The organism is Gemmatimonadota bacterium (assembly GCA_039715185.1).
GTDB lineage: Bacteria > Gemmatimonadota > Gemmatimonadetes > Longimicrobiales > RSA9 > DATHRK01.
Map to the genome: position 1 here is coordinate 1 of JBDLIA010000023.1, position 41,031 is coordinate 41,031.

The following is a 41,031-nucleotide window of genomic DNA, read 5'->3' on the forward strand; positions in this document are numbered from 1 at the left end:
GACCTCGTGGCGGTGGCCGGCGATCCGACCCGGGACGTTGCCGCCGCGCGCGACGTGAGGCTGGTCATGCTCGGCGGGGAGGTCGTGCACGCGCGCTCGCCCTGACGGCGGCCGCGGCCGTCTCTGCCACGGGAGGTGGATCGGTCGGCTCCGTCCGCAAGCCTCAGTAGGCCGCTCCGAGCGGCGTCTCGGCGCCTCCATTCAGCTCGAAGATGAAGAGTCGGCTTTGCTCGCCTCCGCCCTCTCCCCGTGTGGTGTAGCGGCCGAACAGCAAGCGCGTGCCGTCGGGCGACCACGCCACGTTGCCGCTGTCCGTGTCGTCGATCAGCAGTCGCTTGTTGCCGCCGTCCGCGTCCATCAGCCAGACCGACCAGCGGTCGGTCTCGAAGCTGCCCACCGTGTAGGCGACCGAGAGCCCGTCGGGAGACCACCGCGGATAGGTGTCCGCGTCCGGGTTATCGGTGAGTCGCCGCACGTTGGAGCCGTCGGCGTCCATCACGTAGACCTCGTCGTTGCCGTCCCGGCTGGAGTTGAAGGCGATCCGGTTGCCGTCGGGCGACCAGCGGCCCAGGTAACCCGGACCGGGGTCGTTCGGTAGCAGCCGCACGTTAGAGCCGTCCGGGTCCATCAGGTGGAGGCGTGACCCGTCTTCCGAGTCGCGGTCCGAGGAGAACAGGATCTCCGAGCCCGATGGGGACCAGGCGCCGCCGCCGTCGGACGCCGCCGAACGCGTCAGGTTGCTCTGGTTTTCCCCGTCGGCGTCCATGACGTAGATCTCATCGTTTCCGTCCCGGTAGGACTTGAAGAGGATGCGGGAGCCATCCGGCGACCAGTCCGCGTCCGCTTCGAAATCCTGGTTGAACGTCAGTCGCGACTCGCCGGCGCCGTCCGCGCCCGCGCGGTAGACCTCGAAGTTGATTGGCCTCTCCGCGCGCACGCCCTCACGATTGGAGATGAACGCGATCGACGATCCGTCCGGCGACCATGCCGGGTGGGTGGAGCTGCCGAGGTCCTCCAGGACTGCCGCAGCCTCGCTCAACGCCGCTTCCTCCGGCTCGCCGCGATCGCACGCAAGCGCGGCCACGCCAACCGCCAATGCCAGCAGCCCGCCTGCTCTCCTGCGGTGTTCGCTCATCGAAACGTGCTCTCCTGGGGTGTCCGTCGCTACGTGTCGATAGGAATGACAGTCTCCGGCCGGCAACGGTTGAGTCGGCGTTCGGATCGCTACACCTCCGCGTCCAGCACCCTGGCCAGGTACGCCTCCAAGCCACCATGGGCCATGGCGGTGGCGATCCAGGCGTCGCGCTCGAAGGTCTGTAGCGCCAGGTCCCAGAGGCACACGGAGTTGTGCCCGGGCGGCGCGGGCCGCAGCTCGCCGGGCCGCCGCTCGTCCGACACGAACACGTCGTGCAGGAGCTCGTTCCGGTTGGCCCACCGATCGATGAACACCTGGTTGAAGCCTCTGCCCTGGTGGATCCCCACGAAGCCGACGCCGTACGTCTCGTGCTCGGTGCCCGCCCTCAGCAGCAGTTCGGCGGCGGCACGGGCGCCCGCCTCCAGGTCCGCAGCTAGAGGCGCGCCGGGAAGCGTGATGGAGTAGGCCTTGAGGCGCCACCCATCGACTGCCCAGAGGCCCACGGGGGTGATCGGTCGGGGGGTGTAGGGCCCAATCATCGGCATCGGCTCGTTGGGGTAGATACGCCCGGCAAACGCGAAAAAAGTGCGCGGGTCGGATCTTCGCGTTCACCCCGCTGGCCGGCAGGTGGCGCCACCGACCGTGCATTGAGCCGACCACAGCGGCTCCTTTGTCCCTCAACCGCGCGACATTGTCGGCCTCAGTGCACGGACCATGCGGGGCCGGCCCGGACGCCCCCCGGAGGTCCCGATCTTGCCCAAAAGGAGCGGGCCTCCCCGGCAATTCCAGGAGTGGGAGTATGCGGAACACTTTGAAGCTGGGCGCGATCGCTGCGATCGCGACGCTTGCAATGCCGGCCGACGTGCTGGCGCAGGTGTGCGTGGGTGAGCCGGTTGGGGCGGGGCAAAGTTCTCTGCAGTTCGGGCTGGGCTTCCCGGGCGGAGGCACCGCCTATAGCGGTTCTGTGCGCAGCAACCCGGCCGGCGCGGTGTCCTACGAGGCGGGCTACACGCTCACCGACGCGGACAACGCTGCCAGCCCGAACATGCACACCATCTCCGGGCGGGCCGAGTACGAGTTGCCGTTGCAGGTGGTCGGCGCGTGCGCCAGCGGCGGGCTGGGCTGGAGCACCGCGTCGGACGACGGCGGTGATCTGACCGCCTGGAGCATCCCGCTGGGCGTCGGATTCGGGTTGGAGATGCCCACGCAGTCGGGATTCTCCATCATTCCACACGTGATGCCGATGTTCGTCTGGCAGCGCGTGTCCGTCGAAGCGCTGGGCCTGACGGTGTCGGCGAGCGACACGGCATTCGGTTTCCTGGGCGGCCTGACGGTCGGCACGGAGTCGATCTTCGGGGCCGTGCGCGTCACCACGACGACGTTCGAGGGCGACGACGCGACCTTCTCGCTCGAGGGCGGATTCCTGTTCTAGGAGGCCGCCTGCATCGAGTTGGAAAGCAAGAGGGAGGGGCCCGCGGGTCGCTCCCTCTCGCTCATCGCCTAGTACCTGCCGCCGCGTCGCGAAGCCCCGCTGCGCTTGGTCAGGGCCCGGTAGCTGCGCAGGTGGGCGAGTGCTTCCTGAGGGTCGCCCCGGACCTCGCGCAGGCGCGCCAGGTTGAAGTGCGCGTCCGCCAGCGCGGGATCCAGGGCCAGCGCGCGCTCGTACGCGGCGATCGCCGCCTCCCACCGTTCCGCGTCCTCCAGCACCACTCCCAGATTGAACGCCGCGGTGGCGTCGTCCGGGCGCGCCTCCAGCGCGCCGCGGTAGTGGAACTCGGCGCGCTCCAGCTCGCCGCGTTCGTGGAGCAGCCGGCCGAGATTGAGGTGGGCGTCCGCGTGCAGCGGATCGCGCTCTATCACCCGACGGTACGCCGTGGCGGCCTCGTCCGGGGCGTAGGCCTCGAGCTCGATCGCCAGCTCGAACCACTCCTCCTCGTCCGCGTCGGCGCTGTCGGCGGCGCGCCTGGCCGACACCGCCAGCGGGGCGATCCGGCCCACCAGCTCGCCGACCTCGAAGTCGAGCTGCAACTGACCGGATTCCGGATTCCACGCCATGCCACCGTGGCGCACCACGACGCGTTCGGCGTCAGCGGTGATCCGCAGCTGCGAAAGTGAAGCTCCGGTCGGAAGCTGCTTCTGCAGGATGGCGAGGGCTCGGCGTACCCTCCGCGCCGGCACGCGCGCGTCCAGGAGCCCCTTCGCGGCGCGCAGCAGCACCAGGTCCTGGAACGAGAAGCGGTAGCGGTTGCCGGGCCCGCGGTCGGGCTGGAGGAAGCCCGCCCGGGCGTACGACCGGATCCGCGCCGGAGGGAGCCCGAGCAGATCGGCGACCTCGCGCGTGGTGTAGGCCTTCACGGCCTTGACCCTCGCGGGGCGCTAGCGGGCGCCCGCGGCCTTCTTTTTCGCGCCCGCGCCTGCCTTGGACCGCGCGGCGCGCTTGGCGGGCTTGCGCTCGGCGTCTTCGTCGGCCGCGAGGCTCTTCTTGAGGGCGTCCATGAGGTCGATGATCTGCGCCTGCGGCTCCTCCTCCGGAGCGGCGGTGATCTCCTGCCCCTGGATCTTGCCCTCGATCAGCTCCAGCACCCGCTTGCGCACCTCGTCCGAGTACTTGGTCGGCTCGAACTCCTCGGCCGCGACCTGTTCGATGAGCTGCTTCGCGAGCGTCAGCTCCTCGTCCTTGACGTCGGCGTCGCCGATGGGGACCTCGGAGAAGTCGCGGACCTCGTCGGCGTAGCGGAGCTGCTCCATGACGATCCCGTCGCGCAGCGGGCTGAGCAGCACGAGGTACTGCTGGCCGCGGGCCGCGTACCGGCCCAGCGCGGACAGGCCCGTGTCGCGCATGGCGCGGGACAGGAGCCGGTAGGCGCGATCACCGCCCTTGTCGGGGCCCAGGTAGTAGAACTTGTCGCTGTAAACGCGCTCGACCTGGTCGGCCGGCACGAACTCCTCGATCTGCACCGCGCCGTCGCTCTGCGCCTCCAGCGCCTTCAGCTCGTCCGGCGTGAAAAGCACGTACTGGTCCTTGGCGAACTCGTAGCCCTTCACCATGTCGTCGCGCGGGACCACCGCGCCGTCCTTGGCGCAGACGTACTGCTGCTTGAGCCGCGACCCGCAGTCCTTGTGGATCCAGTTGAACGAGACCTTGGTCGCGGACTCCCCGGTCGAGTACACCTTCACGGGGACCGACACGAGTCCCCAGGAGACGTTGGCGGTGGCTATGGAACGTGCGCTCATGGCCTATTTCCAGGGCTGTTGAACAGGGGGCAGGAAATATCGAAGCCCGGAACGGCCAGGGCAACGACGATCTGCCTCGCGTCACGGCCGCGGCGCCCGCGCCCACTCGGCGTTGGCCGCCGCGGCCGCGTCCGCGAGGGCGTCCTGGACGGCGGCATCGATCGGCACGGGGGTCGCCGCCGGGATGACGTCGGGCAGGCCCGTCAGGTCGACCTCGGTGAGCTGGCCGAGCATTGTCAGCGCCGCCAGATAGCTGCCCAGCGCGCTGGGATGGAACGCGTCGGGCCCGTACAGCGGCAGGCCCGGGTCGCGGTCCCACGCCGCCAGCCACGCCGATCCGGCGGGGAAGAGGTAGCCCTCCACGGCGTCCGCGGCCGCCGCGTAGGAGTCCTCCACCCCGGGGAAGTCGAACGAACGCGCCTCCGCCGGCCACACCATGTACAGCGCGGGCACCGCACCCGCAGCGCGGATCTCGGAGGCGAATAGGCCGCTGAACTCCAGCAGGGAGGGGCGGCCTTCGGTGGCAGAGGGTCCCTGCTGCATGATGACCAGGTCCCAGCCGCTTTGTGCGATGAGCGCTCGCGCCGTGCCTTCCGCCCAGTGGTCCTGAAGGCCGAAATTCGGGAACGCCACGCTGCGCACGTCCGGGTCCGCGCCCGCGTCGGCCAGCATCCGCTCGAGCATCGACGGCAGGTCGTTGGTGAAGGTCAGGCTGTTGCCCACGAAGAGGACCGCGAGCGCGGCCTCGTCCGGGGGGTCGCCGCCGTTCCCGCCCGGGGCGGCCGGCGAGGAACCGCACGCGGCCCACAGAGCGAGCGCGAGGACGGGGACGACCGTCATCCGGCCGGCTCCGCGACGGAGGGAGTCAGGAAGCATTCGCATACGGTGTCTCGCGGGTCATATTGGCCGCCATGGGTGCCAAGAAGAAGAACGCGCCAGGCGGCCTGGATGCTTACCACGCCAAGCGCTCGGCCGGCGCGACGTCCGAGCCCGCGGGCAGCGTGGCGACCCCGGGCGGGCGCCGCTTCGTCGTGCAGAAGCACGCGGCGACGAGCACGCACTTCGACCTCCGGCTCGAGCACGACGGCGTCCTCAAGTCCTGGGCCGTGCCCAAGGGTCCCAGTTACGACACCGCGCAGAAGCGTTTGGCCGTACACGTGGAGGATCACCCCGTGGAGTACGTCGAGTTCGAGGGCGTCATCCCCGAGGGCAACTACGGCGCGGGCGCCGTGATCGTGTGGGACATCGGCCATTACCTGCCGCTCGAGCCGATCGACGAGGGCTTCGAGAAGGGCAAGCTCCTGTTCGAGCTGCGGGGCCACAAGCTGCGCGGCCGCTGGACCCTCGTGAAGATGAAGAAGACGGAGAAAGAGTGGCTCCTCATCAAGGAGCGGGACGCCCTGGCCCGCCCGGGAGAGCCGGACGACTTCGTCCGGACCTCGGTCTTCTCCGGCCTCACCGTGGAGGAGCTGGGCGAGGGCGTCGACCCCGCCGGGCCCGCGCTCCGTTTGCTGAAGCGGTGGGAGAAAAAGGACGAGGGGGTCGTGCGTCGGAGCAGGCTTCGCATCGACGACGCGAAGTTCATGCTGGCGACCAAGCACGAGGAGGCGTTTTCAGACCCCGGGTGGCTGTTCGAGCTGAAGTACGATGGATATCGCCTGATGTGCGGAAAGGACGGCGAGGAAGTCCGGCTCCTCACCCGTAACGGCAACGACGCCACGGCCACCTTTCCGGAAGTGGCACGGGCGCTCAGGCGTCTCCCGTTCGAGCACGTCGTCCTGGACGGCGAGGTCGTCGTCCACGACGAGAACGGGCTGCCCAGCTTCCAGCGGCTGCAGCAGCGCGGGCGCTTGTCCAAGCCGCGCGAGATCATGCGCCGCGCGATAGAGCTGCCCGCGATCCTGTACACGTTCGACGTCCTGGCGCTGGAGGGCCGCGACGTGCGCCGGGTGCCGCTCGTGGACCGCAAGAAGCTGCTGCGCGAGGTGCTTCCGGAGCTCGGCACGCTGCGGCTTTCGGACCACGTCGCGGGCCGGGGGGAGCGCTTCTACGCGCAGGTGGACCGCATGCAGCTCGAGGGAATGGTGGCCAAGCGCGCCGACTCGCCCTATCGGGGCGGCCGCTCGTCGGACTGGCGGAAGATCCGCGCGGACCGCACCGAGGACCTGGTGGTCGTAGGCTTCACCGAGCCCAAGGGATCACGGGGCGGGCTCGGCGCGCTGCACCTGGGGGCCTACGTGGGCGAGGAGCTGCGCTACGCCGGCCGAGCGGGGAGCGGCTTCACCGCCAAGCAGCTCGAGGAGACGCGCGCCGAGCTCGAGGAGCTGCGCGTGGCCAAGCCGTCCTGCACGCGGGCCCCGAAGGGGAAGGAGCATGTCTGGGTGCGCCCGGAGCTAGTGGCAGAGGTTCGCTACCGCGAGTGGACGGAGGATGACCTGCTGCGCCACCCGGTGTTCCTGCGCTTCCGGGACGACAAGCCGCCCGAGGAGTGCGTGCACCCCACCGCCGACCGGTCCGCAGACTCCGAGGAGATAGCCTTGGTCGAGCACAAAGAGTCGAACCCAGGACCCGAGGTGGCGCTCACCAACCTCGACAAGATCTTCTGGCCCGAGGAGGGCTACACCAAGGGCGACCTGATCGAGTACTACCGTGCCGTCGCAGACTGGATGCTCCCCTACATGGCCGAGCGCCCGATCGTGCTTACGCGCTACCCCGACGGCATCGACGGCAAGTTCTTCTTCCAGAAGGATGCGCCGTCGTGGGCGCCCGAGTGGATCCGCACCGAGACCGTGTGGAGCGAGGACAGCGAGCGCGAGCTGCACTACTTCATCGGCGGCGATCTGCCCACGCTCCTCTTCCTGGCCAACTCGGCCGCCATCGTCATGCACCTGTGGGCCAGCCGCCTGCCGGACCTGGAGCACCCCGACTGGTGCATTCTGGACCTCGACCCAAAGGAGGCTCCGTTCACCGACGTGGTGAAGGTCGCCAAGGTCGCCAAGCAGGTTTGCGACGACCTCGAACTGCCGACCTACGTGAAGACCAGCGGCTCGTCCGGGCTGCACCTGCTGATCCCGCTCGGCAGGCAGCTCACGCACGACCAGTCCAAGGTGCTCGCCGAGCTGATCGCGAGGGTCGTAGTGGGCGAGGCCGAGGACATCGCGACGGTGGTGCGCAATCCCAAGAAGAGGGAAGGGAAGGTCTACGTCGACTTCCTGCAGAACGGCTGGGGCAAGCTGCTCGTATCGCCCTACAGCGTACGGCCGGTGCCCGGCGCGCAGGTCTCTGCGCCGCTGCGCTGGAAGGAGGTGACCGCTAGTCTGACCCTCGACAAATTCACGATCAAAAGCGTGCCGCGCCGCGTGCGCGCGCTCAAGGAGGACCCCATGCTGAACGTGCTCAGCGAGAAGCCGGACCTGACGGGGGCGCTCACCAGGCTGCAGGAGAAGCTGTGAGCGCGGGGGCCGCGCAGGGCCTGGACGCGATGTTCGGGGGCGGTTCACCTCAGGACTTCCCGACGATCGAGCAGGGCCTGAGCGCGTTCCGGGACGCAGGGCAGATCGCCTACCTGGCGCTGGGCATCGCGCTGGCGATCCTGCTGTCCTCGGTGATCGCGTTCCACCCGCGGCGGCGCGGCCGGGTGCGGGATGACGCGGACCTGGAGTATCCGCGCACGATCATCCTGTTCGCGGTGGTCGGCGCCATCGTCGCGCAGATCGTCCGGGTGAGCCCCGCGATGGCGCTGGTGGTGTTCGGCATCGGCGGCCTGATTCGTTTCCGCACCCGCATCGGCGCGCCCGCCGACACCGGCCACGCCATCCTAGCCACGCTGATCGGTATCGCAGCCGGCATGGGCATGTTCCTGCTAGCCGTGATCGGAACGATCACTGCCTGGCTGCTGATTCTCACGATGGAGAGCCGGCCCGCCTACCGGCTGCGCGTGCGCGACCTGGACGAGCTGGGCGCTCTCGAGGCGCGCGAGAAGATCCGGCCCATTCTCGCGGCCTCCGGGTGGAAGGTCCTGGGCGAGGCGCACCGTCCCGACGAGGGCAAGCTGGACTTCTACGTGCGCGGAAAAGATCCGGACGCCGCAGAGTCGCTGCGCGCGGAGTTGCGCCAGGCCTTCGAAGAGGCGGAGGGCAGGGTTCGCCTGGAGGACGCGATCTGAGGGGCGAGGTCCGCTTCGAATCCGGCACGAGCAAGGGCGAGGTCTCCGGCCTCCTGCTGGCGCCGTCCAACATGCGCGCCCTGTACGTCCTGGCCCACGGCGCCGGCGCTGGTATGCGCCACGCGTTCATGGAGGACATCTCGCGCGTCCTCGCCGAGCGCGGCATCGGCACCTTTCGCTACCAGTTTCCTTACACGGAGGAGGGTCGCCGGGCCCCCGACCCCGCGCCGCGCCTGGAGAAAACCGTGCGGGCAGCGGTGGCGGAGGCCGCACGGCTGGCCCCCGGCGCGCCGCTGATCGCAGGTGGCAAGTCAATGGGCGGGCGCATGACGTCGCGCGCCCAGTCGGCGGAGGCGCTTCCGGACGTGCGCGGCTTGGCGTTCCTGGGCTTTCCGTTGCACGCGCCGGGTAGGGAGGGCGTCGAGCGGGCGGATCACCTGGCCGCCGTCGAGATCCCGATGCTGTTCGTTCAGGGGACGCGCGATAGGCTGGCGAACCTGGAGCTAATCGGGTCGGTGGCCGGGGGGCTAGGCGATCTTGCGACGCTGGAGGTGATCGAGGGAGGCGATCATTCCTTCGCGGTGCCCAAAAAGCTGGGCGTGAGCCGCGAGGAGGTGCTGGAGGACGTCGCCGCCAGGATCGCGGCGTGGGCGGGAGCCGTGACACGCTGACAGAGCTCCATCCACGCCAGGCGCCTTGACATGCTCCGAGGGAGACGCTAGAAGTGCCGGACAAATGCTGGTTTTTTAGCACATCCATTTGGGCGACACTGGAGGTGTCGATGAGTGTCCCGCGATCTGTGCCCTTCCCGTGCCGCCTGGCGGCGGTCGGTCTGGGTCTGGCGATGCTTGCTGCACCGCCCCATGTCTTCGCGCAGGAGCAATCCGCTCTGCGGCTCGTTGCCGAGGCAAGGGAGGCGACGGACGAGCGTGATTGGGGGCGAGCAGCTGTGCTCTGGGACTCGGTCACCCGCGCAAACCCTACGCGGGCCGAGTATTGGGGCCGCCTCGCGCGCGCGAAGCGAGAGAGCGGCGACTACGCTGCCGCCATCGCGGCGCTGGAGCGCGAGGGTAGCCTGGGCGGCCGGGCGGCGCCCGACATCACGTTCGACATAGCGCGTTCACACGGAGCAGCAGGCCGCCCGGGGGAATCGCTGCGATGGCTCGAAAGGGCGTACGAAACGGGCCTCCGGCACCACCGGACGGCTCGGTCGGATACGGCCTTCGCGGCGCTCCGCCGGGATGCACGCTACAGAGCTCTCGCCGGGCTGGTCGACTCGGCCGAGGTCTCACGGGTCGAGGGCTGGCGCACCGACGTGCGCTTCCTGGCCCGCAGCCTCGAGTACATCCACTACGACCTCTTCGACAACGTCTCGCCGGAGGTCTTCTCGGCGTTTGTGGATCGGCTGATCCAGGACATCCCGCGACTTTCCGATCGGCAAATCGTCGTCCGGCTGATGCGCCTCACGCGCATGGCCGGGGACGCCCACACGAACCTCTTTCCCGAGCACGTGTTTCGGTCGACCCGCGAGGGGGTGCCGGCCACTTTCTTCAAGTACGCCGATGGGCTCTACGTCCAGTCGGCCAGCGCCGCCCACGGGGCGCTGGTCGGCCGCGAGGTTGTCGCCGTGGCTGGGCGCGATCCCATCGCGGTCCTCGACTCGGTCGGGCAGATCGTCAGCCGGGACAACCCCATGTGGGTTGACCTCACGGCCGCGAATCTGATTTCCTTTCCGCAGATCCTGGAGGGATTGGGGCTGGCGCCCTCCCCGGCACGCCTCGAGTTGACCGTGCGCGACGACGGAGGGCCGGACGAAACCGTCGTCCTTCAGGTGACCCCTGGCCCGCCCGATTCGAGCTGGGTCGACGTCTGGCCGGATCACCTGCTTCGGGGGCGCACGCCGCAGCTTCGCTACTGGTTCGAGGAGCTTCCAGAACTGGGAGCGGCCTACTTCCAATTCAATCTCGTGTTCAACGATTCGGAAGAGCCTCTTCCCGACTTTCTCGATCGCATGTTTGCGGAGCTGGATGCCAGGGGCGTCGGCAGGCTGATCATTGACCTGAGAGAGAACCGCGGCGGAAATGTCTTCCTCGCCGACAAGCTGCTGCACCACCTCATCTCGCGGCCACGCTTTCACGAGCCCGGGAGCCTGTACGTCATAGCCGGCCGTAAGACTTTTTCCGCCGCCATGTACACCGCGGCTCAAATGGAGCGACACCTCGATCCGATCTTCGTGGGCGAACCCACGGGGTCGAGGCCCAACTTCGTCGGCGAAACGGTCTACATTCGGCTGCCGTACAGCGGTCTGGAACCCAGCATTTCGAACCTGTACTGGCAGGGGACGCACGGTGCAGACAACCGCACATGGATCGGCCCGCACCTGTACGCACCTCCTTCGATAGAGCACCTGAGGGAGGGAAGCGACCCGGCGCTTGAAGCCATCAGGGTCGACATTCGTGGCCGCGAATGAAACCGCCTTGTTTCTCAAGAGCTCGATTCGTTTCGCGGCGCACGAGCATCCACGATGGGCCTGGCCCACGCATGCGGAGTCTGTGATGGGCAGAATTGGAAGGGGCTGTTCCTGGCCCTGGCGATCGTATTCGCCGGCGCCGTTGCCGTATTCGTCCGCGGATCTTCAGGTGGAGAGGCGCGGGCTGAAGTCAGCCTCACGGCGGTGCCCGAGGTTGTCTACCGGGTCCCTCATTCTCGCTACGGGAATCTTGAGGGCTGGTTCTTCAACGTCGTCGTGGACGATGGCGACCCGGCCGATTCTCTCTTGGCCATCCAGGCCGATGTCGAGCTCCTCTTGGCCGGCAACGCCATAAGAAGCACGCACTACGGCGCGGAGGTGCTGCCCTGACCGCGTCGCAGGAACACCGGCTCGCCCATCTCGTCTTGGCTCATGGGACGGATTGCCCGCGGGACAACAAGCGGAGAGGACGACGATGGGTGGCTGGTTTGTAGGCGGATTTCTCGTGTTGCTCGGCCTGAGCGTGGTCGCGCTGGTCAGGGCCAAGATGAAGGCGGGGGCAACGACCGCGGACCCGGCGATGCTCGAGCGCGGACGTACCTTGCTGCGCCGAACCTCCGACGACCCCGGCCCCGGCTGGGACCTCACGGGATCAGCCACTCAGGCGCGCGGCCTTGACCTCCGCTTCGACCACGACGATGACCCGCAGGCCGAAGCCACCATGCTGGCGCCCGGCCGGTCTGGCCGAGCGAGCAACCTGCTGACGAATATCAACACCATCCACCTGCCGGCCGACTTCGAAGACCACCACGTGCATACGTCTGGCTACGTCTTCCGGGTGAGGCTGCGTGGGACAGGCGCGGTCATCGGTAGGGAAGTGCGTCTCGGGATGCTCGTCGACGGCAAGGGGGCCGCGCACGGCGGCCGCATCGAGAACGACGACGACACCGACGCGGCCGTCGGAGACTGGATCGAGCTGCAGGGGGCGGAGATCCTGGAGTTGCCGGGTAGGTGAGCAGGGATTATCCGCGCCACCCAGCCATACAGCCCCGTTGACGGCTCCGCAGCCTAATCGGCGATTAGGCTGACCGGCTCGCAGGCTCAATCCGAGTCTCGGCCGCGGGCCTTGAGGGTCTCCGTCGAGCGCGTGGATCGCGCAGGTAGAGAGCCACTCCAGTAGTCCTCGCGGCATCGCTTGTCATGAATCTCGACGGGCCGCTCCATGGCACAAAGGATTGTCTTTTTGTTTGCGTGCGGACGCCGCGACTGCGTACGCTTACGAGTCCAATTCAACGATTTGAGGGAGGCGCCCTGTGTGTGCTCGATCGGTTTCCATGGCGGTGACGCTCGCGGCTGTGGCCCTAGTGGGATGTGCGGACTCGGCTCCGCAGACGCGGACGGTGCAGGGCGAGTGCGCAGACCTTTACGGCGCGGACGTGTGCAGTTGGGCCACCCTGGGTGACGCGGACGGCTTGCTTGAGTTCGGGATAACCGTCCCGGTCGCGGCGATCGAACAGGCCCCGGCCGACATGGATATGGTGTGGCCACCGGCGCTTGGCGCGGTCATCGCCATGCCGACCGAGGTCGGCGCGGCCGTGGGCGTTGACCACCTCACCATCTACTGGGAGCCCCACGGACACCCCCCGGGTCCGTATCTCACACCGCACTTCGACTTCCACTTCTACCACGTCTCGGCCAGCGAGCGCGAAGCGATCGATTGCGCAGACACGACGAAGCCGACGGAGGTTCCGGCGGGCTACGGGTTGGTCGACGTGGAGATCCCGGGCATCGGCATGCTCGAGGGGCTCTGCGTACCGGCCATGGGTATGCACGCGCTGCTCGCATCCGAGATGGAGAGCGACGAGATCTTCGACGGCACTATGGTCATCGGTTACGATCGCGGTGCCCCTCTGTTCTTCGAGCCGATGATCGCCAGCGAGCTGCTCCTGCGGCGGCAGTCCTTCGAGTTGCCGATGCCGGCGGTCCCCGGTCTACCGGAGGGCGTGCGCTATCCGGAGCGCTACCGCGCCGAGTATGACGCGGAGACCGATTCGTACCGATTCGTCTTCTCGGGAGTTTGAATGAAGAGCGCCTACCCCTCCCCCCACAACTCCATGAACCGCTTACCCAGCGCGGGCCCGGTGCCCTCGTCCTCGTGCTTGAAGAAGACGAACGCCTCCGACCACCCGCTACCGCGTAGCCGGTCCACCCAGGCCTGAAGTTCTCCGGGCTCGTATGCGACCTTGCGGAGTCGGAGGTAACCCCAGTCCGCGGTCGGCTCGAAAGGGGTAACGTCGTCGCCCGTCTCGGCGATGCACAGCGCCACGCCTCGCTCGCGCAGCGCGTCGAACACCTCGGGGTCGTGCCAGGACTCGTGGCGGAACTCCAGCGCGGCGCGCGCGCCCTCCGGCAGGGTGTCGAGGAAGTCGCGCAGCCGCTCCACGTCCTTGCGGAAGTACGGCGGGAGCTGGAACAGCACGGGGCCGAGTCGCTCGCCGAGCGCGCCGGCCACGTCGAACAGGTAGGACACGTTGTCGCCCACGTCCTTGAGCCGACCCTGGTGGGTGATCCGGCGAGACGCCTTCAGCACGAAGCGGAAGTCCTCGCCCACCCGGCTCGCCCAGCCCTCCAGCATCTCGGGCTTGGGCATCCGGTAGAACGTGTTGTTGATCTCGACCGTCTCGAAGTGCTCTGCGTAGTAGGCGAGGAACTGCTTCTGAGGCAGCTTCTCCGGGTAGAACGAGCCCTTCCACTCCTTGTAGGAGAAGCCGCTGGTGCCGACGCGGACGATCAACGCCGAAGCTGGTAGGCGAGCTTCAGGAAGAAGCCGTCGTCGGCACGCTCCAGCCCGGAGAAGCCGAACCCCTCCGGCGTCTGCAGCGAGCTGCCGTAGCCCAGGAACGCGACCGTGCCGGGCGTTGGCTCGAAGGACGCCAGCAGGTCCAAGCGCAGCCCGTTCAGGTCGAACCCGTCGATGGCTTCGCCGTCCAGGAAGAGCGGCTCGCCGGTGGCGGTGCTGATCAGCGGGCTACGCCGTTCCGAGCGATATTCGGCGATCGTACGGAAGAAGAGCGCTCGCGTGGGCTGGTACTCGAACTGCACGCGCGGGATGAGGGAGCGGCTGAACTCGCTACCATCCAACTCGCGCACGATGCGCCGCAGCGTCGTGCGCAGCTCCAGCCGGAAGGCGTCCGATGGCCTGAGCGTGGCGACCGCGCTGGCGGTTGTGCTGGTCCCCTCGGACCCCTCGGCGAAGATCGCGGTCGTGCCGCGCCCGAAGAAAACCGAACCGTTGCCGAACTGGAAGGTGGGTGTGCGCACCTGCAGGCTCCCGCTGAACCCGTCCACCTCGTCACGCGGAGAATACGTGATCGGCTGGTTCGACGGACCCAGCGTCTGGAAGCCGTCGAAAGCGCTGTCCTGGAACTTGAAGAAGTTGCGCGCTGCGTTGCCCTCGACCTCCCACCCGCCGCGTAGCCGCAGAATGCCCGTGATCGACTCGCCGCCCTCCAGCGCCGACTCGTTGCCGAAGTCGTCGTAGAGCCACAGCCGGGTGGGTCCGAAGAACGCCGTGAACGTCTCGATGGCGGCGCCGCGCTCACCGTAGATCGTAAAGCGGTTGAAAGCGTGCGCGCTGACGTTGTTGTTGCGCGGCACGAACCCGGACGCGGCGTCGAATCGCTCTCCCAGTCCGTTGAGCTGATAGTTGAAGCCCCAATTCCTCCCGGTCCGGTCGAACTCCACTTTCCAGACGGGGTCGGTCTCAGTCCCCTGGGTGCGCCTGACGCCGTCCTCTCCCGTTACGAAGCGGGGCCGGATGGAGGTGCCCGCCTGTACCTCGAGGTAGTACATGGTGCCGAAGACGTAGCGCACGTCGCCGGCGACGACGCGGCTGTAGTCGGGGCTGTCGATCACGCTGCGGTCGGTGACCGTGATGCCGGCGATCGAACTTTCCCCGAAGTCTCCTCGCAGTCGCGCAATGTTGAAGAGCGCGTCCGTGCCGTCGGGAGTCTCATCGTAGGCGGTCAGGTAGGCGAAGCCGACCCGACCCACCTTGCCCGTCAGCTTGCCTCCGCCGAGCGGGTTCAGGATGCGGCGCGTGTAGATGAGCTGGTTGGGCGTACTGAACAGCTCGATGCCTTCGAGGAAAAACGGGCGCTTCTCCGGGAAGAACAGGTCGAAGCGCTCGTTCACTGTGACCTGGCCAACGTCGGTCTCGACCTGGCTGAAGTCCGGGTTGACGGTGGCGTCCAGCGTCGCGCTGGTGAAGCCGAGCCTGAAGTTGGCGCCGGCGTCCGAATCCAGATCGTCCCGGTCAAAGCCTCCCGTCTCCGTGCGCCGGCCCTGTATCGCCCCGGTGACGAAGGGCTGCACCTCCACTACCACGCCCCGTTCCAGGTCTCGCAACCCGGACATGGACCCCGCTTGCAGAAGGAAGCTGGCGTTGGCGCGGCGCACGTCGGTCCACGTGTCCCGGTAGCCGGTGCGCTGCACCTGCCGCAGGATGTTGAGTCCCCAGGTCTGCTCGCCGTCGGTGGAGAAGCGCAGGCTCTTGAAGGGGACGCGCACCTCGACTACGTACCCCTCCTCGGTCAGCCTGCCCGCCGACTCGAATATGAAGTCGGGGTTGGTGTCCACCGACCCGCCGAAGATGTTGCCCGCCGACACCGCGCCCTCCGTTCGCACCCCGTCCTCCTGGACCCCCAGTGGGTTCACGGCGAACAGATAGGCGCGGCGCTTGTCGTTGAACGTGTCCAGGAAGATCTGGATGTGGTCGTCGCTGCCGATCGCGTCCCGGTCTGCGTTGGTCGCGCGGACGCTTTCCGGCTTGCTGTCGTAGGCGCGCACGCCGAAGACGATGGCGTCGGGGGCGTACCACACGAGCACTTCGGTGCGCTCCTCGGCCGGTCTGCCGTCGATGGGCTCGTACTGGTGGAAGCCATCCAGGACGGCCGCCTCGGCCCACACCCGCTCGTCCAGGTGACCGTCCACCAGGACATCCGCTTCGATCCGCGGAATCACGAAGGAGCGGGGTTGGGGACCGTCCGAAGTCTGCCCGGCCAGGGGCAGGGCGGTCGGCAGCGCGGCGGCTACCGACAAGGCCACGAGGGCGCCCGTCCAGCGGGCGTGGACGCGGGCTCCGAAGCGGGCCCGCTCGTTTATCGAAAGGCGCATCGCCGACATGATCATGACCGATGAATGTTCGTTACCATCCAACACGCACGCGTTTGCTTTGCCCGCCAAACGGGATTCGGCCAACGGTCAGCCGGGGCAGCCGAATGGTCCGACCGGCCCGCGGGGCGATCCGATGAACTCTATCACCGCCTACCCAATTGGTGAACCCGTACCCTCGGCCGGTGCAGGGCGGGCCGCCCCCAGCGCCAGCGCCGCGGCCAACCCGAACGCGACCCCGACCCACGCGTCGGTGGCGTAGTGGAAGCCGCCGTACACCGCTCCGAAGCCCAGCAGCACGGTGAGCAGCGCCGTGACGACGCCCATCCGGGGAGCGTACCTGAGGAGCGTGACGGAAATGGCGGTGGCCACACCCACGTGGGAGGACGGGAACGCGGTGCCGCGGCTCGACGTGTTGCCCAGCAGCCAGTGCGTGGCTCTGTACACGGGCCCCGACTCGATGCCCCCCGTCGGCGCGGCGAAGACGTACCGGGGTCCCTGCACCGGCAGGAAGATGAAGAAGAGGTAGTGCGCCACGAACGTGACCATCACAGCAAGCACGAGCTCTCGAAACGCCCCCCGCCGGCCAGCCGCGTACAGCGCGATGGGGGGTACGTAGATGATCGGGTAGTACGCCAGATACGAAAGATGGAGGCTCTCGGACAGGAAAAGGTTGGGCCAGCGGGCGGCGAGGTCGCGGCTGGGCTGGCCCCCGAACAGAGCCGTATCCCACGACTGCACCAGGTCGTCGAAGTAGCGGCCCTCGTGGACCGCCACGTTCAGGATCGACAGGTCGAAGTAGAACGCGGGCACGAGCAGCAGCGGATACCAGTCGGCCACGAAGCGCGCGGCGCGCGGGGCGCGCCGCGCCGCCGCCGCGCGCCAGCCGCGCACCGGGCCGGGAGCGAGCAGGAGCAGGGCGCCCGCGACGTGTACCGCCAGCCACAGAGGCCACGCCTCCGGTCTGCCCGGGAACAGCAGCGCCCCCGAGCCGACGATCAGGTACCCTCCGAGGAGGGCATCGACCGCGGGCACGCCGCCGCGCGGCCGGGCCTCCGTCGCGTCGCCCCTCAGGAGGGAGGCGTCCAGACGGCCGCCTCGTCCAACGCCGGTGGCGGGAACAGGCCGGGGTGCAGGAGGGCCGCGAGAATCTCTATGCCGCGCACGACGCGCGGGCCCGAGCGGTTGAAGTACGAGGAGGCGTCCACGACCCACGCGCGCCTCTCGGCGATCGCGCGCGGCGCGACCGACAGGAGCTCCTCCGCGTGGCGGTCGGCGTCGGCGCGCGAGGCGGCCAGATCGTACCCGCAAGGCATGATCAGCAGGGCGTCGGGATCCAGCCCGCGCAGCGAGTCCCAGGTGACGTCCACCGACCGGGCTCCCGCCTCGCCGGCCAGGCTGCGCGCGCCCGCGGCCGCGATCACCTCGGGCACCCAGTGCCCGGGCACGAACGGCGGGTCGAGCCACTCGATACCGAGCAGTCGCGGCCGGGGCCTGCCGCTCACCGCCGTGGCCACGGCGTCGACGCGCCCCTGCAGCCCCGCGCGCAGGGCGCGCGCCCGATCCTCGGTGCCGGTCGCTTCACCGACGGCCACCACCGTATCGAGGATCTCGGCCAGCTTGTGCGCGTCCAGGCTGAGCACGTCCGCGCCCAGGCCGCTCTCGGACACAAGCTCGAGCACCCCGGGAGTGGGCACCGCGCACACCTCGCACACCGCCTGGGAGAGGATCACGTCCGGGTCGAGCCCGGCGAGTCGCTCCGCGTCCAACTCGTACACGGCGCCGAATTCGGCCATCGTCGCGCGCACCGCGCGGTCGATCTGCCCGCTGTCCAGGCCGGTCGGGTCGAAGCGCGGCCGACTGACTCGCGGTCGGTCCAGCACCGCCGCGGGGAAGTCGCACTCGTGGGAGATGCCCACGAGCTGATCGGCGAGGCCCAACTCGGTGACGATCTCGGTGGCGCTGGCGAGAAGTGAGACGATGCGCATTCGTTCCAGGCAAAAAATGGGGTTGCCAACCAAAAGCGCCGACCCCGAGAAGGGTCGGCGCTCCCAGGACCGCCGTGTCAGGGTCGAGACAGACTAGCGCCCAGCGGCGCCTCCCGCACCCTCGTCCGCCGAAGCCGTCTGCAGCGGCCCGGTGAGGATGTAGTCGTTCTCGGCAGCGGCGCCGTGGCAGTTCTGGCAACCACCCAGGCGTCCGGCCATCGCCATGCCGTCGGGCGTCTGGTCGGGCGTGCCGTCCGGCATGAACTTGGCGAACCACCAGTTGTTGTGGTCCGGGTTGTAGTTGTTGCCGGTCTTGTACATCGTCGTCACGGCCCCGAGGGTGCCGTCCGGCATGAAGTTCTCCTTCACCACGAACGCGCCCGCGGGCAGCTCCGCGGCGCCCGCTTCGAGCGCCTCCGCGGCGACGTCGTTCATGTACGTCGTGAGCAGCGCGCCGTGCGGCTCGCCGCCCTGGTACTGCTCACCGGTGCCGGGCCACAGCGCCCAGTCGGCGTAGGCCGACTCCTGCATGTAGGCCCAGACGGCTTCGGCGGTGGTGTCCACGGCCGCTGCCGCTGCCCCTACGGCCTCTTCCACCGCGTCGGCGGCCTCTTCCACCGCGTCGGCGGCGTCGTCCACCGCGGTCTCGCCCGAATCGGCGCACGCCGCGAACGCGACGAAGCCTCCGGCGAGGAACATTCTGGCGATCCTGGAGTGCATATTGGCTCCTGTTCGACTTTGGGTGTCGCGACTCCATCCCGGCACGCGAATCACGAAAGGCGCCGCGCGGGTTCCTGAGGCGTCCGACGACGGGGGCCGCGGGCGTCTTCGAAGCCCCGCCGGGAGGCGTTCCCGCGCCTAGCGAATGTGAGGCCTTACGGCATGAAAGAGCAGCGCACAGTCGAGCAAATTCGCCGACGCGCAGAGGAGACCGCCACGGCCGGCGCGCGGCGAGCCGCGGACGCGGTGCGCAGGGCGACGAGCTGGGCGCGTGCACGGAAGGGGGGCGAGCCGGGCGCGTCTTCGGACCCGCATCCCCGGGCGCGCACCGAGTCCAATGAAAAGATCGCGGCGGTCGAGCAGGCGGTCATGCGTCGGCCCGTGCTCGCGCTGGGCGCCGCGGTGGTGGCCGGTTATCTGGTCGGGCGCCGATTGCCCTGAGTCCTAGTCGGTTCGCCCCGCGGAGTCTCGATCCCCTTTCGCGAGCGCCAGAATCGCGCGCAGCAGAGCCAGGAATCGTCCGGTTTCCCGCGCGAGCCCGATGGGGCCGACCGCGCGGGTAGCCCCTCCGGAGTGCGCGAACAGGCCGGTGACGGTGGCGCGCCGCAGGGTATCCGGCGGTAGCGCCCTCGCCAGCCGCTGCGCCTCGGTAAAGGGCACCAGCCGGTCGTCGCGGCCGTGCGCGATGATGGTCGGCACCCGCAGCCCGGCGAGGGCGGAGCCGGGATCCAGCAGCGGCTCGGCCTCCAGCGCGGCGTCGGCCAGCGCCAGCGCCAATCGCTTCGCTTCCTCCCGCGCCTCTCCGGCGGGCGACCACGCCGTGGACGGCGGCGCCAGCAGGTCGAAGACGTCGCGGTCAGGTCCCGTGAGGGCGGCCCCCACCTTTTCCCTGACGGAGTCGAACCCGGCCGAGCCCGCGTAGACCGCGGTGTCGCCGGCAGCCACGGCCAGACGCCGGAGCGCCGCCGCGGCCGGGGCGCGATCCTCGTACCCGGAAATGCGCGTGAGATAGTTGGAGCCCATCACCCAGCCGCCGTACGGGTCGGGCGCCACCGCGTAGGACCGTCCGTCCAGGTCGTGGCGACCGGTCAGCCCGAACAGAAACAGCCGGCGCAGGTCCCGATAGCCACCCCAGGCCGCGACGCCCCTGAGGTGTTCGCCCGTGGCCGGATCGGCCGCCGCGATGAGTCCCTGGGTGGCGCCGAAGGAAAACCCCATGAGTCCCACCCCGCCCGGCTGGGTGATCTCCAACTCGTCCAACGCCCGGACCGCCGACCGAATGAGCGGGACCGCCACCGCGGGACGGACGCGCAGCTCGCGCCATTCGACGATTTCGGGCACGAACACGGCGTGTCCCGTCGCCGCCAGCGCGCGCGAGAAGCGAACCAGGCCCTCGTGCGTCCGCCCGTTTCGGGTCAGTCCGTGCAGCACCACCCAGCCGGACAGCGGCCGGCGCCGGCGCCGAGGCAGGTGCAGCGTCGCGGGAGTCGTTCCGCCCGGCCCCTCGAAACGCGTTTCCTGAGAGATGGCGACGCCCGGTCCTGGTCGCATGTAGCCGCGCAGGAAGGCGGTGAGGCGGGTCATCGGACGCGGCGCGGCGGCCGCCGTCGTGAACCGGCGGCTAGAACGCCGCCAGCTCTTCCACGGCCCGGAACACGTCGTCGGCGTCGGGCAGGATCTCGGCCTCGAGGTCCGGCGCGTACGCCACCCACGTGTCCAGCGAGGCCACCCGCCTGACGGGTCCGTCGAGCCACTCGAACAACTCGTCGGCGATGCGCGCCGAGATCTCCGAGCCGAACCCCCACGACAGCGAGTCCTCGTGCGCGACGATGACCTTGTTGGTCTTGCGGACGGACGCCGCGATGGACTCCATGTCGAGCGGGCTCAAGCTGCGCAGGTCTATGACCTCTACGTCGATCCCTCGCTCCTCGGCTTTCTTCGCCGCGTCGAGCGAGCGCTTCACCAGCGCACCGCACGCGACCACCGTGAGGTCGGCGCCTTCGCGCACGACCTTGGCCTTGCCGAGCGGGATCATGTAGTTCGGTCCGGGATCGCGGCCCTTGTTGTGGATCTGGCGGTAGAGGTGCTTGTGCTCCAGGAAGATGACCGGATCGTCGCAGCGGATCGCGGTGCGCAGCAACCCGTTGGCGTCTTCCGCGTTGGAGGGCAGCACGACGCGTAGCCCCGGGCTGTGGGTGAAGAGCGTCTCGCCTGTCTGCGAGTGGTAGATCGCGCCCCCCTTGAGGTAGCCCCCGTACGCGACGCGCACGACGAGGGGGGAGGACCAGTTGCCACCCGAGCGGTAGCGCATGGTCGCGAGCTCGTTGCGGATCTGCATGAAGGCGGGCCAGATGTAGTCGAAGAACTGGATCTCGACGACGGGCTTCAGCCCGCGCAGCGCCATGCCGATCGCGCGCCCGGCGATGTTGGCCTCGGCGAGCGGGCTGTTGAAGACCCGATTCGAGCCGAAACGCCGCTGCAGGCCCGCCGTGCACTTGAACACGCCGCCCTTGCCCTTGACCTCCTCCAGGGCGTCCTCCCGGCTGGCGTCCGCCACGTCCTGGCCGAATACGACGATGCGCGGATCACGGCTCATCTCCTCGCGCATCGCGATGTTGATGAGATCGACCATCGTCGTTTCGTCGCCGCTGTGCTCCGGCGTGTCCTCCGTGTCGAAGTCCGCCGAGGTCGGGTCGATGTCGGGCGAGTACAGGAAGTCGAGCACGCTGGCGCGATCGGGCTGCGGCTGCGCCAGCGCGCGATCGGCCGCCTCCTGCACCCGTTCGCGAGCGTTCTCGGCCAACGCCGCGAGCTCCTCCTCGGTCGCGGCGCCCAACGCGACCAGGCGCCCCCCGAGCAACGCGATGGGATCGCGCCTGGAGTCCTCCTCGATCTGCGACGACGGCTTGTACGTGCGCTCGTCATCGGACATCGAGTGCGAGTACGGGCGCACCACTTGGGCGTGCAGAAGCGCGGGACCCTGGCGCGAGCGGCAGTGCGTCACGGCGCGACCCGCCGCCGCGTGGCTCGCCTCCACGTCACAGCCGTCGAATTCCTCGACGAACAGGTCCGGGAAGGAGCGGACCAGATCGCTGATCTTGCCGCCGGCGGTGTTCACCTCCACGGGGACCGAAATGGCGTAGCCGTTGTCCTCCACCAGAAAGAGGACCGGCAGCCGCAGGTTGCACGCCGTGTTGAGGGCCTCCCAGAACTCCCCCTCGGAGGTCTGTCCCTCGCCCGTCGTACAGAGCACGATCTCGTCGTCCTCGAAGCTCTCGAGCGCGGCCCGCATGTCGACGTCGCGGCGCGCGCGCTCGCCGGCCTCGGCGGTTCCCACCGCCTGCAGGAACTGCGTTCCCGTGGGCGACGAAGTGCTCATGATGCGCAGCGGCCGGTGCCCCCAATGCGAGGGCATCTGGCGCCCGCCGCTGGACGGGTCGGATTCGGCCCCCGCTGCCTGCAGGAAATGCTCGTAGGGGGTCATGCCGAGCGCCTGGGACAGCGCTCGGTCCCTGTAGTACAGGTAGAACCAGTCCGATCCCGGGCGCACAAGATCGGCGACCGCCACCTGGACCGCCTCGTGCCCGGCGCCCGAAATCTGGAAGAAGATCTTGTTCTGCCGCTTGAGCTGGATCTCCTTGTCGTCCGTGGCGCGGGCGGCGACCATCGTGCGATAGAAGTCGAGCAGCTTTTCGGCTGGGAGGCCGCCCGCGTGGGCGTCGCTTTTCGTCGGCGTAGCCTTGGTGGCCATCTGGATCTGGAACGGGTTCGCTGGGCGGAGCTCGCGGGCGGGGCCGCCGGGCGGCCGCGCCGTCGCGTCGGTGCCCCGCGGCGGGCGGCTATTATACCCGAGGGCGGAAAGGGGGTCCACCCCCGAAGCCCGTTTACAGGGCGGGGTTTGGCCGCCACCTTGCGAGCACGGGAGTCCCGCTTCGAAGACGACGACGAATCGTGTCACGAACCCGCACCTTCGCTCGGCTGCTGGTACGGGCGGCGCTGCGCCCGCGACTCGCGCTCCGGCTCGCCGGGGCGGCGTGGCGCTTTCGGCGACGCCGCTGGTACCTCAGGCCGCCTTTTCTTCCCCTGCCGCCGGCGAGCTATCTGGCGTGGAGACTGGAGACGGCCTACGGCTCGGACGACACTGACATCCCCCTCGGCCCCGTGGATAGCTACCTGGACTGGAGCGCGGCCCAGTCCCGGGCGGCGCGTTCGCGTGCGCGGGTGAATTCCGAGGCCGGGGTCATCAAGCCGCGCACGCTGCTGGTAATCGGGCTCCTTCTGGCCGCGGTGCTGGCCATTCCGCCGGTTCGGGAGGTCGCCGGACCGGTGCTGGCGCCGGGGAAGCGGCTGGTGGACAACACCATCGGTCGGCTCTGGAGGAACGCGCGCGACCAGGTGTTCCGGTGGTCGGTACGCAACGAGGCGCGCACCCTCGCGCGGGAGCTGCAGAGCAGAGAAATGTCGGGCCAACCGCTGCCGCGGCCGCAGGACTTCTCCTCCTACATGCAGCGGCGCACGATTTCCGGCACGGGCGGCCTCGACAAGTGGGGCTCCCCGTACTACATGCTCCTCTATGGCGACTCGATCACGGTGGTGTCGCCGGGGCCCGATCAGCGCCCGGGCAGCGAGGACGACGTCAGGGAATCAGTCGGCAGGGACCGCTGAGGCAACCGCCCGCCGCCGCACGATTCAGCCGAACCAAGCCCGTGAGAAGCCGTCACCGAGCAGCGCGGTCAGCGTCGCCAGGACGAGGTTGCCCGCGAGCAGGGACGGAACGATGAGTCGGTACCGGACCCCCGCCGCGGCGATGGCCATCACCATCACGTCGTTCGGAAACGGCGTCAGCCCGGCGTATACGAAGATGGCCAGCCGCAGCGCCCAGCCGGGCCGGCGCTCGAGCCAGGCCGACATGCGCTCCAGTCGGCGTTCCAGCCGCCCCGAGGATACTCGGCGTCCCTCGAGACCGACGAGAAAGAAGAGAGAATCGCCGATGGTGAGGCCGGTGCCCGCGAACAGCCCCAGCACCACCGGGTTCAAACCGCCGGCCGCCAGGGTCGCGACCGTCGTGTACAACGCCACCGACGTGAGGGTCGACAGCCCTCCGGCGGCGGCCACCGTGAACACCAGGAGATAGCCGTTGCGGACGCCGATGCGCTCGACGAGTCCTTCCGCGCCCATGCGCCGCAGGAGCAGCGTCCAGGCGATCAGGAACGTCAACAGCGCCGCGAGCGCGATGGCCGCGTGCAGGCGACGGCGCGACGGTGGCGGCGAGCCAGGGACGGCGTTGTCGGTCATGCTTCCTCGGCACCAGCGCGTCATCCCGGGGTTCCGGGTGGCGGCGTATTGTCACGGGCCGTCGTGAGCGGCGCAACGCACGCAGCGCGCGTCTACCGCGTGGGGCTGACCGGGAACATCGCCGCAGGCAAGTCGGAGGTGGCCGCGGTCTGGAAGCGGCTCGGCGCACCGATCATCGACGCCGACGTATTGGCGCGGCGCGCGGTGGAGCCGGGGTCGGCCGGCCTGGCCGCGGTGGTCGACGCGTTCGGCCCGGGCGTTCTGTCCGCGGACGGCTCGCTGGACCGGGCCGCGCTCGCCGACGTCGTCTTCTCGGACCCGGACCAGCGGCGCCGCCTGGAGGGGATCCTCCATCCGGAGGTCGCGCGCCTGCGCCCGCTCGCCGAACGCGAGGCGGTCACCGAGGCGCTCGAGTCCGGTTCGGAGGCGCGGCGAGAGGTGGAGGCTCCGGTGGTGGTCGTGCACGACATCCCGCTGCTCTTCGAGGTGGGGCTGCAGGGAGAGTTCGACGAGGTGGTGCACGTGCACGCTCCGGTTCAGACGAGGCTCGCGCGCCTGGTGGCGCACCGGGGCATGGACCCCGACAACGCGGCAGCCCGGATAGACGCCCAGATGCCCTCCGAGGAGAAGATCGACCTGGCCGACCGCGTGATCGACAACGAGGCGGGGCTCGACGACCTGGCGGCGGAAGCCACCCGGGTGTGGCGCCTCATCGGCGAGGCGAGCCTGAAGGCGTCGCGCGATCGTGGCTGAGGGCCAGGACCGGTTGCGCGTCGACATGCACCTGCACACCGCCAGGTCCTTCGACTGCCTCAGCGACCCGGTGGCGGTCGTGGAGACCGCGCTGGCCAGGGGCCTGGACCGCATCTGCGTCACCGATCACAACCATTTGTCGACCGCGCTCGCGCTCCACGAGCGCTACCCGGACCGGGTCATCGCCGGTGAGGAGGTGAAGACGGCCGAGGGAGTCGACGTGATCGGCCTGTTTCTGACCGAGCACATCCCCGCGGGCACCGGCGCGGAGGAGACGTGCCGCCGCATCCACGCGCAGGGCGGGATCGTATACGTCCCGCACCCGTTCGCACCCGGCAAGGGTGGCGACGGCCGCGTTCTCGAGGTCATCGAGGAGCACGTGGACGCGCTGGAGGGATTCAACGCGCGGCTCCACGTGCAGGCGCTCAACGACCGCGCCGTGGCGTGGGCCGCCGGGCGTCGCGTGCCGCTGGGCGCCGGATCGGACGCGCACACGCTGCGCGAGGTGGGTCGGGCGTACGTCGAAGTGCCGCCGTTCGAGATGACAGCGGACTCGTTCCTGGAGGCGCTGCGGAGCGGCTCGGTGCGCGGTAGGTTCTCCTCGTGGGCGGTGCACGCGGCGTCCACCTGGGCCAAGGCGCGCAAGCGTCTTCCGGGTGCGCCGAACGGGGAGGTGCGATGACGGGGTGGGGACGATCGACCACGGCGGTGGTAATGGCTTGCGCGGCATGGCGGGGGTCCGGATGACGACCCGGGCGGCGGCGCCCGGAGCGGCGGCGCGCATCTCGGCCGAGCGCATACCCGGGCTGGACGCCGTGCTCGAGGCGGTCGCGGCGGCGGAACGGGTGGCGCTGACGACGCACGTCAACGCCGACGGCGACGGGGCTGGCTCGGAGGCGGCCATGGCGGCCTGGCTCGCGCAGCGCGGCGTGCACGTCTCCATCGTCAACCCGACTCCGTTTCCCCAGGATTTCCGCTTCCTGCTGGAGGATCCGTCTACGGTGGCCGATGGAGGGACCGCCGAGGGAAGGACGGCGCTCGAGCGCGCCGACCTGGTCGTCGTCCTGGACACCGGTGACGCCGAACGCCTCGGCCGCCTGGCCAAGCGCATCCCGGGCAAGACGCTCGCGCTCCTCGACCACCACCCGCCCGGCGAGAACCCTCTTCAGGCGGCCGGCGTGGTGGACCCGGGCGCGTCGGCGACCGGGGAGCTCGTGTTCGACCTCCTGGTTCGCGCCGAGGAGCTGGGCCAGCCGGTCGCCTGGTCGCGCGCGGTGGTCGAAGGCATCTACGCCGCGATTCTCACCGATACGGGCTCGTTCCGCTACTCCAACACGGAGCCGCGTACGCACGCCATCGCGGCGGTTTTGCTGGCGCGAGGTGTGGACCCGGAGCGGCTCTACCGCAAAATCTACGCGACCGCTTCGCTCGCCCGCCTGCACCTGTTGCGAGAAGCTCTGGCGCGGCTCGAGACCGATCCGGAGCTGCCGCTCACCTGGATCAGCGTCCCGTTCGAGGTGGTGCGGGAGGTCGGGGCGACGGCGGCCGATTTCGAGCCGATTACCGACCACGCCCGCATGGTGCGGGGCACCGAAATCGCCATCCTGCTGCGCGGGGTCAAGGACGGCAGCACCAAGGTTTCGCTTCGCTCCAACGGGCGCGCCGACGTCAACGAGATCGCTCGCGCCCTCGGCGGCGGGGGCCACGTCAAGGCGGCCGGCGCGGTGATCGGGGCGCCGCTGGAGGAGGCCCGCGAGCGCGTTCTGGCCACCGCGCGGGCGGCGCTGAGGAAGCTGGCGGAGGATTGAAGGCTCCGCGGAAGGGGGGGAGCCCCCCTTGCGGCTTGAGCGCGACGACCCGTTTCGAGTAGGTTTCCAGCATGCAGACCCGTTACGAGCCGCCTGCTTTCACGGCGGAACCGCTCCTGGACGCGCCCGACGCGCGCTTCGCCGAAGCTCCCGCCGACGGCGTGCTCCCCGAAGGCTATTTCTCGACCACCAACCTGCCCACCTACGTGCGCGTCGGCGGCGACTGGCGGCTGCCCGAGCGGCCGCGCATGGATTCGGCGATCGTGCTGCTGCCCGACGGCACGCTGGAGGTTCGCGAAGGCAGGCTGGTGCGCGCCGGCCAGCCCGTCGCGCTGGGGCTCGCCGAGGACGGCAGCCAAGGCATACTGGTGCACCCCAACGGGTTCCGAGAGGAAGGGGAGGAGTCCGAGGAGTTTCAGTTCATGACTTCGGAGGTCAGCCGCGAGAAGCCCGTCGATTACGAGGCCATGGCTCAGGCGCTCATTCGTGAACGCGCGCACGGCGGCCACGTCGTGTGGGTGCTGGGGCCCGCGGTGCTGCACTCGCGCGGCCGCGACGCCGTGAGTTGGTTCGTGCACAACGGCTTCGTCGACGCGCTGCTGGGGGGCAACGCCATAGCCGTTCACGACATCGAGCAGGCCATGATGGGGACGACGCTGGGCATGGACCACAAGGGCCGGCCGGTCAGGGGCGGGCACGCCTTCCACATGCGCGCCATCAACAAGGTCCGCGGCGCGGGATCTCTGGCGGCCGCGGTCGAGCAGGGTATCCTCACCGACGGCATCATGCACGCGTGCGTGACCCGCGACGTGCCGCTGGTGCTGTGCGGCTCCATTCGCGACGACGGTCCGATTCCCGAAGTGATCCAGGACGTCGCCGCCGGCCAGGAGGCGATGCGGGAGCAGGCCGTGCGCGCGACCATGGTGGTGATGATCGCGACCGCGCTGCACTCCATCGCGTTCGGCAACATGCTGCCGTCCTACTACCGCGACGAGGGCGGAGAGCTGCGCGGACTCACCACCATCGCGGTCGACTCGTCCGAATTCCTGGTGAGCAAGCTCAAGGACCGGGGCACTCTCCAGGCGTTCGGCGTGATCACGAACGCGCAGGATTTCCTGCACGTGCTGCGGGACCACGTGCAGCAAGCCGCGCCCGCGTCGGTCGAGCGGACCTCGGTGGGGGTCGCGTGAGCCCCGGCGCCGAGCTGCGAGGCGGCCCGGTGGTAAGGGGCCTGGATCCCGAGGCCGAGGCGCGCGCGGAGGCCGGGGCGGCATACCGCGCAGTGCTGGATCCGCTGGAGGAGCTCCTGGGAGTGGACGCCGCGGACCGGATCTGGGCTTTTCCCCCGCGTGAAATCCGTGGCGTGCCCGCCGCGCTCCTGGTGGCGTCCGCCTTCGCGGAACAACCGGGTCGCAGGCGCCTCGTGACCGCGCGACTCGTGGTCGAGCAGCTTCCGGAGGGCGCGTCTCGGCGCCGAGAACCCTCCAGTCACGTGGAGGTTGTGGAGCAGGGCGAGGTGCCCCAGGACAGGGTGCCGGGGTTGCTCGAAGGCGTCGTGCGCAGGCTCGGGGAGGACCTGGTGGGCAGAGGACCGCGTGCCTTCGAGATCGGAGGTGCGGCGGACAAGTGGGCGGACATGAGAACGCTCCTCGCGGCGGAGCCTCTCGTTGCCGAGCCCACCCCGATCGAGCCATAGGGACGCGCGCATGATGGCCGGGCGCGGGACCGACCTGAGGAGGGAACGGTGAAGCGAGCTCAAGCGGCGGCGCCGTCGGCGGCCTTCGTCAACCTCTTCAGGCGCTACCTGAGAGAGCAGGGCCTGCCCGTCACCCAGCAACGGGAGGCGGTCGCCGAGATCGTGTTTTCCTCCTCCGAACATCTGTCGGTCGAGGAGATCGAGGAGCGTCTCAGGAAAAGCGGTGAGCGCATCGGCAAGGCCACGATCTATCGGACTCTCGAGACGATGGTGAAGAGCGGCCTCGTGGCGGAGCACGACTTCGGAGAGGGGTTCAAGCGCTACGAGCACCTGTTCGGCCAGGGTCCCGTGCGGGGCCACCTGGTATGCACGGAGTGCGGCACGGTGACCGAGGTGGAGGACCCCGAGCTGGAGCGACTCCAGGAGCGCGTGGCCGGCGCGCACGGATTTCGGCCCGTGAAGTATCGGATCCAGACGTACGGACTGTGCGCCAAATGCCAGGCGCGCGGCGCCGAGATCAAATGGGAGGGTCTCACCTGCCCGATCGACCTCTGAACGGCGGCACTCGGCCGGCCACGTTCGTTGCCTAACCGGCGAGACGCCGCGGCGGCCGGCCGCGGCACCGGCTCAGCGGCGCCGGGGGAGGGCTCCACCGTGCCCGACCCGCCCGATTCGCTCCGCGCGCTCCCGTGGGAGCTCCCGCACACGTTCCTGGGCCTGGACGAGGACGCGTCTCGCTTCGCCGACGCCCGCGCGGTGATCCTGCCCGTGCCCTACGAGTCGACCACGAGCTACGGCGGCGGCGCGAAGGCCGGCCCGCGAGCCATCCTGGACGCGTCGCGCTACCTGGAGCTCTACGATCAGGAGTTGGACCGCGAACCGTGGACGCCCGGCATCGCCACGCTCCCTCCGCTGGAGCTCAGCCGCGCGGGACCGGAAGCGGCGTGCGCCGAGCTGGCCGCGGCCTATCGCGCTCTGCTCGAGGAGGCCGACGGCAAGTTCGTCGTCGCGCTCGGCGGCGAGCACTCCATAACCGCCGAGCCGGTGCTGGCCTGGGCAGACAGGCTCGAGGCGGACGGCCGGCGGCTGAGCGTGCTGCAGTTGGACGCGCACACGGACCTGCGCCCGGCCTACGAGGGGACCGCCTACTCGCACGCCAGCGTGATGCACCGGGTGGCGGACAGGGTGGGCATCGTCGCGGTCGGCGTCCGGGCGCTGACGTCCGACGAGAAGCGCTTCGCGGACCAGCGCGACGGGGTGCGGATCTTCTTCGCCGATGACATACACGCCGACGATGGGTGGGTCGAGGAAGCCGTGGACGCGCTGGGGCCCGACGTCTACATAACGCTGGACGTGGATGGGTTCGACCCAGCGCTGATGCCGTCCACGGGCACACCCGAGCCGGGTGGGTTGGGTTGGTATCCCGTGCTCGAGCTGTTGCGGCGGGTGTGCGAGACCCGTCGGGTGCACGCCGCCGACATCGTCGAGCTGGCCCCGGTTCAGGGCCTCCATGCGCCGGATGTCCTGGCCGCCAAGCTGCTCTACAAGCTGATCGCCTACCGGCTCTGGATGAGCTCGGACTGAGGCGCGCCCCCCTTCAGCGGGTAGCGCGCGAACACGGGGTGCAGGTCCAGCGGGTCGCGCAGCTCGAGGTCCTCAGGGACGGTGCCGTCCGCGCTCAGGAAGAAGGGCCAGAACTGGCGGCCGCCCAGCGCACCGTGCGCGCCCACCTGGTCGTCGAAGCAGACGCAGGTATCGGACTCCGGGTCGTAGGCGCCGAACAGGACCAGGTCGCCGGAGTTGCTTAGTGCGGCCAGGTGCGCGACGGCCATCCTCGCCTCGTGCCCCGTGCCGTAGTCCTCCAGCGGGTTCTCGCCGTCCAGCACCACCAGCTCGCCCGCCGGGTCTATCACCGCGCGCCCTCCGCGGCCCTCCACGTGCGCGCCGTCCTGGAAGCGGGTCACCACCACGCCGATTCCGGAATGGGCCACCAGGAAGTAGTAGAGCGCCTGTTTGCGCGGATCCTCCTGGATGTGGCGCAACTCCAGCGGCTCGGGCGGGTCGGTCCAGTACACGTGCGCGAGGGAGGAGGAGTAGGTGACCACCAGCTCCCGGTCGTCGGCCACCCGCGTGGTCTCGGCGACGAGCGGAAAGACGCTGTACTGGCTCCTGAGCCAACGAATGAGCCGCGGACCGATCGCGCGCGTGATCTCGCTGTGGGACGCGTCGGCCACCGCCTCCGCCTCGCGCAGCAGGAAGTCCAGCGTCTCCCGCGGCGGAGCGTACACGCCCGAGCCCGCCAGCACCGCCACGCCCTTTTTGGCGGCGGCCTCGATGGTCTGGCCGAGCGTCTCGCCGTAGGTCATGCGATACGGCTCCGAAGGCGTCTGCCCGTGGTCGCTGAGCACGTACACATCATAGGGCCGGCCCGGGCTGCGCCGGGTCATGCGCACGATTTCGCGCACGCGGCGGTCGAGCGCGCGCACGCTCTTCATGGCGGTACGCGACGACGGGCCGAAGTGGTGCGCGAACTCGTCGTAGACGTTGTACGTGGTGTAGATGGAGGGGACCCCCACGTAGATGTCCAGCAGCACCGCGAGCGTCTGGAGTTCACGTAGGACCACGCTCGTGCCGATGTGCAGCAGCGGCAGATACCACCAGTACCAGGTGGACCTGCCCCTGAGCTGGCTGACGAAGCGATCCCGCTCTTCGCGGATGTACTCGAGCCCGCTGACCAGGACCATGCGCAGCGTGCGGACGGGGTGGAAGAGCAGCAGGAGCGCGACGCGCGTGCCCCCCAGGTTGGCGAGGAGCGGCTGCGGCTCGCGCGCGGCCATCGTGAACGCGGAACGGGCGGCGCCTCCGTCGAAGAGGTTGACGTAGCTCGAGCCGCCGTCCAGCACGCCGCTCTCGGGAAGCCGGTCGCGGATGACTTGCATGGCCGCGGGCTTGGAGCCGATGAGCAGCCTGTCGTCGCCCTTCTCGTAGAACCGGAACCCCGGGATTCCGTCCTTCGTGCCGTAGAAGATGGCCGCCTGGGCGGCGGGCGTGGTGCTCGGCAGGCCCGCCGCAAAGCGGCGTAGCGCCCAACCCTCCTTCTCGATCAGTCCCTTGATGGTCGGCGCGTAGCCGTTGCGGATCGCCCGCTCCAGGTCATCGTAGGCGAGTGCGTCCAATTGGATGGCGACGAAGCCGCGCCGGGGCGCTTCGGCTCGCATGCGCCGCTCCCTGGCGAACGGGAGGTACTTGATCCGATAGAGCAGGCGGAAGAAGCGGTCCCAGAAGCGACGTCTCCAGCCGCGCCGTTCGGGCTGCCCGGGCGGAGGCTTACCGCGGCCCGGCGGCGGGGCCGGGGGGGCGCTCGGAGTCCTGTCGGCGGCGGGCACGGTGCGGGGCACCGCCGCGGGTCAGGAGGATCCGCCGGCCGGTGCCTCCAGGATGGCCGGGAGCCGGCGAATCAGCTCGCGCGGCTCGATGGGTTTCGGGAAGAAGTGCGTGCAGCCGGCGTTCCGGCAGGCCATCTCCTCTTCGAATCCGAAGCGGCCCGTAAGCGCCGCGATCGGGACGTCCGCGGTTTCGGGCATCCCGCGCAGAACGCGCGCGACCTCGAACCCGGGGCGATCGGGTAGGCCCATGTCCAGCAACACGATCGCGGGCGGATGGTCCCGCGCCTGGGCGATCGCGTCCGCCGCGGTCCCCGCCTCCCGGACGCTGTAGCCGGCGTCCTGAAGGAGAAGCGAGAAGGCACGGCGCAAGAGGGAGTCGTCCTCAACGAGGAGGATGTCGGCTGTGCGTCGAGACATTGGACGAAAGCTAGAGGGGGCCCTAGGCGGGGACAAGCGCGTCACCGCGCTCCTCGACCTCCTCCTCCAGCAACTGCCGCCGGAGCAAGCGCGCGTAGAGTCCGTCCCTGGCCAGCAGCTCGGAGTGGGTGCCGCGCTCTACCACGCGTCCACCGTCGAGCACGAGGATGATGTCGGCGTCCTTTACGGCCGTGACCCGGTGGCTGACGACCAGGGCGGTCCGGTCGGGGAGGACCCTGGCCAGGCCGTCCAGGATGCGCGCCTCCGTGTGCGTGTCGACCGCGCTGAGGGCGTCGTCCAGGACGAGGATGGTCGGATCGCGGGCGAGCGCCCGGGCGAGCGCGGCGCGCTGGCGCTGGCCACCGGACAGGTTGATGCCTCGCTCCCCCAACATGGTGTCCAGCCCGTCGGGGAATCCGTCGATCGCCTCCTCCAACTGGGACACGCGCACTGCCTGGCGTACCGCGACTTCCTCGTCGCGTCCGTCGCCGATGCCGATGCGCAGGTTCTCCCGGATCGTATCCGAGAACATGAAGGACTCCTGCGGCACCACGCCGATGGCGGCCCGGAGCCGCGCGAGCGGCAGCGCTCGCAGGTCCAGTCCGTCGACCAGTACCGCGCCCTCGGTGGGGTCGTACAGCCGCGCCAGAAGGGCGACGAGGGTGGATTTGCCCGCCCCCGTGGGCCCGACCAGGGCCGCGGTCTGCCCGGCCTCCAGCTCGAAGGATACGTCGCTCAACACGTCCCGCTCCGTGCCCGGATAGCGGAAGCTCACGCCGCGGAATTCGACGCGGCCGCTCACCGCATCCAGCAGCGCCGGCTCGGACGGATCGGCGATGCGCGGGGCGGTGTCCAGAATGGCGTTGATCCGCGCCATGGAAGCGGCTCCGCGCTGGAACAGGCTCGTTACCCAGCCCAGCGCGATCATGGGCCAGACGAGCATCCCCAGGTAGGAGAAGAACGCCACGAAGTCTCCCACCGATATGCCGCCCGCGATCACCAACCGTCCACCCAGCCACAGCACCAGCACCATGCCGCCGCCGGCCAGGAGGGTCATGGCCGGCCGGAACAAACCGTTGACGCGCGCCAGGGCCATGTTCCTGTGCAGGTACTCGTCGGCGAGCTCGGCGAACTCGGCCTCCTGGGCGGCTTCCCGTCCGTAGGCTCTCACTATCCGGGCGCCCGTGAGGTTCTCCTGCACCATCGCCGTCAGGGACGAAAACTGCTCCTGGATGGCCTCGTAGCGCCGGTGCAGGAGCGAGGACATCCGGAAAACGAGCGGGGGCAGCACGACCAGCGGAATCAGGGACAGGCCCGTGAGGCGCGGACTGATCGACAGCATGAATCCGAGAGCGAATACCGTCCCGGCCACGGTATTCACCATGTACATGACCGCGGGCCCCACCGCCTGTCGAACGTTGGTGGTGTCGTTGGTCGCGCGCGCCATCAGGTCGCCCGTTCGCTTGCCCCCGTAGAAGGAAGCGTCCAGGCGCATGAAGTGCGCGAACAGGTCGTCGCGCAGGTCCACCTCCACGCGCCGGCTGAGGCCGTTCAGCAACTCGCGCATGCCGTAGCGGGCCGCTCCTCCCGCCACCGCGACCGCCACGATGGTGCCGGCCAGGAGCAGGATCGTGCCCACCTCTGCCGCGGAGCCGATCGCGTCGATGGCGAGGCCCACCAGCCTGGGTCCGACCGCCTGAAACGCGTTCGCGAACACCACGAGCACCAGACCCGCGATGAGAGAGCGCCGGTAGGCGCGGACGTAGGGCAGTAGCGTGCTGAGAGCCTTCACGATGGCATGTCGGTTGCCCGAAGTAGGTACGGACCCGCCCCGCTGGGGTCGGGCAGAACCCGATTGTACCGCGGACGCCGCGCAGAGTTCAAGGCGGCGCGCGGACCGGGGAGGACGACATGAGAAAGCTGATGATCGCCGTGGTTACGGCAATTTCGCTGGGGGCGCTCGGACTGGCCTGCGACCAGCGTGATACACGGGCGGACGCAACTGACGCCGCGCAGGTGGCCGCCGAGGTGGCCACTCGCCCGGACAGCGGCCTGACCACTCTGGAGGACATCGCGCCGGGTTTCGGGGAGAAAGAAGAGCCCGACGCGCGCGGCCCTGCAGGCGACGAACGGACTCCGCGCCACGAGGTGACGCCGGACGAGCCCGGGCTGGAGATCGGGGACGTACCTGATTGGCCCGTGCAGAAGGTGAGCGACGAGGGCGCCGACGCCGCGAGCGAAGCGGCCGCTCCGCCGGCACGGCCCGTTCCGAGTCGCACCGCCGCCGAGCGCGTGAATTTCACCCTGGATGAGATCCAGGCTCGCAGGGCCGGGACGGTAGCTGAGTCGGGTGGGGTGGTGCCGGCGGGCAGCGTCGTTCCGGTCCGCCTGGACCAGCAGATCTCGACCTCCTCGCATCGCCCCGGTGACGCGTTCACGGCGACCACGACCCAGCCGCTTCTGAACCAGGCCGGTAGGGTGGTGGTGCCGGCGGGCGCGGTGGTCCGCGGCCGCGTGACCGCGGTCAGCGGCGCGGCAGCCGACGGCGAGACGTCCATGCTAGTGCTCGACTTCGAGTCGATCTCGGCGGCTGGGACCACCTACCCCCTGACCGCCACGGTCGTCGAGGCCCGCCCCGAGCGGCGCAAGCGCACCGCGACCCGCGGCACCGCGGCGAAGATAGGCGCCGGCGCTGCGGCCGGGGCGATCCTGGGCCAGGTGCTGGGCAAGGACACGGAATCCACGCTGATCGGCGCGGCTGCGGGCGCGGCCGCCGGCACCGCGATCGCGCTGGGCACGCGCGACGTGGAGGCCGTGCTGCCGGCGGGCTCGCCCATGGCGATCCGGCTGGACGCGCCGCTGCGCGCGGCCATTCGCTGAGCCGATTTGGAATAGAGAGACGGGCTGCCCAAGGAGAGGGGGGGTGAGCGCCTGGGGCGCGAACCCCGGGCGGTCCGTCCGGGCCCCGTCCCCGCGGAGTTCCACGGGGCGGGGCCTCTTGCTTTCATGCAGCGCCGGCGTCAGTAGCCGAGCGCGGTGCCCCCGGAGCGCGGGTCGGCGGCGGCGCTCCACCCTTCGGGCACCCGCAGGATGGACGGCGCGCTGCCGACTCCACCGACGCCGGCCAGGTCGTGTCCGCGATCCCGCAGACCGGCGAGCGCCCTCGGGTCCAGTCCGTCCACCTCGTAGCTCAGCGTATCCGGCAGATGCTGATGGTGCACCCTGGGTGCCCTCACCGCGACGTCGATCGGCAGGCCGTAGTCCACCACGTTCGAGAGGATCTGCCAGGCCGCGCTGATGATGCGCGGGCCACCGCGGGCCCCGGTGACCAGCAGGACGCCCAGGCTGTCGCTCGCGATGGTCGGGGTCATGGCGGACAGCATTCGCTTGCCCGGCGCGATGGCGTTGTTCACCCCCTGGACCAACCCGAACGCGTTGGCCGTGCCCGGCTGCGCCGAGAAATCGTCCATGGTGTCGTTCAGCACGAACCCGGCGCCGCTCACCGTCACCTTGGACCCGTAGAGGAAGTTCACCGTGGTGCTCAGCGCGGCGGCGTTGCCGAAGGCGTCGACGACGCCGATGTGCACCGTCTCCAGCTCCTCGACGGCGTCTTCGGCGACGACTGGATCACCCAGGCCGGGGCCGATCGAGGCCGACCACGTGGCGTTGTCCGCGATCATAGCGCGCACCCGCTCCGCGTACTGCTCCGACTCGAACTGCGCGCGCGACACGTCGACGAAGTCCGTGTCGCCCAGGTAGTGGTTGCGATCCACGAAGGCCCGCCGCATCGCCTCCGCGGTGAGGTGCAGGACGGCGGGCGAGTGCCACCCGAGCGCCGCCAGGTCGTATCCCTCCAGGATGTTCGCGATCAGAGCGAGCGTGAGGCCGCCGGATGACGCGGGCGGCATGGAGGCGACCTCTACGCCCCTGTAGCCGAACACCACCGGCTCTCTCCACGCGGCTTCGTACGCGGCCAGGTCGGCGCTCGTGATGAGTCCGCCGGTGCGCGCCATCTCTGCTACGATCAGCGCCGCGGTCTCGCCCTCGTAGAAGCCCGCGCGTCCGTCCCGGGCGACGCGCTCGAGCGTGCGCGCGAGATCCGGGTTGCGGAACGTGGACCCGGCCGCGGGCGCCTCGCCCCCCGGCAGGAAGAGCGCTCGACTGCCGTCGAAGAGGCCGAGCTGATCCTTGCGCCCGTCGATCACGTCGTGGAAGCGGTCGTTGACCGCGAACCCCGATCGGGCGATCGACACCGCGGGCGCCAGCAGCGCCTCCCAGGGCAGCGAACCGTGCCGCTCGTGGGCCGCGAAGAGCCCCGCGACGACGCCCGGCACGCCCGCCGACAACGGGCCCAGGAGCGCTGCCTCCGTGACGTCGCCGGCGCTGTCCACGTACATGTCCGGCGTCGACGCGGCCGGAGCGCGCTCGCGGAAGTCGAGCGCCGTGGTGGTGCCGTCCGCCAGCCTGGTGATGAGAAAGCCGCCGCCGCCGATGTTGCCGGCCTCGGGATAGGTCACCGCAAGAGCGAAGGCCGTGGCGATGATGGCGTCCACCGCGTTACCGCCCTGTCGCAGAACCTCGACGCCGATCGCCGCCGCGGTCGAATCTTCCGTGACTACCATGCCGGACGCGGCGCGGGTCGCCACGTTGCGCAGCGGCCGGTGTTCCCAGCTCTGCGGGACCGCGGCTTGGACCTGACCGAGCGGGGTCGGTTCGCCGGGCCGGCAGGCCGGCAGCAGAAGGAGCAGGGCGAGCGCGCCCGCGACCCGATGCGCGCTGGCGGCTCGACGGTGGGCGAGGCGGTTCACGCCAGCGCCTCCAGCGCCCTCACCGCGCACGACGCGAGCGCCGCGGCGCCCAGCGGCAGCGCGGACTCGTCGATGTCGAAGCGCGGGTGATGGTGCTCGCGCGGCGGCTCCAGCGCGGCCCCCAGCCAGAAGAAGCAGCCGGGCGCGTGCTGCGCCAGGATCGCGAAGTCCTCCGCGCCCAGCATCGGCTCGCCACCCGACACGCGCTCGGGTCCAAGCGCGCCGGCCACCGCGGTCGCGGCGAGCTCCGCCGCCCAGGCGTCGTTGACCACGGGCGGATAGCCCTCGCGGAGGTCCAGCTCGAAGCCTCCGCCCAGCCCCTCGACCGCGGCCCCGGCGGCCCGCAGCGTGTCGTGCAGGCGCTCCCGCACCGTCGGCGTGTAGTAGCGCACGGTGCCGGACAGGCGCACGCGGTCCGCGAGCACGTTCTCGGCCACTCCGCCCGCGACCGTGCCGATGGTGAGCACGCCGGCCTCGGTCGGGCCGATCCTGCGCGCCACCCCCTGCTGGCACGCGAGCACCCAGTGCGCCGCCAGGACCACGCCGTCCACGCCCAGGTGCGGCCGCGCCGCGTGCGAAGCCACGCCGGTGACGTCCGCGTAGAAGGTGTCGCTACCGCCGAACTGCGGCCCTTCGCCGATGCGGAAGAGGCCGCTCTCCAGGTGCGCTCCTATGTGCAAGCCGAAGACCGCGTCGACTCCCTCCATGGCTCCGTCGGCGACCATGCGCATGGCGCCGCTCAGGTTCTCCTCGTCGGATGCCTCTTCGGAGGGCTGGAACAGCAAGCGGACCGTGCCGGCCGGGAGCGCGCTCGCCGCGGCCTCCTGGGCCAGCAGCCGCGCCGCGCCCACCAGCATGCTCACGTGGGCGTCGTGGCCGCAGGCGTGCATGACGTCGGGCACCGAGGAGCGGTAGTCAGCGTCGTTCTCTTCCTGGATCGGCAGCGCGTCCATGTCGGCCCGCAGCGCGACCGTCGGGCCCGCGCCGTTGCGCAGCTCGGCCACTACCCCCGTGATCCCGACGCCGGTGCGGACCTCGTACCCGAGGCCTTCTGCGGCCCGCGCCGCCACGGACGCCGTGCGAGTCTCGCGGAAACTGAGCTCGGGGTGCCTGTGCAGGTCTCGCCGCATCGCGACGAGGTCTGCCGCGAAGGCGCCTGCCTGTTCGATCAAGTCGGACATCGGTTCAGCCACGTCCTGCGAACGGTTGGGATCGGGGTCCGGCGCCGTTGCCGACGCGGACCGCCTCCGGCACTATGGGCCGGGAGCGGCCCAAGCTACCGGTCGCGCCGAACCGCCAGCAACCGAGCCGCCATGCGCCCAGCCCCCGATCACCGCCGACGCCCCTCCCCCCGGCGCGGATCCGGTACGTGAGGATCGTGGGGCTCATGTCGGGCACCTCGCTCGACGGCATCGACGCGGCTCTGGTGCGGTTCGAGGGCTCGGGACCGGGCGCGCCTGGCTGGCGGCTGGAGGGCTTTCGCTCGACCTCCTACACGGACGCTCAGCGCGCCGGCATTCTACGGGCGATCGAGTCCGGGGGCGCTCCCGAAATGGCGCGCCTGCACGCCGATCTGGGGGAGTGGCTCGCCGCCGCCGCGCTGGCGCTGTGCGCGCACGCCGGGGTAGGCGTCGAGTCCGTCGCGGCCATCGGCAGCCACGGCCAGACCGTCTGGCACATCCCACCGGGCGAGGAGCGCGGGGCCACCTTGCAGCTTGGCTGCGCGGCGACCATCGCCGAGCGCACCGGGCGCCCCGTGGTCAGCGATTTCCGCTCCCGCGACGTCGCCGCGGGAGGGCACGGCGCGCCGCTCGTGGCGTGGGTCGACCGCGTCCTGTTCGCGCACCCGGAGCGCGCCCGCGTGCTCGCCAACCTGGGCGGCATCGCGAACGTCACGCACGTGCCGGCGGGCGGCGTGGGTGACCTGCTCGCTTTCGACACGGGACCGGGGAACGTGCTCATCGACGCGGCGGCCGAGCGCGCAACCGCGGGCGCCGAGCGCTTCGACAGGGACGGCGAGCGGGGCCGGCGCGGCAACGTGATCGAGGAGCTGCTCCAGTTCCTGGTGGACGACCCCTACTTCGCCACCCCCCCGCCCAAGTCGACCGGCCGCGAGCGCTACGGCCCGGCCACGGTGGAGCGCCTGGTGGAGCGCGTAGCGCCCATGCGGGAAGACGAGTGGGACGATCTGATCGCCACCCTCACCGAGCTGACCGCGCTCACCGTCGCGCAGGGGGTCGAGCGCTGGCTGTCCGGGCGCGGCGCCGCGGAGCTGCTCGTGGGCGGCGGCGGGTGCCGCAACCCGTACCTGATGGAGCGCCTCTCACAACGCATGGGCGCCCTGCCCGTGCGCTCGATGGACGAGTTGGGCGTCGACCCCGACGCCAAGGAGGCGATCGCGTTCGCCGCGCTGGCCTGGGCCCACCTGCACGCCGTGCCGGCCAACGAACCGGGCGCGACAGGCGCCGAGGGCGCGCGCGTGCTCGGCTCACTCACGCCGGGCGCCGCGAGCGCAGGGGAACCGGATGTGCTGGACGGGTACATACGTCCCTGATCGCCGATTTTCGCCGTCAACGCTTTTGAAACGACGATGATGCGTACTTCGACAAACCGCCCTTTCCGCTTCGCCGCTCTCGCCTTGGTAGCGCTGTGCGCCGGCCCGCTCGTCGCGCAGGAAGGCCCGCCGGCCGCGGCGGAGTTGTCCGCGCCGGCCGCGTCCGGCACCGACGACGCCACGTACGCCCACGCGGTGGAGCTCCTGGACACCGCGCTGGTCAGGCCTGCCCGGGCCGACCAGATCGCGCTGCTGCGCCCGCAGACGCACCTGCTGCGCCGGATGCTGGCGGCCATAGCCATGGACGAGCGGGCGCCCGTTTACGCCCGCGGCAACTCCCTGCTCATGCTCGGGAACGGCGGCGGGCGTCGGCTGGATGCGTTCGCGGTCGCGCTGGACGACGAATCCGTGGACGTGCGCGCGGCCGCGGCCGTGGGGCTGGGGAGTCTGCTGGAGCAGAACCTGGACGCGCGGATCGTGGCCCTGCTGCGGCGCGCGCTGCGCGACGAAAGCCAGGACGTGCAGGTGCGCGCGCTCGAGGCGCTCGCCGACAACTCGCCCGACGCGCTGCGCGAGTACCTGGCGGCGGACCCCGCCGAGCCGCTACGCGGGATCGCCGAGACGATGGTCTCGCTCGCCGAGCACCGGGGCGCTCCGCTGGCCACGGGTCCGGCGGCGCTTGAGACCCTGTCCAAGACCCACGCGAGCGGCGCGCGCCTGGTTTTTCAGCCCGTGCGGAGCTGGCCGGAGTGGGAGGCCGCGCTCGGTGAGCTGCGGGTCGAGTTTCCGGACCGCCCCGTCATGGCGCTGAGCGAGCACGTGGAGGTGGTGGGGGGAGTTATCCCGGCGCTGTTCGCCCCGGACGGCAGCAGGGTCGTGTACGAAACCGCCCGCACCATCGTGGTCGTGGACCTGGAGGACGGCACGCGCCGGTCCATCGGCGAGGGCATAGCGCCGCGCCCCTATCCGCTCCGCGACAGCTTCGTCTTCTTTCGGGCCGCGGAGCAGCCGAGGCAGGGGGATGGGGGCAAGACCCAGATTCGCTACGACGTGATCGAGACCCCGCTGGGGGGCGGTGACCTGCGGCCGCTCGGTTCGGTCAACGCCAGCGTCGACTGGCTGTACCGGGGCAACTACAGCCCGGTGCGCTGGATCCGCGTGCGCGACGGGGGAGGCCGTTTCTCGTTGGAGGGCGAGTCGGTGACCAAGCTGATCCTGCCCGACCCGTTCGACCTGCCGAGCTGACCCTGACCTGGGCGGAGAGCTAGTGCACCATAACGGAAGTTTCGGTGGCATTCAGCGCGCGCTTCGGTGCACACCCACCCTCCGTTACGGTACACTAGCAGGTCGCTGAAAAAGGGGAGTGCGGCCGCGAGCAGGGGGCTTGCGGGCGTCCAGGGCAGGAACGACGAGGAGGCATAGCCTAAGCT

38 protein-coding genes are annotated in these 41,031 nt (G+C 70.0%); 20 read left to right on the plus strand and 18 right to left on the minus strand.

Annotated features, from left to right (window positions below):
* Window positions 1–163: 163 nt before the first annotated feature.
* On the minus strand, window positions 164–1,135 hold the full coding sequence (locus ABFS34_06180) for a hypothetical protein (protein ID MEN8375022.1): 972 nt from the start codon (window positions 1,133–1,135) through the stop codon (window positions 164–166).
* An 89-nt stretch (window positions 1,136–1,224) separates the two neighbouring features.
* Window positions 1,225–1,674 (minus strand): isochorismatase, encoded by a 450-nt coding sequence (locus ABFS34_06185; GenBank protein ID MEN8375023.1) that lies wholly within the window; start codon window positions 1,672–1,674, stop codon window positions 1,225–1,227.
* A 260-nt stretch (window positions 1,675–1,934) separates the two neighbouring features.
* Between ABFS34_06185 and ABFS34_06190 the strand changes: the two genes are divergently transcribed.
* Window positions 1,935–2,567, plus strand: coding sequence for a hypothetical protein (locus tag ABFS34_06190; GenBank protein MEN8375024.1), 633 nt, complete (start codon window positions 1,935–1,937; stop codon window positions 2,565–2,567).
* A gap of 68 nt (window positions 2,568–2,635) precedes the next feature.
* Here the strand turns inward: ABFS34_06190 and ABFS34_06195 are convergent, their stop codons facing one another.
* From ABFS34_06195 to ABFS34_06205, 3 genes are all read right to left on the minus strand, one after another.
* On the minus strand, window positions 2,636–3,490 hold the full coding sequence (locus ABFS34_06195) for a tetratricopeptide repeat protein (GenBank protein MEN8375025.1): 855 nt from the start codon (window positions 3,488–3,490) through the stop codon (window positions 2,636–2,638).
* Window positions 3,491–3,511: 21 nt separating this feature from the next.
* Entirely contained in the window at window positions 3,512–4,369 is an 858-nt protein-coding gene (locus ABFS34_06200; protein ID MEN8375026.1) for a Ku protein, read from the minus strand.
* Between the two features lie 81 nt (window positions 4,370–4,450).
* Window positions 4,451–5,209 carry an SGNH/GDSL hydrolase family protein gene (locus ABFS34_06205; GenBank protein ID MEN8375027.1) on the minus strand — a complete coding sequence of 253 codons (759 nt, stop codon included), beginning with the start codon at window positions 5,207–5,209 and terminating at the stop codon, window positions 4,451–4,453.
* Between the two features lie 71 nt (window positions 5,210–5,280).
* On the opposite strand from ABFS34_06205, the gene ligD reads away from it, so the two are divergent.
* The 7 genes from ligD to ABFS34_06240 all read left to right on the plus strand — a co-directional run bounded on the left by ligD (window position 5,281) and on the right by ABFS34_06240 (window position 13,085).
* Window positions 5,281–7,821 carry a DNA ligase D gene (gene ligD / locus ABFS34_06210; protein ID MEN8375028.1) on the plus strand — a complete coding sequence of 847 codons (2,541 nt, stop codon included), beginning with the start codon at window positions 5,281–5,283 and terminating at the stop codon, window positions 7,819–7,821.
* Complete coding sequence (locus ABFS34_06215) at window positions 7,818–8,534, plus strand: MgtC/SapB family protein (GenBank protein ID MEN8375029.1); 717 nt, start codon at window positions 7,818–7,820, stop codon at window positions 8,532–8,534. The genes ligD and ABFS34_06215 overlap by 4 nt, the downstream gene beginning before the upstream one ends.
* A 71-nt stretch (window positions 8,535–8,605) precedes the next feature.
* Window positions 8,606–9,205, plus strand: coding sequence for an alpha/beta family hydrolase (locus tag ABFS34_06220; protein MEN8375030.1), 600 nt, complete (start codon window positions 8,606–8,608; stop codon window positions 9,203–9,205).
* Between the two features lie 110 nt (window positions 9,206–9,315).
* Window positions 9,316–11,004, plus strand: a complete 1,689-nt coding sequence (locus ABFS34_06225) for a hypothetical protein (GenBank protein ID MEN8375031.1) — start codon at window positions 9,316–9,318, stop codon at window positions 11,002–11,004.
* A gap of 54 nt (window positions 11,005–11,058) precedes the next feature.
* Window positions 11,059–11,394 (plus strand): hypothetical protein, encoded by a 336-nt coding sequence (locus tag ABFS34_06230; protein ID MEN8375032.1) that lies wholly within the window; start codon window positions 11,059–11,061, stop codon window positions 11,392–11,394.
* An 85-nt stretch (window positions 11,395–11,479) separates the two neighbouring features.
* Entirely contained in the window at window positions 11,480–12,019 is a 540-nt protein-coding gene (locus ABFS34_06235) for a hypothetical protein (protein MEN8375033.1), read from the plus strand.
* 319 nt (window positions 12,020–12,338) lie between these two features.
* Window positions 12,339–13,085, plus strand: a complete 747-nt coding sequence (locus tag ABFS34_06240; protein MEN8375034.1) for a cytochrome C — start codon at window positions 12,339–12,341, stop codon at window positions 13,083–13,085.
* 11 nt (window positions 13,086–13,096) lie between these two features.
* Here ABFS34_06240 and ABFS34_06245 read toward each other — a convergent pair whose 3' ends face one another.
* From ABFS34_06245 to ABFS34_06265, 5 genes are all read right to left on the minus strand, one after another.
* Window positions 13,097–13,798 carry a DUF72 domain-containing protein gene (locus ABFS34_06245; GenBank protein MEN8375035.1) on the minus strand — a complete coding sequence of 234 codons (702 nt, stop codon included), beginning with the start codon at window positions 13,796–13,798 and terminating at the stop codon, window positions 13,097–13,099.
* Window positions 13,795–16,194 carry a DUF5916 domain-containing protein gene (locus tag ABFS34_06250; GenBank protein MEN8375036.1) on the minus strand — a complete coding sequence of 800 codons (2,400 nt, stop codon included), beginning with the start codon at window positions 16,192–16,194 and terminating at the stop codon, window positions 13,795–13,797. The genes ABFS34_06245 and ABFS34_06250 overlap by 4 nt, the downstream gene beginning before the upstream one ends.
* 135 nt (window positions 16,195–16,329) lie before the next feature.
* A complete protein-coding gene (locus tag ABFS34_06255) occupies window positions 16,330–17,211 on the minus strand; it encodes a phosphatase PAP2 family protein (GenBank protein ID MEN8375037.1) in 882 nt (293 codons plus the stop codon).
* Between the two features lie 35 nt (window positions 17,212–17,246).
* The gene (locus ABFS34_06260; protein MEN8375038.1) at window positions 17,247–18,164 is read right to left on the minus strand and encodes a cobalamin-binding protein; all 918 of its coding nucleotides are present in this window, start codon (window positions 18,162–18,164) and stop codon (window positions 17,247–17,249) included.
* A 93-nt stretch (window positions 18,165–18,257) separates the two neighbouring features.
* Window positions 18,258–18,863: a cytochrome P460 family protein gene (locus tag ABFS34_06265; GenBank protein ID MEN8375039.1), complete on the minus strand. Its 606-nt coding sequence runs from the start codon at window positions 18,861–18,863 to the stop codon at window positions 18,258–18,260.
* A gap of 183 nt (window positions 18,864–19,046) precedes the next feature.
* Here ABFS34_06265 and ABFS34_06270 point away from each other — a divergent pair, with 183 nt between their 5' ends.
* Window positions 19,047–19,325 (plus strand): hypothetical protein, encoded by a 279-nt coding sequence (locus ABFS34_06270; GenBank protein MEN8375040.1) that lies wholly within the window; start codon window positions 19,047–19,049, stop codon window positions 19,323–19,325.
* 3 nt (window positions 19,326–19,328) lie between these two features.
* On the opposite strand, the gene ABFS34_06275 is transcribed toward ABFS34_06270, so the two are convergent.
* Window positions 19,329–20,468: a hypothetical protein gene (locus ABFS34_06275; GenBank protein ID MEN8375041.1), complete on the minus strand. Its 1,140-nt coding sequence runs from the start codon at window positions 20,466–20,468 to the stop codon at window positions 19,329–19,331.
* Window positions 20,469–20,505: 37 nt separating this feature from the next.
* Entirely contained in the window at window positions 20,506–22,635 is a 2,130-nt protein-coding gene (locus ABFS34_06280) for a dehydrogenase E1 component subunit alpha/beta (protein MEN8375042.1), read from the minus strand.
* A gap of 200 nt (window positions 22,636–22,835) precedes the next feature.
* On the opposite strand from ABFS34_06280, the gene ABFS34_06285 reads away from it, so the two are divergent.
* On the plus strand, window positions 22,836–23,549 hold the full coding sequence (locus tag ABFS34_06285; GenBank protein ID MEN8375043.1) for a hypothetical protein: 714 nt from the start codon (window positions 22,836–22,838) through the stop codon (window positions 23,547–23,549).
* 24 nt (window positions 23,550–23,573) lie between these two features.
* Here ABFS34_06285 and ABFS34_06290 read toward each other — a convergent pair whose 3' ends face one another.
* On the minus strand, window positions 23,574–24,179 hold the full coding sequence (locus ABFS34_06290; protein ID MEN8375044.1) for a hypothetical protein: 606 nt from the start codon (window positions 24,177–24,179) through the stop codon (window positions 23,574–23,576).
* Between the two features lie 63 nt (window positions 24,180–24,242).
* Here ABFS34_06290 and coaE point away from each other — a divergent pair, with 63 nt between their 5' ends.
* From coaE to speB, 7 genes are all read left to right on the plus strand, one after another.
* Window positions 24,243–24,932 carry a dephospho-CoA kinase gene (gene coaE / locus ABFS34_06295; protein MEN8375045.1) on the plus strand — a complete coding sequence of 230 codons (690 nt, stop codon included), beginning with the start codon at window positions 24,243–24,245 and terminating at the stop codon, window positions 24,930–24,932.
* Complete coding sequence (locus ABFS34_06300) at window positions 24,925–25,614, plus strand: PHP domain-containing protein (GenBank protein MEN8375046.1); 690 nt, start codon at window positions 24,925–24,927, stop codon at window positions 25,612–25,614. Before coaE ends, ABFS34_06300 begins: the two co-directional genes overlap by 8 nt.
* A 4-nt stretch (window positions 25,615–25,618) precedes the next feature.
* Window positions 25,619–26,740: a bifunctional oligoribonuclease/PAP phosphatase NrnA gene (locus ABFS34_06305; GenBank protein MEN8375047.1), complete on the plus strand. Its 1,122-nt coding sequence runs from the start codon at window positions 25,619–25,621 to the stop codon at window positions 26,738–26,740.
* Window positions 26,741–26,811: 71 nt separating this feature from the next.
* On the plus strand, window positions 26,812–27,930 hold the full coding sequence (locus tag ABFS34_06310; protein MEN8375048.1) for a hypothetical protein: 1,119 nt from the start codon (window positions 26,812–26,814) through the stop codon (window positions 27,928–27,930).
* Window positions 27,927–28,436, plus strand: a complete 510-nt coding sequence (locus tag ABFS34_06315) for a hypothetical protein (GenBank protein ID MEN8375049.1) — start codon at window positions 27,927–27,929, stop codon at window positions 28,434–28,436. The genes ABFS34_06310 and ABFS34_06315 overlap by 4 nt, the downstream gene beginning before the upstream one ends.
* A 48-nt stretch (window positions 28,437–28,484) precedes the next feature.
* Window positions 28,485–28,991 (plus strand): Fur family transcriptional regulator, encoded by a 507-nt coding sequence (locus ABFS34_06320; GenBank protein ID MEN8375050.1) that lies wholly within the window; start codon window positions 28,485–28,487, stop codon window positions 28,989–28,991.
* Between the two features lie 99 nt (window positions 28,992–29,090).
* Entirely contained in the window at window positions 29,091–30,020 is a 930-nt protein-coding gene (gene speB, locus ABFS34_06325) for an agmatinase (protein MEN8375051.1), read from the plus strand.
* On the opposite strand, the gene ABFS34_06330 is transcribed toward speB, so the two are convergent.
* The 3 genes from ABFS34_06330 to ABFS34_06340 form a co-directional block, all read right to left on the minus strand.
* On the minus strand, window positions 29,993–31,654 hold the full coding sequence (locus tag ABFS34_06330; protein ID MEN8375052.1) for an alkaline phosphatase family protein: 1,662 nt from the start codon (window positions 31,652–31,654) through the stop codon (window positions 29,993–29,995). The two genes, speB and ABFS34_06330, sit on opposite strands and share 28 nt — an antisense overlap.
* A 189-nt stretch (window positions 31,655–31,843) precedes the next feature.
* Window positions 31,844–32,239: a response regulator gene (locus ABFS34_06335; protein ID MEN8375053.1), complete on the minus strand. Its 396-nt coding sequence runs from the start codon at window positions 32,237–32,239 to the stop codon at window positions 31,844–31,846.
* Between the two features lie 22 nt (window positions 32,240–32,261).
* The gene (locus ABFS34_06340) at window positions 32,262–34,031 is read right to left on the minus strand and encodes an ABC transporter ATP-binding protein (protein MEN8375054.1); all 1,770 of its coding nucleotides are present in this window, start codon (window positions 34,029–34,031) and stop codon (window positions 32,262–32,264) included.
* A 119-nt stretch (window positions 34,032–34,150) separates the two neighbouring features.
* Between ABFS34_06340 and ABFS34_06345 the strand changes: the two genes are divergently transcribed.
* On the plus strand, window positions 34,151–35,119 hold the full coding sequence (locus ABFS34_06345) for a hypothetical protein (protein MEN8375055.1): 969 nt from the start codon (window positions 34,151–34,153) through the stop codon (window positions 35,117–35,119).
* Between the two features lie 140 nt (window positions 35,120–35,259).
* On the opposite strand, the gene ggt is transcribed toward ABFS34_06345, so the two are convergent.
* Complete coding sequence (gene ggt, locus ABFS34_06350) at window positions 35,260–37,047, minus strand: gamma-glutamyltransferase (protein MEN8375056.1); 1,788 nt, start codon at window positions 37,045–37,047, stop codon at window positions 35,260–35,262.
* Entirely contained in the window at window positions 37,044–38,219 is a 1,176-nt protein-coding gene (locus ABFS34_06355; GenBank protein MEN8375057.1) for a M20 family metallopeptidase, read from the minus strand. The genes ggt and ABFS34_06355 overlap by 4 nt, the downstream gene beginning before the upstream one ends.
* Window positions 38,220–38,416: 197 nt before the next feature.
* Between ABFS34_06355 and ABFS34_06360 the strand changes: the two genes are divergently transcribed.
* Together ABFS34_06360 and ABFS34_06365 are read left to right on the plus strand one after the other, a co-directional pair.
* On the plus strand, window positions 38,417–39,601 hold the full coding sequence (locus tag ABFS34_06360) for an anhydro-N-acetylmuramic acid kinase (protein MEN8375058.1): 1,185 nt from the start codon (window positions 38,417–38,419) through the stop codon (window positions 39,599–39,601).
* A 36-nt stretch (window positions 39,602–39,637) separates the two neighbouring features.
* A complete protein-coding gene (locus ABFS34_06365; GenBank protein ID MEN8375059.1) occupies window positions 39,638–40,846 on the plus strand; it encodes a HEAT repeat domain-containing protein in 1,209 nt (402 codons plus the stop codon).
* Window positions 40,847–41,031 lie beyond the last annotated feature (185 nt).

What these genes read in the sequence shown, in the direction of transcription:
- ABFS34_06180 (MEN8375022.1), bottom strand. Translation starts at nt 1,135, where the DNA reads ATGAGCGAACACCGCAGGAGAGCAGGCGGGCTGCTGGCATTGGCGGTT.
- ABFS34_06185 (MEN8375023.1), bottom strand. Translation starts at nt 1,674, where the DNA reads ATGATTGGGCCCTACACCCCCCGACCGATCACCCCCGTGGGCCTCTGG.
- ABFS34_06190 (MEN8375024.1), top strand. Translation starts at nt 1,935, where the DNA reads ATGCGGAACACTTTGAAGCTGGGCGCGATCGCTGCGATCGCGACGCTT.
- ABFS34_06200 (MEN8375026.1), bottom strand. Translation starts at nt 4,369, where the DNA reads ATGAGCGCACGTTCCATAGCCACCGCCAACGTCTCCTGGGGACTCGTG.
- ABFS34_06205 (MEN8375027.1), bottom strand. Translation starts at nt 5,209, where the DNA reads ATGACGGTCGTCCCCGTCCTCGCGCTCGCTCTGTGGGCCGCGTGCGGT.
- ligD (MEN8375028.1), top strand. Translation starts at nt 5,281, where the DNA reads ATGGGTGCCAAGAAGAAGAACGCGCCAGGCGGCCTGGATGCTTACCAC.
- ABFS34_06220 (MEN8375030.1), top strand. Translation starts at nt 8,606, where the DNA reads ATGCGCGCCCTGTACGTCCTGGCCCACGGCGCCGGCGCTGGTATGCGC.
- ABFS34_06225 (MEN8375031.1), top strand. Translation starts at nt 9,316, where the DNA reads ATGAGTGTCCCGCGATCTGTGCCCTTCCCGTGCCGCCTGGCGGCGGTC.
- ABFS34_06230 (MEN8375032.1), top strand. Translation starts at nt 11,059, where the DNA reads ATGGGCCTGGCCCACGCATGCGGAGTCTGTGATGGGCAGAATTGGAAG.
- ABFS34_06235 (MEN8375033.1), top strand. Translation starts at nt 11,480, where the DNA reads ATGGGTGGCTGGTTTGTAGGCGGATTTCTCGTGTTGCTCGGCCTGAGC.
- ABFS34_06240 (MEN8375034.1), top strand. Translation starts at nt 12,339, where the DNA reads ATGGCGGTGACGCTCGCGGCTGTGGCCCTAGTGGGATGTGCGGACTCG.
- ABFS34_06250 (MEN8375036.1), bottom strand. Translation starts at nt 16,194, where the DNA reads ATGATCATGTCGGCGATGCGCCTTTCGATAAACGAGCGGGCCCGCTTC.
- ABFS34_06260 (MEN8375038.1), bottom strand. Translation starts at nt 18,164, where the DNA reads ATGCGCATCGTCTCACTTCTCGCCAGCGCCACCGAGATCGTCACCGAG.
- ABFS34_06265 (MEN8375039.1), bottom strand. Translation starts at nt 18,863, where the DNA reads ATGTTCCTCGCCGGAGGCTTCGTCGCGTTCGCGGCGTGCGCCGATTCG.
- ABFS34_06270 (MEN8375040.1), top strand. Translation starts at nt 19,047, where the DNA reads ATGAAAGAGCAGCGCACAGTCGAGCAAATTCGCCGACGCGCAGAGGAG.
- ABFS34_06275 (MEN8375041.1), bottom strand. Translation starts at nt 20,468, where the DNA reads ATGACCCGCCTCACCGCCTTCCTGCGCGGCTACATGCGACCAGGACCG.
- ABFS34_06280 (MEN8375042.1), bottom strand. Translation starts at nt 22,635, where the DNA reads ATGGCCACCAAGGCTACGCCGACGAAAAGCGACGCCCACGCGGGCGGC.
- ABFS34_06290 (MEN8375044.1), bottom strand. Translation starts at nt 24,179, where the DNA reads ATGACCGACAACGCCGTCCCTGGCTCGCCGCCACCGTCGCGCCGTCGC.
- ABFS34_06310 (MEN8375048.1), top strand. Translation starts at nt 26,812, where the DNA reads ATGCAGACCCGTTACGAGCCGCCTGCTTTCACGGCGGAACCGCTCCTG.
- ABFS34_06330 (MEN8375052.1), bottom strand. Translation starts at nt 31,654, where the DNA reads ATGCGAGCCGAAGCGCCCCGGCGCGGCTTCGTCGCCATCCAATTGGAC.
- ABFS34_06335 (MEN8375053.1), bottom strand. Translation starts at nt 32,239, where the DNA reads ATGTCTCGACGCACAGCCGACATCCTCCTCGTTGAGGACGACTCCCTC.
- ABFS34_06345 (MEN8375055.1), top strand. Translation starts at nt 34,151, where the DNA reads ATGAGAAAGCTGATGATCGCCGTGGTTACGGCAATTTCGCTGGGGGCG.
- ABFS34_06365 (MEN8375059.1), top strand. Translation starts at nt 39,638, where the DNA reads ATGATGCGTACTTCGACAAACCGCCCTTTCCGCTTCGCCGCTCTCGCC.